This window comes from Undibacterium sp. Rencai35W (genome assembly GCF_049340185.1).
GTDB lineage: Bacteria > Pseudomonadota > Gammaproteobacteria > Burkholderiales > Burkholderiaceae_D > Undibacterium.
In genome coordinates this window covers 402,786-458,764 of sequence record NZ_JBMPPC010000005.1, presented here as the reverse complement: position 1 = coordinate 458,764, position 55,979 = coordinate 402,786, and the positions used below count along the sequence as shown (strand labels likewise).

39 protein-coding genes and 1 tRNA gene (1 of these 40 only partly in view) are annotated in these 55,979 nt (G+C 49.6%); 9 read left to right on the top strand and 31 right to left on the bottom strand.

Annotated elements, in window-relative coordinates; all coding sequences use genetic code 11:
- Positions 1-608 precede the first annotated feature (608 nt).
- The 3 genes from ACO0K3_RS13885 to ACO0K3_RS13875 form a co-directional block, all read right to left on the bottom strand.
- A complete protein-coding gene (locus ACO0K3_RS13885; RefSeq protein WP_422985511.1) occupies positions 609-1,868 on the bottom strand; it encodes a cyanophycinase in 1,260 nt (419 codons plus the stop codon).
- 94 nt (positions 1,869-1,962) lie between these two features.
- Positions 1,963-4,686, bottom strand: a complete 2,724-nt coding sequence (locus tag ACO0K3_RS13880; protein ID WP_422985509.1) for a TonB-dependent receptor — start codon at positions 4,684-4,686, stop codon at positions 1,963-1,965.
- A gap of 138 nt (positions 4,687-4,824) precedes the next feature.
- A complete protein-coding gene (locus ACO0K3_RS13875) occupies positions 4,825-5,808 on the bottom strand; it encodes a MurR/RpiR family transcriptional regulator (RefSeq protein ID WP_422985507.1) in 984 nt (327 codons plus the stop codon).
- A gap of 382 nt (positions 5,809-6,190) precedes the next feature.
- Here ACO0K3_RS13875 and ACO0K3_RS13870 point away from each other — a divergent pair, with 382 nt between their 5' ends.
- Positions 6,191-7,309: a succinylglutamate desuccinylase/aspartoacylase family protein gene (locus tag ACO0K3_RS13870; protein ID WP_422985505.1), complete on the top strand. Its 1,119-nt coding sequence runs from the start codon at positions 6,191-6,193 to the stop codon at positions 7,307-7,309.
- 124 nt (positions 7,310-7,433) lie between these two features.
- Positions 7,434-8,822 carry a YfcC family protein gene (locus ACO0K3_RS13865; RefSeq protein ID WP_422985503.1) on the top strand — a complete coding sequence of 463 codons (1,389 nt, stop codon included), beginning with the start codon at positions 7,434-7,436 and terminating at the stop codon, positions 8,820-8,822.
- Between the two features lie 231 nt (positions 8,823-9,053).
- On the opposite strand, the gene ACO0K3_RS13860 is transcribed toward ACO0K3_RS13865, so the two are convergent.
- Both ACO0K3_RS13860 and ACO0K3_RS13855 read right to left on the bottom strand, forming a co-directional pair.
- Positions 9,054-9,623 (bottom strand): flavodoxin family protein, encoded by a 570-nt coding sequence (locus ACO0K3_RS13860; RefSeq protein ID WP_422958236.1) that lies wholly within the window; start codon positions 9,621-9,623, stop codon positions 9,054-9,056.
- Positions 9,624-9,679: 56 nt separating this feature from the next.
- Entirely contained in the window at positions 9,680-10,381 is a 702-nt protein-coding gene (locus ACO0K3_RS13855; RefSeq protein WP_422985501.1) for a pirin family protein, read from the bottom strand.
- Positions 10,382-10,499: 118 nt separating this feature from the next.
- Here ACO0K3_RS13855 and ACO0K3_RS13850 point away from each other — a divergent pair, with 118 nt between their 5' ends.
- Complete coding sequence (locus tag ACO0K3_RS13850; RefSeq protein ID WP_422985499.1) at positions 10,500-11,423, top strand: LysR family transcriptional regulator; 924 nt, start codon at positions 10,500-10,502, stop codon at positions 11,421-11,423.
- Entirely contained in the window at positions 11,423-12,349 is a 927-nt protein-coding gene (gluQRS, locus tag ACO0K3_RS13845) for a tRNA glutamyl-Q(34) synthetase GluQRS (protein ID WP_422985540.1), read from the top strand. The genes ACO0K3_RS13850 and gluQRS overlap by 1 nt, the downstream gene beginning before the upstream one ends.
- Positions 12,350-12,403: 54 nt before the next feature.
- Here gluQRS and ACO0K3_RS13840 read toward each other — a convergent pair whose 3' ends face one another.
- The 8 genes from ACO0K3_RS13840 to cobA all read right to left on the bottom strand — a co-directional run bounded on the left by ACO0K3_RS13840 (position 12,404) and on the right by cobA (position 22,254).
- Complete coding sequence (locus ACO0K3_RS13840; RefSeq protein WP_422985497.1) at positions 12,404-13,846, bottom strand: DEAD/DEAH box helicase; 1,443 nt, start codon at positions 13,844-13,846, stop codon at positions 12,404-12,406.
- 8 nt (positions 13,847-13,854) lie between these two features.
- A tRNA-Ile gene (locus tag ACO0K3_RS13835) sits at positions 13,855-13,932 on the bottom strand.
- A gap of 158 nt (positions 13,933-14,090) precedes the next feature.
- On the bottom strand, positions 14,091-16,778 hold the full coding sequence (gene rpoD, locus ACO0K3_RS13830) for an RNA polymerase sigma factor RpoD (RefSeq protein ID WP_422985495.1): 2,688 nt from the start codon (positions 16,776-16,778) through the stop codon (positions 14,091-14,093).
- Positions 16,779-17,160: 382 nt separating this feature from the next.
- Complete coding sequence (dnaG, locus tag ACO0K3_RS13825) at positions 17,161-18,954, bottom strand: DNA primase (RefSeq protein WP_422985493.1); 1,794 nt, start codon at positions 18,952-18,954, stop codon at positions 17,161-17,163.
- Between the two features lie 25 nt (positions 18,955-18,979).
- Positions 18,980-19,429: a GatB/YqeY domain-containing protein gene (locus tag ACO0K3_RS13820; protein ID WP_422985491.1), complete on the bottom strand. Its 450-nt coding sequence runs from the start codon at positions 19,427-19,429 to the stop codon at positions 18,980-18,982.
- 122 nt (positions 19,430-19,551) lie between these two features.
- The gene (gene rpsU / locus ACO0K3_RS13815) at positions 19,552-19,764 is read right to left on the bottom strand and encodes a 30S ribosomal protein S21 (RefSeq protein ID WP_005877634.1); all 213 of its coding nucleotides are present in this window, start codon (positions 19,762-19,764) and stop codon (positions 19,552-19,554) included.
- Between the two features lie 301 nt (positions 19,765-20,065).
- Complete coding sequence (locus tag ACO0K3_RS13810) at positions 20,066-21,268, bottom strand: NAD(P)/FAD-dependent oxidoreductase (protein WP_422985489.1); 1,203 nt, start codon at positions 21,266-21,268, stop codon at positions 20,066-20,068.
- Between the two features lie 209 nt (positions 21,269-21,477).
- Positions 21,478-22,254 carry a uroporphyrinogen-III C-methyltransferase gene (cobA, locus tag ACO0K3_RS13805; RefSeq protein WP_422985487.1) on the bottom strand — a complete coding sequence of 259 codons (777 nt, stop codon included), beginning with the start codon at positions 22,252-22,254 and terminating at the stop codon, positions 21,478-21,480.
- A gap of 473 nt (positions 22,255-22,727) precedes the next feature.
- On the opposite strand from cobA, the gene ACO0K3_RS13800 reads away from it, so the two are divergent.
- Positions 22,728-24,968 (top strand): TonB-dependent receptor, encoded by a 2,241-nt coding sequence (locus ACO0K3_RS13800; protein WP_422985485.1) that lies wholly within the window; start codon positions 22,728-22,730, stop codon positions 24,966-24,968.
- 240 nt (positions 24,969-25,208) lie between these two features.
- On the opposite strand, the gene ybiB is transcribed toward ACO0K3_RS13800, so the two are convergent.
- The 5 genes from ybiB to nirB form a co-directional block, all read right to left on the bottom strand.
- Positions 25,209-26,201 carry a DNA-binding protein YbiB gene (ybiB, locus tag ACO0K3_RS13795; RefSeq protein WP_422985539.1) on the bottom strand — a complete coding sequence of 331 codons (993 nt, stop codon included), beginning with the start codon at positions 26,199-26,201 and terminating at the stop codon, positions 25,209-25,211.
- A gap of 63 nt (positions 26,202-26,264) precedes the next feature.
- Complete coding sequence (locus tag ACO0K3_RS13790; RefSeq protein WP_422985483.1) at positions 26,265-30,209, bottom strand: two-component regulator propeller domain-containing protein; 3,945 nt, start codon at positions 30,207-30,209, stop codon at positions 26,265-26,267.
- 330 nt (positions 30,210-30,539) lie between these two features.
- A complete protein-coding gene (locus tag ACO0K3_RS13785; RefSeq protein ID WP_422985481.1) occupies positions 30,540-33,296 on the bottom strand; it encodes a molybdopterin-dependent oxidoreductase in 2,757 nt (918 codons plus the stop codon).
- A gap of 191 nt (positions 33,297-33,487) precedes the next feature.
- Complete coding sequence (gene nirD, locus ACO0K3_RS13780) at positions 33,488-33,841, bottom strand: nitrite reductase small subunit NirD (RefSeq protein WP_422985479.1); 354 nt, start codon at positions 33,839-33,841, stop codon at positions 33,488-33,490.
- 121 nt (positions 33,842-33,962) lie between these two features.
- Positions 33,963-36,395, bottom strand: coding sequence for a nitrite reductase large subunit NirB (gene nirB, locus ACO0K3_RS13775; protein ID WP_422985477.1), 2,433 nt, complete (start codon positions 36,393-36,395; stop codon positions 33,963-33,965).
- A gap of 424 nt (positions 36,396-36,819) precedes the next feature.
- Here nirB and ACO0K3_RS13770 point away from each other — a divergent pair, with 424 nt between their 5' ends.
- Complete coding sequence (locus ACO0K3_RS13770; RefSeq protein WP_422985474.1) at positions 36,820-38,034, top strand: nitrate/nitrite transporter; 1,215 nt, start codon at positions 36,820-36,822, stop codon at positions 38,032-38,034.
- A 68-nt stretch (positions 38,035-38,102) separates the two neighbouring features.
- Positions 38,103-39,815, top strand: coding sequence for a protein kinase domain-containing protein (locus ACO0K3_RS13765; protein WP_422985472.1), 1,713 nt, complete (start codon positions 38,103-38,105; stop codon positions 39,813-39,815).
- Between the two features lie 110 nt (positions 39,816-39,925).
- Here ACO0K3_RS13765 and ACO0K3_RS13760 read toward each other — a convergent pair whose 3' ends face one another.
- From ACO0K3_RS13760 to ACO0K3_RS13740, 5 genes are all read right to left on the bottom strand, one after another.
- Positions 39,926-41,293, bottom strand: a complete 1,368-nt coding sequence (locus ACO0K3_RS13760) for an MATE family efflux transporter (RefSeq protein WP_422985470.1) — start codon at positions 41,291-41,293, stop codon at positions 39,926-39,928.
- 417 nt (positions 41,294-41,710) lie between these two features.
- Positions 41,711-42,562: an ABC transporter ATP-binding protein gene (locus tag ACO0K3_RS13755; protein ID WP_422985468.1), complete on the bottom strand. Its 852-nt coding sequence runs from the start codon at positions 42,560-42,562 to the stop codon at positions 41,711-41,713.
- On the bottom strand, positions 42,559-43,347 hold the full coding sequence (gene ntrB, locus ACO0K3_RS13750; RefSeq protein WP_422958192.1) for a nitrate ABC transporter permease: 789 nt from the start codon (positions 43,345-43,347) through the stop codon (positions 42,559-42,561). Before ntrB ends, ACO0K3_RS13755 begins: the two co-directional genes overlap by 4 nt.
- A gap of 144 nt (positions 43,348-43,491) precedes the next feature.
- Positions 43,492-44,775, bottom strand: a complete 1,284-nt coding sequence (locus ACO0K3_RS13745) for a CmpA/NrtA family ABC transporter substrate-binding protein (RefSeq protein ID WP_422985466.1) — start codon at positions 44,773-44,775, stop codon at positions 43,492-43,494.
- Between the two features lie 451 nt (positions 44,776-45,226).
- Entirely contained in the window at positions 45,227-45,886 is a 660-nt protein-coding gene (locus ACO0K3_RS13740) for an ANTAR domain-containing response regulator (RefSeq protein WP_422985464.1), read from the bottom strand.
- Positions 45,887-45,989: 103 nt separating this feature from the next.
- Between ACO0K3_RS13740 and tsaD the strand changes: the two genes are divergently transcribed.
- Entirely contained in the window at positions 45,990-47,018 is a 1,029-nt protein-coding gene (gene tsaD, locus ACO0K3_RS13735; protein ID WP_422961518.1) for a tRNA (adenosine(37)-N6)-threonylcarbamoyltransferase complex transferase subunit TsaD, read from the top strand.
- An 87-nt stretch (positions 47,019-47,105) separates the two neighbouring features.
- On the opposite strand, the gene ACO0K3_RS13730 is transcribed toward tsaD, so the two are convergent.
- The 8 genes from ACO0K3_RS13730 to ACO0K3_RS13695 form a co-directional block, all read right to left on the bottom strand.
- Positions 47,106-47,558, bottom strand: a complete 453-nt coding sequence (locus tag ACO0K3_RS13730; RefSeq protein WP_422985462.1) for a cache domain-containing protein — start codon at positions 47,556-47,558, stop codon at positions 47,106-47,108.
- A gap of 79 nt (positions 47,559-47,637) precedes the next feature.
- A complete protein-coding gene (plsY, locus tag ACO0K3_RS13725; RefSeq protein ID WP_422985460.1) occupies positions 47,638-48,243 on the bottom strand; it encodes a glycerol-3-phosphate 1-O-acyltransferase PlsY in 606 nt (201 codons plus the stop codon).
- 97 nt (positions 48,244-48,340) lie between these two features.
- The gene (locus ACO0K3_RS13720) at positions 48,341-48,835 is read right to left on the bottom strand and encodes an aminoacyl-tRNA deacylase (protein WP_422985537.1); all 495 of its coding nucleotides are present in this window, start codon (positions 48,833-48,835) and stop codon (positions 48,341-48,343) included.
- Positions 48,836-48,912: 77 nt separating this feature from the next.
- Entirely contained in the window at positions 48,913-49,812 is a 900-nt protein-coding gene (gene xerD, locus ACO0K3_RS13715; protein WP_422985535.1) for a site-specific tyrosine recombinase XerD, read from the bottom strand.
- A 38-nt stretch (positions 49,813-49,850) separates the two neighbouring features.
- A complete protein-coding gene (locus tag ACO0K3_RS13710; protein WP_422985458.1) occupies positions 49,851-50,372 on the bottom strand; it encodes a methylated-DNA--[protein]-cysteine S-methyltransferase in 522 nt (173 codons plus the stop codon).
- A gap of 480 nt (positions 50,373-50,852) precedes the next feature.
- On the bottom strand, positions 50,853-52,133 hold the full coding sequence (locus tag ACO0K3_RS13705; protein ID WP_422961512.1) for a TRAP transporter large permease: 1,281 nt from the start codon (positions 52,131-52,133) through the stop codon (positions 50,853-50,855).
- Positions 52,130-52,681, bottom strand: coding sequence for a TRAP transporter small permease (locus tag ACO0K3_RS13700; RefSeq protein ID WP_422985456.1), 552 nt, complete (start codon positions 52,679-52,681; stop codon positions 52,130-52,132). The genes ACO0K3_RS13705 and ACO0K3_RS13700 overlap by 4 nt, the downstream gene beginning before the upstream one ends.
- 199 nt (positions 52,682-52,880) lie before the next feature.
- Positions 52,881-53,885 carry a TRAP transporter substrate-binding protein gene (locus ACO0K3_RS13695; RefSeq protein ID WP_422985454.1) on the bottom strand — a complete coding sequence of 335 codons (1,005 nt, stop codon included), beginning with the start codon at positions 53,883-53,885 and terminating at the stop codon, positions 52,881-52,883.
- Positions 53,886-54,075: 190 nt separating this feature from the next.
- On the opposite strand from ACO0K3_RS13695, the gene ACO0K3_RS13690 reads away from it, so the two are divergent.
- Positions 54,076-55,979, top strand: partial view of a two-component system sensor histidine kinase NtrB gene (locus ACO0K3_RS13690; RefSeq protein WP_422985452.1) — the 5' portion only. Its footprint extends 124 nt past the window's final position; only the first 1,904 of its 2,028 coding nucleotides appear in the window; it begins with the start codon at positions 54,076-54,078; its stop codon lies beyond the right edge, outside the window.

Genomic DNA, 55,979 nt, shown 5'->3' with positions numbered 1-55,979 from the left:
AACTCGACTACTTTGACCCCTAATCCGTTGATCAGGGCGTACACGAGTACGACGTGAAATGCAACGACCAGCCCTATCCCTAGCAACTTCTTGCCCGGCTCTTGCTGGCGATTTGAAAAATCCATACCTACGTCTCCTCCATTTACAACCACTATGTACAAAAATCTGTTCCTCACCCTTGATTAGCGTAAAACAACAGCAATATCAGAGGGTAAGACAACGTCACGAATTATCTTAAAACCTGCACGAAAACTAGCTTGGTGCTGATTTTGCGATTCTATACTTCAATCAAGCAAAAGATTGAAGAGGATCCTTCATTTTTTTGAAATTAGCAAGTGCCTTACGTCAAAATTACAGGCTCGGCCCTCTGTAGTCGGGGCTGATATAGAGCGAGCTAAATTATCCGGGGAACTTACGAGGAAAAATCTGACTATTCCACATCCAAAAATGTAACAAAATTACATAAAAAATACAAGCATCATTAAAAATACTATCAATTAACACTCTTTCAATTAAAATTTGTAATGGATTTGTAGTTTCATTACATAAATTTTAATGGACAGCGATCAAGTCTTCGCAAGAATACCACGTCCGCAAAAAAGAGTTGCTCATTTATAGTGATACATAGGTAACTGCATCACCAGCGGCCTGATATCGAGCCGGATATTCATCACTGTGTAAGCCTCTACACCAGTCGAACCAGAGTAATATCCTTTGCTCTCAGGTAGCTTGCTAAATACAAACTCAAAACCCTGCTCTGCATTCTCACCGTCAGGATCACCAAATGCGATCCCTCTGGCTTGCTCGTGCTTGCTATCGATTAAATCCTGCATCAGATCGACCACCACGGTATTCGCTAAAATATCGGGATAAAATTTCTTGGCGGCATTATAAGGATTTAATGGATCAATTGCACCATTCAGCTTATCTTTCGACGGTATCAAGGTTTTAGAGTCAATCCTGTATCGATCCCCGCTATCCAGATAACTCATCTTAACATTACTTGCGTTAAAAGCCTTTATTTTGTTGTCTGACGTCATATCTGTCAAATCAATTAATAGAGCCCCCTTATATCCGATAATTTCTATTTCATTACGATTACGGATCACCATCGCTGTATTTTCATCAATACCCAGACCGATCTGATAGTTTTTTGCCTGCATCGCCGGAATCATGCGCGCAAACCGTCCGCGTATCACTAAATGTTGATCTATAAAGATTTTATCGCCGATAAAACCCAAGCCCGGACCGAGTTCTTTGCCTTCTGTAACACCGTGCTGCAAAACGGATAGTACCGATTTGGGTTGATAAAACATGGTACTACTCATAATAGCGGCGCCCGCGCTGGAGCCCGCAATCACACCACCCTTTTGATAGACATTCCAGATGGCTTTGAGTACTTCGGTCTGAGTGCCGTCTGCATTAAATAGCGCCTGTGTAATTTTGCTCTGATCACCGCCAGAAAAATACACCCCGCCAGCGGCACGTATCTGCGACGCAATCTGCACATCGTTGGCGATATGACGAACATCCTGATTTTTCCACTTGACTGATAAAGGCACCACAAACGCATCTGCGCCATATAAGTTCAGCTTGGCGGCCAGCGAAGCGCCTGTATTTTCAGGGCTTGCGGCACCGGCAGGAATCACCGCAATTTTTACACTTTTTCCTCCGGCTAATTGCACGATTTTTTCCCACACCGGCGCGTTGTCTGTCCGCAAAGCACCACCAATAATCACTAGCGTACCTGCGTTCTCCGGCGACACCGGCTCTGCTGCCTGCACCGCGCCCATAAAGGAAATTAACACACTGGCCAACATTCCCATCTGCGTCAAACACATCCATTGACATGTAAAGAATTTTTTCATTTCAATCACCCTACCGATTTTCTGGTTACATCAAACTGAGTATAAAAACGGGGCGACACAAGCCACATGTCGCCCCGCTCCATATCAAACAATTTTATTTAAATGCGTAATTCACTGAGGCATAGACGAAGCGACCACGCGGATCGGTATAGCTAGGATCATACCCGGCAAGGAAGCTATATACCTGGTTCGAACGCGGTGGATTAGTATCCAGCAAGTTCTTAATACCGGCACGGAAACTCGTCGACTTATTCATCTTGTAGCTACCACTAAAATCCCATAAAGAATAAGCCTCAACGCGACGTAGCGAGCCATCAGGATTCGGATTCTGATCCTGATAACCTTGGTAGTAAGTCTGCTGCAAACTTGCGCCCCATGGACCGCGGTCAAAATCAAAGCTCAATGTATGACGCCAGCGCTGCACTACCTGTGTATCGGTAAAAACACCGACACCGTTCACTTCAGGACTGGCATTGGTGGTCTTGGTTTTATAGTCGAATACATAGGTACCGCTTAGTGACGCCGAGAACTTGCCAATATCATTTGCAGGTAAGCGCCAGTTCACGTTGACATCCACGCCAGAGGTATCCAGAGTACCGATATTGTGCGTACGTCCATCGACGGAAATAATGGCACCTGGAATTCCTGGCAAACCTGGATCTGCTGCCGCACGTACTACATAGGATTTGTTATTGACCGGATCGCTGAAATACGCGCCCTCATTAGCAAGCAAGGTATCTGATTTTTGAATACGCCAGTAATCGATCGATGTCGTCAGACTACTGCTAGGCTCATATACAAAACCGAAGGAATATTGCTTTGATGTTTCCGGTTTCAAATCAGCGGTACCGCCTTTGGTCAGATCTGGCTGAATACCGCAGTAGTCAGGGTTTTTCGTATTATCAACAGCACCCGTTTTGATACAGCCCAGTGGATCGTTATACACACCGCTAGTCTGACCGGTGCGGACAGGCTCATTCAAATCAGTTAAAGTCGGTGCACGGAAGCCGGTACCGTAAGAACCACGCACAACGATCTCTTTACTTGGATTCCAACGCACACCGAATTTAGGATTTGTCGTACCGCCTACATCGTTGTAGCGATCATGTCGTAAAGCGACTTGCGTCTCGACATTTTTTAACACAGGAAAATTAAATTCCACATAGGCGGCCTTGACGTTGCGGTCACCACCATATCCCACTGCCGCGCCATCACCGCGGATCTCACCGCTCGCCAGCAAAGCGGACGGGGTGAAGTCAAGTTTTTCCCGGCGATATTCAGCACCAATCGCAATTGCCGCATTACCGCCTGCCATCGGAAACAGCTCACGTGACGCTTTCGCGTCCAGCGAATCCGTAGCACCTCGTGAATGACGTGCTGCATCGCTGACTTTTGCTGCCTTTAGCAAAGCCTGACCATCGGCACCGGAAGGACCGAAGGGATTGATTTTGCCACTAGTAAATGCCGCATCAAATAAAGAAGTTTTGACATAGCCATCGATATATTTATCGTCAACTGTACTCACACTATGGTTGAACGCCGTATCGTAATCCCAGCCGGCAACCGTGCCTTTTGCCCCTAATACAAGACGTTGCGCTACGGCTTCAACTTCATTGGTACGGGGACCTGCCTCCGTCAAACGGAAGCCGACACGTAACGGTGTCTGATTCGTCGTGATCAGGCTAGTCGGATAATAAATGCCACCGGCACTTGGTAACGGATAGTTCAGATTACTGACCGTCAGAGGACTGATGCGGTAAGTCGTATTCGTCTGGCTATGTAATAACTCCGCAAACAAGGTCATCTCATCGCTCACAGCAAATTGACCACGGGTCAGCAGAGACAAGCGCTTGGACTCAGGGAAAACCTCTGTGTCATGCATGTAATCGTATAAGCAGGCTTTGTCTCCAACAAAGCTATGGGGTGCAAATACGGTTGCGGGTGGATTGCAATTAGGCGCACTAGGGTTCAAGCGCGATCCTGTAGGACTGCCGCTTGTCTTGGTGCGGCGCACGTTCGCCGGATAGGTGTTGGAACTGCTCACATCCAGGTTAATATCCGGCTGATACGCAGAGCCAATCCAGCTTCGCTGAGTTGAGCGCAGGCTCTGAGTATTTTGCAGATTCACAACGCCCATCACGTTATAACGATCCGTCGCAATGTCACCGATGCCACCAGATAAAGTCAGAATATTTTTACCTGCGCCGCCATGCTGAGCGCTGCCAGCATAAGCAGAAATTTCTACACCTTGATAATCCGGACGGGTGATGAAGTTAATCACACCGCCAATCGCATCCGTTCCATAAATTGCCGACGCACCATCCTTCAATACTTCGACTCTGGCAATCGCTGCGGCCGGAATCGAATTCAAATCGACACCGGAGGAATTACCCGGAGAGGCGAAATTAGCCAGACGACGGCCATTCAATAAAATCAATGTCGACGATACGCCGATACCGCGCAAGTTTGCACCATTAAAACCACGCTGCGTTCCACCGTTATCGCTAAAGCTCGCTCCATCTGTCAGCGCAGCCGCACTGGCTGAGACTTTACTTAGCAACTCGGCGGCAGTCGTCACACCACTCTTATCGATTTCTGCACGTGTCAGTATCTGGATCGGGAGTGCTGTCTCGGCATCAATTCTCTTAATCGATGAGCCGGTGATCTCAATTCTTTGCACCTTCGCAGCCTCTGCATCTACCTGAGCAAATGCTGCCGGACTGATAAAACCGAATGCTGCCGTCAAACCCAGAGCGTAACGGACCGATAAAGCGATCGTGGTCGGTCTGGTTTGAATCTTTTTACCATTCTTCTTCATTTTTACCACCTCCTAATTGATACTGTCTTAATCAAAAAACACACGTCCCAAAGGTACTGCTAAAAGTTTTAGGCAAAAGTTCGCCCCTGACCTGCAAGAGGTCATTTTTTATTTCCGGCCAGAGGTTTAGTTCAGCCGTTAATCAAGTGCTGATTTTTTCCTTCTTTGAGTCAGCAACTCCCTGCTCCCGCCTTTGGAAGTCGCCTCGAATCCATGTAGGTAAGCCGATAAAGCCTCGGTGAGTTTCATCGCCTTTTCTACATTCTTTTTATTGGATACCATCAAGCTACTGACTAAAGCCTCAATCAATGCGATCGCGGCAATAGAACTACTAGGCAACACTGGATGCGTGCTCGGCGCCAGCAACAAATAATCCCCCAGCGCCGCCAGCGGCGATGCGGTTGAATCGGTCATCGATACAATGCAAGTGCCATGGTCGCGTGCAAAATGAGCGAGCTTGATCGCATCATTCGCATAGCGTGGAAAAGAGATCAGGATCAGTACATCTTTGTCAGAAATACTTGCAAGATGTCCGGCCGCGACCTCCGTGCCGCCATACCCGACAACTTCAACGACATGCGAACAGAACGGTTGCAGGTGCAAGGCCAGCATCCCCGCGAGGTGTGCACTCAGACCAAAACCCATCACATAGACTGTGCGCGCTTTCGCCAGTTTAGTAACGACCTGGTTCAGCACATCGATAGACAGGTTTTGTTTGGTTGCATCCGTATTTGCCAATGCATATTCGAGACTGGTAATGGCCGGCGTCGTCTCTTGCGAGCGGCGCTCTATCGTATTGCGCAGTTTTTCGACAGGCTGAAATACACTCTGCAAGGTTTCAGCCACTTCATTACGCATCGCCGCATAGTTAGCAAAACCAATATCACGCGCGAAGCGGCTGATGGTTGCTGTCGACACTTGACAACTCTGAGCCAGATCCTCGATACCCAAGGCCGTTACCCGGACTTGGTTACGCAGCAGGTAATCAGCAATGCTTTGATACGATGCCGAGCCCTTGGTTAAATTCTCAATTAACTTCTTACCCAATGAAGATTGGGCAAAGGCCAGCTCTGGCGTTGCCGCCTCGGTCATATTTATTTGTGGGGTGTTCAACTTGGCCATGAATTTCACTCAATTGGATAAAACGATCACTACATCACACAAATATAAAATTGACTAAATAAATTTAACTGCCACTTTTTTGTGTTCTTGAACTGTATCTTTGATTTTGAACAAACTCAACAAATTTTGTAAATTTATTTGCATAACTTCTTTTTGTGTAAAAAATACGTCATAATGTTTTCAGATAAATAAATGAAAACGCTGCACATCCGGTATTTTTCTTTTGACCTGCGTGCACGGTGTGACATGCATATCAATATTTTTACACACGTCAGTGCCAGAGAGGATTCAGCAATAGGAATCCGGTATGAACCGCTTTGAGGCATGAACCACTATAAGGCTCAGACAGAGTCAGATAACAACCTGAATAAGGCAACAGCTTATGGAAATCAAGACGCATTTGCTTCAATCACGAAGTATTGGCTCACAACGACATCTCGTCAGCTACCATTTTGGCAGCACGAAAATCGGCCCAAAAACTTATATACAGGCCTCATTGCATGCAGATGAAATCCCGGGCATGCTGGTCGCCCACCATCTGCGCGCACAGTTAGAAACCTTAGAAAGTAGCGGCAAGATCCGTGGCGAAGTCATTCTGGTGCCGGTGGCAAATCCGATTGGCCTTGATCAGTCGATGCAAGGGGAACCGTTCGGCAGGTTTGATCTGGCTTCCGGCATCAATTTCAATCGCGGCTACCGCAATCTGGTGCCCGCCCTCAAAACAGTCCTGCCGGACTTGCTAGGCACCGCACCACTAATTAACGTCAAAATCATTCGTCAGCAAGCCCGCTCCCTACTGGAACAATGGGATCCCGTCACCGAAACAGAATCACTGCGAAAAATTTTGCAAACAATGGCATTCGATGCAGATATTGTCCTGGACCTGCATTGTGATAATCAGGCCGTCATGCATTTGTATACCGGGACGCCGCTGGTGGATGAAGTCACACCATTAGCACGCTATCTGGGTGCAGAAGCCATGTTACTGGCGACGGAATCCGGCGACGATCCTTTTGATGAAACATGCGGTCGTCTGTGGTGGGAGCTGTCTGACCATTTCGCCCCGCAATTTCCTATCCCGCTGGCATGCGTACCGGTCACAGTGGAATTGCGCGGCGAAACTGACGTGGCTCATGAATTGGCCGAGCAGGATGCCGACGCCCTGATCGCCTACCTGGCCTACAAGGGACATATAGATATTGCGGTATCTAATCTGCCGAAAGCTTTTTTTGAGCCTACCCCGCTGGAGGCCGTACTGCCAATCGCAGCACCGCATGCCGGCATGCTGGTATTTGCTAAACGTCCCGGCGACGTCGTGACTGAGGGTGACTCGATTGGAGAACTGATTGATCCTCTCACTGGAAAAACAACGCAGCTGATTGCAAAAATTAGTGGGAAAATTTTTGCGAGAACTGCGTACCGTTATGTACAGCGCGGCATGGCAATTGCCAAGATCGCAGGCAAAGTTCCGTTCCGTACTGGCAAGCTCTTGTCCATGTAATGACAGTCCGGTCGCGATACCTGGCTGTTCCGCTTCGTGATTGCCATTCAGTACTACAGTCAGCACCATGAAGTCATTAGCCGCTCTACCATCCTCAAATCTGATGGATACCTGATAGATCCTTATGAAAAATTTTAGACTCCCCAATACCTTTGTATTGCTGTTTTCCTTACTGGCATTGATTGCCTTATCTACCTGGCTGGTACCCGGTGGCAAATATGACACCCATCTGGTCAACGGCAAAGCGTTGATTGATCCGGCGACCTTCCATTACGTCGCCAGCAATCCGCAAGGCTTTGTCGCCTTGATGATGGCGCCGATCAAAGGTTTCGTTGAGGCCGCATTAATTATTGGCTTTGTATTGATCGTCGGTGGTGCTTTTGCTGTACTACAAAAAACCGAAGCGATTGATTCAATGATCAAATCGGTAGCCAAAGCGCATAACCGCTCTGCAGCGATCCGTGTAATGATCATTCCGGTATTTGTGACCCTATTTTCACTAGGTGGCGCAACGTTTGGCATGAGCGAAGAGGCTATCCCTTTCATCTTGATCTTTGTGCCGCTGGCGCTGGCGCTGGGCTACGATTCAATCGTCGGCGTCTCTATCCCGTTTATCGGGTCGCAAGTAGGATTTGCTGCGGCTTTTTTAAATCCGTTCAATGTCGGAATTGCGCAGGGTATTGCCGACGTACCGGTATTCTCAGGTTTGCAATATCGGGTGATTGTCTGGCTGATCGCGACTAGCGTAACGATCGTTTTTTTAATGTGGTACGCCGCCCGCATTAAGCGCACGCCGGAAAAAAGTCCCACCTTCGCACTCGATCAGGAAAAACGTCAACATCTGAAACACGATGAATTCGATAACTTCACCGGAATGACGACGGTACATAAGCTGGTTCTATTTTTATTTGCAACAGCCTTGATTGTCATGGTGTTCGGGGTAGTGAAATACGAATGGTTTATTAATGAAATCGCGGCCTTATTTTTGGTCATGGCAATTGTGGTCGGGATAGCTGGCAAACTTGGTACTGATGACTTTGTCGATGCTTTTTTACAAGGCGCCAAAGATCTGGTCACAACAGCGCTGGTGATCGCCTTAGCGCGCGGCACGATGATACTGGCGCGCGATGCCAACATCATCGATACCATGCTGCATGGACTGATGCCGCTGGTGCAGTCAGGCAGCCCCATCGTCGCTGCGCAAAAAATGTTCGTCATTCAGTCCGTAATCAACTTTTTTATCCATTCCGGTAGCGGTCAGGCAGCATTGACTATGCCAATCATGGCGCCGCTGGCAGATCTGGTCGGCGTATCGCGCCAGACCGCCATTCTGGCGTTTCAGTTTGGCGAATTTACGACACCGATGATCCCGACCTCGGGCATCACGGTTGGCGTGCTGGCACTCGCACGGATTCCGTGGGCAGCCTGGGCGAAATGGATGATCCCGCTGCAACTCATGTATCTGGTGCTCGCGCTGCTGCTACTGATACCACCTTGCCTGATGAATTGGTAGCTGAGAAATTGGTGACGTTACGCGGGGAATCCTGTAGGGAGAATTAATATACTCCCCTTCATTTTTTAAAAAACTGGCCTGATCCGCAAGCTATACATAGGCGTCTAATAAATACACCTACCCAGTATAATAAAGATACTTGATACAAATAAAAAAACCTGCTCAGTAAGGAGCAGGTTTTTTCTTCTTCTCTACGACAAAACCTCTGTTATACAAGCAGGCTAAGTGCCATTACGCAAATTTTGCAGCGGTCTCGGCAACACGCTTACCAAATAATTTGGCAGTTTCCAGGTCGCCTGGCAAAGGCCCCTCTTCCGGTGATGAGTCGGATGGTGATTGCGTCATCAAACCTGAAAAACTGCCGACATAGTTAATATCGTTGCGCTGGGCGGCCTTGCTATTGGCTGGCATCAGACCCGTCCCTACCCAGATCATCGAATGCTGTTGCGACAGTGTGAACAGATAATGCAACGTCGAGAGCTTGTCGCCATTCATAGTCGCCGAATTGGTGAAAGCGGCTGCGATTTTATCTTTCCAGACCTGGGAGTACCAAGGCTTAGACGATGCGTCGGCGAATTTTTTAAATTGCCAGGACACAGTGCCCATGTAGGTAGGCGAACCAAAAATGATCGCATCGGCCGCAGCCAGACTCGCCCAGTTTGCCTCAGTGATATTGCCTTCGGCATCTATGGCAATCAATTCTGCTGCAGCCCCTGCCGCTGCTGCACCGGCGTGCACGGCTTCTGCTGCTTTTTTAGTGTGCCCATAACCGGAGTGGTACACAATCGCTACTTTTTTCATCATGTTTCCTTTATCGATAAGATGTTTTGATTTCCTTACTACGCCAGACCTGCCGTTTAGTGGGGCAGGTCAAACACCAGCACTTCCGCGTGCTGACCTGCTGTCAGCACTAACAACTCTTCTTGCTGTAACTTCACTGCGTCGCCTGCTGACAGCGTTTGTCCATTCACAGTCAACATGCCGCGAGCCAGATGGACGTAGGTCAGGCGATCCGGCTGTAAAGACAGACTGGCAGCCTGCTCTCCGTCAAACAAGCCAATATATAAACGGGCATCCTGACGAATCGGGATGGAACCATCAAGCCCATCGGATGAAGCAACCAAGCGCAAACGTCCAAGCTTCTCCTCGCGGCTAAAATTCTTTTCCTGATATGCCGGTATGGCATTGATGCGATCGGGCTGTATCCAGATTTGTAGCAAATGTGTGGGCTGGACTGGCGAAGGATTAAATTCCGAATGGCGCACACCAGTGCCTGCACTCATATATTGGACATTCCCTGGATAAATCGTGCTCCCGTTACCCATGCTATCTTTGTGTGCAATCGCACCTTCGAGTACATAAGTGATAATTTCCATATCCTTATGCCCGTGCATGCCAAACCCCATTCCTGCGGCAATCCGGTCATCGTTAATCACACGCAATGGACCAAAGCCCATATGTGCCGGATCGTAATAATCAGCAAACGAAAAACTGTGGAAAGATTGTAGCCAGCCATGCTCGGCATAACCGCGTTGATCAGACTTATGAAGTGTCAGCATTGTGTTCTTATTCAAATAATTGATATGATGTAGTCCAATATATAGGTGGACTACCGCCAGTAACAGGGTAGTTTTTTCTATCTCTTGTTCAGTTTTTTTGTATAAGAATTGTGACCTGATGAATATTACGCTGGAAGCCCTGCAAATCCTTGATGCCATCGATCGCAAGGGCAGTTTCGCGGCCGCCGCCAGTGCGCTCGATAAGGTGCCGTCCGCCATCACCTACAGCATTCGTAAGCTGGAAGAAGATCTCGATGTCTTGCTGTATGACCGGCGTGGCCACAGAGCCAAACTCACTATCGCGGGTCAGGAACTGCTGACGCAAGGGCGACATTTACTGCAAGCCGCCGGAGAACTAGAGCAAAGAGTCAAACGTACCGCGACTGGCTGGGAATCGGAGCTAAGGATCGTCGTCGACGGCATTATCCAGTTTGACAATCTACTTCCTTTGATACAAGAATTTGAGCAGCAGAATTGCGGCACGAGGCTGCGCATTTCAGAAGAAGTATTGTCCGGCGTCTGGGAAACCTTGTTAGACGGTCGCGCCGACCTAGCGATCGGTGCCGCCTACGATGGCCCTGATACTCTGCGCATGCATGGCGACTACCAGACGCGCCTGATGGGCAATATCGATTGGGTTTTTGCCGTCGCCGCCAGACATCCGCTGGCACAAGCGACCGAACCGCTGACAGCGAGCGTGATACAAAATTATCGGGCCATCGTGGTCGGCGACACCGGCCGACAACTACCGTCGATTACGGCGGGTATCCTGACCGGACAAGATACGCTGACTGTACCATCCTTGCACGCCAAGCTGCTGGCACAAATTGCTGGACTGGGTTGCGGCAACCTGCCGCGCGCATTAGCTCAACCGCATTTACAATCCGGTGCCTTGATAGAAAAATCTCTGGAAGAAAACCGACTATCAGGCACCAACCGGATCGCCTGGCGCAGCAATAATAAAGGCAAGGCGCTGCATTGGTTTTTGCAAAGGCTCGCCGATCCTGTGGTACAGCGTATCCTGCTGGGAAGCATTGCATGATGCAGTCTAATTACTCCGGCTATATCGGTCGTTTCGCGCCTTCACCAACCGGACCGCTGCACATGGGCTCACTGGTAGCGGCAATGGCGAGTTATCTCGACGCTAAAGCTCATCAAGGAAAATGGCTGCTAAGAATCGAGGATCTCGATTTTGACCGCAATGTCAAAGGAGCCGGGCAATCGATCATTGACACACTGCAACGCTGTCAATTGCAGTGGAACGGTGCAGTCGAATGGCAAAGCCGACGAACATCGTTATACGAGGCGGCTCTTCAGCAATTAGGTGACGCAGTGTATCCCTGCGGCTGCTCGCGTAAGGAGATTGCCGATTCACGTCTGAATAACCATACATCATTGGTTGCCGTCTATCCGGGCACCTGCCGGACTGGCCTGGTGGCAGGAAGGCAGGCACGCTCATGGCGACTTAAAGTACCAGCCGGAATGCATAGCAAGATTCATTTCCACGACCGCTGGCTGGGACCACTCAGCCAAGACCTGGAGAGTGAGGTCGGCGATTTCGTTTTAAAACGCGCCGATGGGTTTTGGGCTTATCAACTCGCAGTCGTCGTTGATGATGCAGCGCAGGGAGTAACTGATGTGGTGCGGGGTGCGGATTTACTAGATTCGACCGCACGACAAATTTATCTGCAAGAGATACTGGGATTGCCGCGTCCGCGTTATCTGCACATTCCTGTGGTGGCAAATGCCAGCGGCGAGAAACTGTCGAAGCAAACCGGAGCACTGGCAATCGATGTCAGCGGACCGGAACAAGATATTCTTGCAAATGCCTTGCTGCCTGCGGCACGTTTTTTGGGATTGACTGATATGGCGCCGGGAGCGCATGCCGATATTGCTTCATTCTGGCAGCAAGCCATTCTGGCCTGGCAGCGACGATTGGAACAATATGCCAATGCAGCAACCAGTTAGAAAAGCTATTTGATCGCTACCGATACCTTGTCATACGTATCAGTAAGCAGATCATCAGGATTTAGAAAATCCACCGAGCAAGGCGGCTCTTTTTTGCGGTTTCGCTACCGATGCAGGTGATGTCGACGTTGGCAACGACGCAGCCGATGTTGAGGCAGGCGGTATCGTGGTGGCACTCGGTTCGTAAGGTTTTAAAAACCACGGATCGACTTTTTCCCTAGGCTGATTAAACGTGCGTGCAGGGCGTTCAAATGTTTTTGCTGCAGGTTTTTCAGCATCAAAAGAACGTGGCTTTCGCTCTGCATGAGCTGGCGTTTGCGCCACAAAACCTGCCAATTGCAACTTGACGATTTTTTGCTTGATCAGTTTTTCAATATCAATCAGCAAGCGCTCATCTTTATCGGTATGCAAAGAAATCGCATCTCCCGAAGCACCGGCACGACCGGTACGGCCAATACGATGCACATAATCCTCAGCATTGTAGGGAAGATCGAAATTAATCACACAAGGCAATTCAGCAATATCCAGGCCACGCGCAGCAACATCCGTCGCGACCAATACTTCGACTTCACCACGCTTGAATGCTTCGAGCGCCGCCATACGTTCATTTTGCGATTTATCGCCGTGAATCGCCGATGCTTTAACACCTTGCTTAACCAAATGAACCGCCAGACGTGAAGCGCCAATTTTCGTATTGGAGAACACGATGACCTGCTTCAAACCACGCTCACGGATAATGAACGAGACAGCATCACGCTTCTCTTCCTCTGCGACTTTGTACAGAATCTGCGTGACATTATCTGAGGTCGCATTGCTGCGGGCGACTTCGATCGTGACGGGATTGGTCAGGAAGCTCGCGGCAAGTTTTTTGATCTCAGGTGAAAAAGTAGCAGAGAACATCAGGTTCTGGCGCTGCTTAGGCAATAAGTTGATGATGCGTTGCAGATCGGGCAAAAAGCCCATGTCCAGCATGCGATCAGCCTCATCCATGATCAGGATCTGGGTCTGCGATAAATTGATCGTTTTTTGCTGAATGTGATCGAGCAAACGACCAGGCGTTGCAATCACAATCTCAACACCTGAGCGCAAAGCAGCAGTCTGAGGCGCCATATCCATACCGCCAAATACCACCGTAGAGCGCAATGGCGTGTGACGCGAATAAGCCTGAACATTTTCTGCGACCTGATCCGCCAACTCACGAGTCGGCGTCAAAATCAAAGCACGCACCGGATGCCGCGCAGGTGATGCACTGCTACTCGCATGCGCCATCAGCAACTGAATAATCGGCAATGAAAAACCAGCCGTCTTGCCAGTACCCGTCTGTGCAGCCCCCATCACATCGCGACCTTGCAATACGACAGGAATGGCCTGAGCCTGAATCGGCGTAGGATGAATATAACCCTGGTCAGTCAGCGCGCGCAGAATTTCTGGACATAGTCCAAAGTCAGCGAAACGCAGATCTGAGGGAAGTAAATCTTGAGACTTAGTATCAGTCATGGTAGGGATGGTGGGCCTCCCGTGAGTCGAACACGGTACCAACGGATTATGAGTCCGCTGCTCTAACCAACATGAGCTAGAGGCCCAATTCTTTCTGCAAGCTAAGCTGCTTTAATCTGACGAGATAAACTCATCAGGGTTATGCAGGCATCGCTCAATGCTGTCACCTGCAAATTGTTGCATTCAAAATTTTAAATGCAAACGCAAAACAGGCGTCGAAAAAACCGACGCCAATTGTATTACATTAATTACCTTCTAGGAAGCTTTTCAGCTTATCTGAACGCGATGGATGACGCAATTTGCGCAGTGCTTTTGCCTCTATCTGGCGAATACGCTCACGTGTCACGTCGAACTGTTTACCGACTTCTTCCAAAGTGTGGTCAGTCGACATTTCAACACCAAAACGCATGCGCAAAACTTTAGCTTCGCGCGGCGTCAGTGAATCCAATACATCTTTGACGACATTGCGCATTGATGCATGCAAGGCTGCGTCTGCTGGGGCCAATGTGTGATTATCCTCAATGAAATCACCGAGATGCGAATCATCATCGTCACCGATCGGCGTTTCCATCGAAATCGGTTCTTTAGCGATCTTCATGATCTTGCGGATCTTATCTTCCGGCATTTCCATTTTGATTGCGAGCGTTGCTGGATCAGGCTCTACGCCGGTTTCCTGCAAAATCTGACGCGAGATACGATTCATCTTATTGATGGTCTCGATCATATGCACAGGAATACGGATCGTACGCGCCTGATCAGCAATCGAACGAGTAATCGCCTGGCGAATCCACCAAGTTGCGTAGGTCGAAAATTTATAACCGCGGCGGTATTCGAATTTATCGACGGCCTTCATCAAGCCAATATTGCCTTCCTGGATAAGATCAAGGAATTGCAAGCCGCGATTCGTATATTTCTTCGCGATAGAAATTACCAGACGCAAGTTTGCCTCAGTCATTTCGCGCTTCGCTTTACGCGCTTTCATTTCGCCAGCCGACATCTTTTTATTGATGCCGCGCAAATCTGGCAAAGGCAATACGACACGGGCCTGCAAGTCGATCAATTTTTGCTGAAGTTGCTGAACGGCTGGAATATTACGGCCTAACACAGCGCTGTAAGAATGTCCGGCATTCACTTCGCCCTCCACCCATTTCAAATTAATTTCATTGCCGGGGAAAACTTTGATGAAATGGCTGCGCGGCATATTGCAGCGATTAACCACGACTTCCAGAATCTGCTTTTCCACATGACGGACTTCATCGACCTGACCACGCAAGGTGTCGCACAACTTTTCAACCACTTTTGCAGTAAAGCGCATGCCCAGCAATTCGTTGGAAATCGCCTCTTGCGCTTTCACATACGATTTGGAGTTGTAGCCCTCTTTTTCAAATGCCTTACGCATTTTGTCAAAGTTGCTGGAAATGATATCGAACTTCGCCAGAGAATCACGTTTGAGTTGCTCGAGTTGCTCAGCAGAGATGGCAGCAGCGCCAGCGGCACTTGCTTCTTCATCTTCCTCTTCTTCCTCTTCTTCCTCTTCCTCTTCTTCGTCTTCCTCTTCGGCTACGACTACAGGAACCGGCTTTTCCTCTTCTTCGGCGGCATTAGGATCGACCAGACCATCAACTAATTCATCAATCTTAATTTCATCATTACGGATACGCTCAGCGGCAACAAGAATCTCTGCAATCGTGGTCGGACAAGCGGAAATCGCCTGAATCATGTCCTTCAGACCTTCTTCGATTTTCTTTGCGATGACGATTTCGCCTTCGCGCGTCAGCAACTCAACCGACCCCATTTCGCGCATATACATGCGGACCGGATCAGTCGTACGACCAAAATCGGAATCGACTGTTGACAGCGCTGCTTCGGCTGCCGCTTCGACTTCATCATCATCATTGGTAACGGTAACGACGTTATCTGACAGAAGCAAAGTTTCGGCATCTGGTGCACGCTCATAGACCGCAACACCCATATCATTGAATGTACCGATAATGCCTTCGATTGCTTCTGGATCAACGACGTTTTCTGGCAAGTGATCATTGATCTCGGCAAATGTCAGGTAGCCACGATCTTTGCCCAGTTTGATCAGAGTTTTCAGCTTTTGGCGACGACGCTCCAGTTCCTCAGCCGTAGCCTCTGGATCAGCAGAAAATGCATCTTTCAACAACGCTTTTTCTTTTGCTTTGCGGTCCTTGGCTTTGGCTTTGTCGATAGCCTTCATTTCAGCTCGTTCGACAGCATTCAAAGCGGCAATTTCTTCGTTTTCAGGCTGATATTCTTTTGGTTTGCGACCGCGACGACCAGGAACTTTTACACCCGGCAAAATATAACCAGATGTATCAATTGCTGCCAGCACGGCAGCATCAGTGGTTTGGCTAACGGCAGGCGCGGATCCGGATTTAATTTCCTGGATCTCTGGCGCTTTGTCAGACTTGGCTGAATTCTTGGTTGGCTTTATCACTGTCTTTGAATCGGTTTTGTTAATTGTCACAGAAGCTTTCAATGGTGCAGATTGTGGCTTGTCCGTTTTTTTGCCCACACCTTCAGAGGCGTGTTTGGCAACTTCTTGGGACTTGCGATCAGCCGCGGCTACCGGCTTTGCATTCTTGCTGGTTATTACTTCCTTGCCAGACGCTTTCACGTTTGACCTGGCCTCGTCTTTTACAATACCTTTGGTTTTAGGCTTGTCGGCAGCGGCTTTCACTGCACTCTGTTTTGCTACGGGCTTTACCACTTTAGGCGCTTTAGTGTCTTTCGCAACCTCTTTTTTGGAGGCAGGTTTAGTTGGTACTTTACTTACAGACACCTTGGTTTTACTCGCACTGGCGACATCTTTTTTTGACGAGGCTTTAGCAATAGGTTTCGCTGGCGCCACTTTGGCGACCACTTTTTTTGCTGCTGAGGATGTCGGAGTTTTCGCGGGTTTCTTCATTGCTTTAGCCATTGAATCAAACCTACCGGAACAGAGATGGCAGCCTGTCTCATACAAAAAGACAATACTTAAGCGGCGAATCATATGATTCGCCGCGACGAGTAATGTCCTTTTCTATGTCAGACTACCCGAGTCTCAGCGCCGGTGTTTTGGGTTACTCGGAGGAGCATTACGCTCACCTAAACAACACATTCTGAATCGGCAAAAAAACGCTTCTCTCAGAATGAAACAACCTAAGACCTTGAATCGAAAGCTTTTAATTATACCACGAGCACCGACTTAACTCTAGTCCTCACGGTCACACACAAGGCTTTTAGTGAACAAAAAATAGGCAGACCTCCATTAATCCTAATACATCTCGTCATGCTTAATTGCCATCTCACTATCTTGCCACCACTTCTGCCTCCGCCTGCCGGCGCAGACTCTCCTGCATTTGCATGATTTCCCGATAACGGGCGATATCCGCAGGCTCGCGCAAACCGGATGCGGCCAGCATTTCCATTTCGGACTTCAAGACCTGAAAGCGCATTTGCCGGATTGCGCCGGTCAATTCCACGCGTACAACATCAATATCCGTCTCGGTCTGCTCAGCAATTTCTGCGATCAAGGTATCGTAATCGGATCCAGATGCCTTCAAATGCTCAGCAAGTGCAGCAAAATTTGCCTGCTCTCCCATCGCTTGCGCAGAAGACACCAGATGCATCAGCATTTCCGCTCCGTCTGGAGCCAGATTCGCCGCATCCGCCAGAGCACTCCGATCCAAAGCGACCGAAAGCGAAGGATGCGCGACCAAGATGCGCATAATTTGCCGCTCCAAACCCACGGGAGCGCTGCGCCTGCTTTTAGGCGGTGCAATTTTGACCCGGGCAACGGGCTGACTTAATTCAAACAATGCTTCGATTTCCGCTGACGTAGTCTTGGTCACCTGGGCAAGACTACGCACCATCTGCAATCGCAAACCCGAAGCAGGCATTTGCTGCAACAAGGGCTTGGCATCAAATTGCACTCTGGCGCGCCCTTCCGCCGTCGACAAATCACTTTCACCGACAACTTCCTTCATGAAAAATTGCGATAGTGGCATAGCATCTTGCACTTGCTGAGCAAAAGCCTCATTACCGAGCGCACGGATATAGCTATCCGGATCATGTTCAGTTGGCAAAAACAGAAATTTAATGACTTTATTATCATTCGCATGAGGCAGGCAGGCATCCAAAGCACGCCTCGCCGCACGACGCCCGGCACTATCGCCGTCAAAGCTAAAAATCACGTGATCAGTCTGACGCAGCAATTTTTGTACATGTGTTGGCGTACATGCCGTACCCAAAGTCGCCACCGCTTGTGGAAAACCCATTTGCGCCAGCGCGACCACATCCATGTAGCCCTCGGTTACCAGCACATAACCAGCTTCACGGATAGCCTGACGCGCCTCAAACAGACCATATAACTCAAAGCCTTTTTGAAATAGCGGCGTTTCGGGCGAATTCAAGTATTTAGGCTCGCCCTGCTCCAATATTCGTCCACCAAAACCGATGACCTGACCTTTAGTATTGCGAATCGGGAACATGATGCGCTCACGAAAACGATCGTAACGCTTACGCCCGCCGCCATCCTCTTCACTTTTATCGATGACCAGACCCGCCTCAACCAAAGCTGGTGCCGCATAGTCTGGAAAAACCGCACGTAATCCGTCCCAGCCGTCGGGCGCATAACCAAGCCCGAATCTGGCAGCGACTTCACCCGTTAAACCACGTTTTTTCAGGTAGGCAATTGCCGCCTCAGCCCCTCGCAATTGCAAGCGATAATGATCACAAGCCTTGGTCATGACATCCGTCAGCGCCAGACTTTTTGCCTGCACTTCGGCACGCTGAGCGGGAAGTAACTTGTCATCCTCAGGCACAATCATGCCGTTGTTTTGCGCCAGATCCTTTACTGCATCAACAAAGCTCATACCGGAATATTCCATCAAAAAACCGATGGATGTTCCATGCGCACCACAACCAAAACAATGGTAAAACTGTTTGGTCGGACTTACTGTAAAACTTGGGGATTTTTCGTTATGAAAGGGGCACAAACCCATGTAGTTTGCGCCACCTTTTTTGAGCTGGACATACTTACCCACCACATCGACGATATCGACGCGGGCGAGCAAATCCTGGATGAAGGTTTGTGGAATCAAAATCGTCAGCTCAAAATTACTGCAATTAGCGTGACGTCAATGCAGCCTTTACCAATGCAGACACTGCCGTCATATCAGCGCGACCTGCGAGTTTCGGTTTCAAAATCGCCATGACTTTACCCATGTCCTGCGGACCGACAGCGCCAGATTCTGCAATTGCGACCGCCACTTCAGCCTGCACTTCAGCGTCGGACATGCCAGCCGGCATGTAGGCGGACAAAATCGCCAGCTCGGCTTTTTCGATATCCGCCAGATCCTGGCGACCGCCAGCTTCGAACTGGCTGATCGAATCTTTGCGCTGCTTGATCATTTTGTCGATAATGGCCTGCACCATCACATCAGTCAGTTCAACGCGCTCATCCACTTCTTTTTGCTTCATCGCCGCAGTGATTAGGCGAATCGTACCCAGCTTTGCCGCCTCTTTCGCACGCATTGCTGATTTCATGTCTTCGGTAATTTGATCTTTTAAGCTCATGGATTTTCCTGGCAATGTAATTTATTAAAAACACAAAGCCCGCTGCGGACTACCGGAGCGGGCATGCTAGCCATCAAATGCAACAATGATGAACGATACTGCGTAGCAGCATCAGTCCAGAATTAGTACATTTTCTTAGGCAATTGCTGACTACGAATGCGTTTGTAGTGGCGCTTTACTGCGGCAGCCAGCTTGCGCTTGCGCTCTGCAGTTGGCTTCTCGTAAAACTCGCGTGCGCGCAATTCGGTCAACAGACCGGTCTTTTCGATGGTGCGCTTGAAGCGACGCATAGCGACTTCGAACGGCTCGTTTTCTTTAAGGCGAATTGTGGTCATTTAAGTTCGGAACCAATGAAAAATTTATAGGAAGAACGAGATAATAGCAGAACTTTGATGAGATTGGAAGCTGAACTGATTAAATCTTACGCAAAACCTCAGCACATCTCCTATTTCTCATCAGTTTACAAGCCTCCGCTAATTGAAAAAATGATCAAATATAGGGAGTATGCTATTTTTTATACCTAAATGCGCAACGCATATAAGAAGAATTAAAAATACACCAGGGTAGTATCAAGAGGAAATAAAAAACAACACCACCCCGGTAAGACGGTAAACAAATCTGATAATCAGAATTCAATCAAGATTCGATGGCACTACCTGCCGCAAACCCTGACGACCAGGCCCATTGAAAATTGTATCCGCCTAACCACCCCGTCACGTCTACGGATTCACCAATAAAGTAAAGCCCCGGGCAATTCTTCACCATCATGCTTTGCTGCGAAAGCTCGCGCGTATCAACACCGCCCCGCGTCACTTCGGCTTTACGATAGCCCTCGGACCCATTCGGGATTAGTTGCCAGCGGTTCATATTGTCGCCCAACTGGCGCAAGCGCTTGTCGGTCAGGTCGGCGATTTTGGCATCTCCGGCAATCCCATTCGCCGCGAGCAAACCCTCTGCCAAACGTGCTGGCACATAAGTAGCGAGATGATTAGCTATATTCTTTTTAATCGTCCCTTTACCAGCAATCAATTCTTCTGCCAAATCGACTTCGGGTAGCAGATTGACCGTAATCGCCTCACCTGGCTGCCAAAAACTGGAAATTTGCAACACTGCAGGGCCAGATAATCCACGATGGGTAAATAACAAGTCTTCGCGAAAAATCGTTTTATTCTTTTTATCACCGGTCGCAATATCAACCTCAAGCGAAATCCCAGCCATCGGCACAAAAGGCTCCCATGCCTTAGGATCAAACGTCAGGGGCACCAGTGCGGGTCTTGGCTCAACAATCTTCAGGTCGAATTGACGCGCAATTTGGTACGAAAAATCCGTAGCACCGATTTTTGGAATGGATAATCCCCCCGTCGCAATCACGAGTTGCGCAGCAGAAAATATTCCCTGCTCAGTAAGCACCTGATATCCGGCGTCTGTACGCTGAACCTCTTTAACCTGGCAAGGCATGCGCCACTGGACTTTACCCAGATCGCATTCCGACTTCAGCATACGAATGATGTCCTCGGCACTGTCGTCACAAAATAGCTGACCCTTATGCTTTTCGTGATACGCGATCCGGTATTTTTTAATCAGGTTTAAAAAATCCTGCGCGGTATAACGCGATAAAGCACTTTTACAAAAATGCGGATTTTCAGACAAGAAATTTGCCGGACCAGCTTGTAAATTAGTGAAATTACAGCGGCCACCGCCAGAGATACGGATTTTTTCCGCTAATTTAGCAGCATGATCAATGAGCAAGACGCTCTTGCCGCGCTGACCTGCAACGCTGGCGCACATCATGCCGGCAGCACCCCCGCCAATGACGATTGCATCGTAGTGTTGACTCATTTCCTGACTTTCGTATTTTTTCGCCACTGATAGATCCCACCGGATTTTCGCCGGGCAGGATTGAGGCGTGATTGTAGCCGATGTAATCCATACGATTTAAGAACTGCCAGCAATTAAACGGGTAAAAAAATATCCCTCGGTTTAATGATGAGCAACCGAAACCAGATACAAAAAAATACGACGCCAGTAGGATTGCGGCAAGACGAAGCCTACGCACCCATCGCTGCGACCACTGATGGCAAACTATGTAATTGATATTGCGCATCAGCACAGCGCACCACGTCGCCAATCACAATGACGCTTGGACTCCCTAGCGACGATGCAGACAAATCACTGGAGAGACGCTGCAAAGTCGTGATCAGCTGATTCTGATGATTCCGGGTCGCTGATTGAACGACGGCAACCGGCGTGGTGACAGACAGACCACCGGCGATCAATTCATCCTGAATCTGCTGGCAATGCGCGACGCCCATATAAATCACCAATGTTAGTCCGGTTTTAGCTAAGGCAGCCCAATCAGGACGATGATCCGGTGTTTTGCCGTGCCCAGTAACAAAAATTGCTCCCTGCGCCCAGTCTCTGTGCGTTAACGGAATGCCCAGACTGGCTGGTGCAGCCAGCCCGCTACTGATGCCATTGATCACATAGACGGCGATTCCATGCCGCATCAGGTGCTGACGCTCTTCGCCACCACGGCCGAAGATAAAAGGATCTCCACCTTTCAAACGAACAACGCATTGACCTGCCCGCGCCTCGGCCAACATCAGTTTTTCAATAAAAGCCTGAGGTGTTGACTGACAACCGCCGCGCTTGCCGACTTGCACAATTCGCGCGGAGGGCGAAGCATGCTGCAACACCGCAGGATTAACGAGATCGTCAATCAGGACGACATCAGCCTGCGCAATTGCTTTAACCGCTTTAATCGTTAGTAAGTCAGGGTCGCCGGGGCCGGCACCGACGAGAAATACTTTGCCATGGGTATACATAAATGATGTCCAGAACGTTTTTCAGATACACCTGTTATGCAAGTCACGTTCCATGAAAGCTATCCCACGGTTGGTGGTATTGAACATAAACCGCACCATGTTAGTGCAGCCAAGTAGGTAAATGCCCTCTCATATGGCAGCAATCGCTCAACTGGTATTCGCCAAAATCATTTATAAAATTTCCGCATATCAATAGTCTGTTTTAATTTTGCAACGAAAAGATGTCACATTTCTCAAAATTGCATGTCATATAAACTAATTCTTGACTTGGTTGTTGCAAGAAGAGATAACAGAGCTATTGAGAGCGCAAACGATTGCGCAATCATTGAGCACCGAAGCTTTGAGCTCTGTCGTCGTGCATCAAACGCTGCACGCACTGTTTTTGGTCAGGTCAACGGCAATACGAAGCCGTACTAAGAAGTACCCGTTCTCCTGACTGTATGTCGTTTCAATTAACCGAGAGGATGAATCAGATGCAACAACCAACTACCAAGCTCAGCTTGCTGGCACTTGCGGTAGCGACTGCCTTCCCTATGCATGCTGCCTTCGCCCAGACGAAGTCTGGCGATACCAAAGATTCCACCCAATTAGAGACCGTGATCGTCACGGCCAACCGCCGCTCAGAAAACATCAAAGAAGTCCCGATGTCGATCTCGGCAATCAAAGGCGAGGCTCTGGATACGTATAACACCAGCGGTCAGGACATTCGCGCACTTGCTTCACGCGTACCTAGTCTGAACATTGAATCCGATTTTGGTCGCGTCTTTCCACGCTTCTATATCCGCGGTCTGGGCAATACCGATTTTGATCTGAATGCCTCTCAGCCAGTTGGCCTGATCTATGACGACGTCGTACAGGAAAACCCAATTTTGAAAGGTTTCCCGATTTTTGACGTTGATCAGGTAGAAGTTCTGCGCGGCCCGCAGGGTACGTTGTTTGGCCGCAACTCCCCCGCAGGCGTCATCAAATTTGAATCCGCCAAGCCAACCAATGTCTTCGAAGGTTATGCAAACCTTGGTTTGGGCAATGACAAAGCAGTCAATTTTGAAGGTGCAGTCAACGTGCCGTTGAACAGCGACTGGGCAATGCGTTTATCCGGTCAATCGCAATCACGTGATGACCGCGTCACTAACCCGCGCAGCACTGGCACCAAAGAGCTGGAAGGCTACCACGACAAAGCAGCGCGTATCCAACTGGCTTATAAGAACGGCGGCTTCAGTGCCCTGTTCAATGCCCATGGTCGCGATTTGTCAGGCAACGCCACTCTGTTCCGTGCCAATATCATTCAAAAAGGTACGAACGAACTGGTGCCTGGTTTCAACTACAGCAGCTATCCGACTGACGGTATCAATACTCAGACCCTGAGTTCATCCGGTGTCAGCGCACGCCTGCGCTGGGACTTTGATGGTATGACGCTGTATTCGATCACTGCCTACGACAAAGCAAAGCTGTATAGCCGCGCTGACGTCGATGGTGGTTATGGCGCCTCCTTTGCACTGCCAATGGGTCCTGGTTTTATTCCATTCCCGTCAGAAACCGCTGACGGCGTACCAGATCTGAAACAGGTGACACAAGAAATTCGTCTGCAATCGAATACAAAAGATGCTCTACAATGGATCGCCGGTATTTATTACTTCAAAGAAGATTTACAAGTAGATAGTTTCGATTTCAACTCACTGGGCGGCAACGTACAGGATGGCTACGCAGTACAACACCAGCATGCGAAATCATGGGCAACATTCGGCTCTCTGAATTATGCGGTCAGCGACCAGCTGAAATTACGCGGCGGCATCCGCTATACCAGCGATAAGAAAGACTTTGATGCAAGCCGTCCATGGACACCGGGCTCCGCACCTAGCGCCAAACCGACGGTCTACACCGCAAGCCCTAGCTCTACCAATATCAGCTGGGATTTAGGTGCCAACTACGCAGCAGATGCAACGACCAATTTCTTCGGTCGTATAGCAACTGGTTACCGCGCACCAAGTGTGCAAGGTCGTGTTTTATTTGGTGACGGCATCTCTGTTGCAAACTCTGAAAAAGCGCTGTCTTTTGAAGCCGGCATCAAGAAAGACATCCTGGATAATACTGCACGCGTAACCGCAACCGTATTCCAGTACACCGTCAAAGACTTGCAACTGACTGCAGGTAGTGGCGCAGTCAATCAAAACAAACTGGTCAATGCAGACAAAGCAACTGGTCAGGGTTTTGAAGTTGATTTGCAAGCGAATCTGAGCCGCAACTGGAAATCAACGGTCGGCGTCAGCTACAACGACACCGAAATCAAAGATGCCAAATTGTTCGTCTCTCCTTGCGGTAACGGCTGTACTGTCACGAATCCGGCAGGACCTGTTGCAGGTACTGTACTGATCGGCGGTAATCCATTGCCACGCGCACCGAAGTGGATAGGCAACTTCACGCTGAAATACAGCACACCAATTGCTGATGGTGATCTGTATGTATTCACTGACTGGGCATACAAAGACACCTACAATATGTTCTTGTATGAAGCCAAAGAATACAAAGCTAAATCCCTGCTGGAAGGCGGCTTGCGTGTTGGCTACAAATGGGCAGATGGCAAGTATGAACTGGCTGTTTATGGTCGTAACATCACCAACAAGCAACAAGTCATCGCAGCGATCGACTTCAATAATCTGACGGGTATCTTGAACGAACCACGCAGCTACGGCGTGCAGTTCAAAGCGAACTTCTGATGAAATTTTGACGAATTTCTGACAAACTTCTAATTGAAGAAGACGCATTAATTAGTCACGATAAGTCATGCTTAACAAAAAAGCGCCGGTTTATCCGGCGCTTTTTTATATCTATTTCGTCAAATCTGACTTCAATATCCCTCTACTGCACTACCTCTACTGCACTACCTCTACTGCACTACCTCTACAGCACTCTAACTATCTCAAAGCACGTCGCAATACCTCCATAGACATGAAAGCTTAAGCCCCAGCAGCTCGCTCTTTGAGTAATTTGGTGACCATTACACAATGCTCCACCTGATCTGCAATATTTGCCGGTACTGCCACATCGCCCACCAGTACGGACTCAATCCAGCGTGCCGTAGTCGCCGCATCACAAGTCTCAGGTATATCCGGCAAATCGCCGGACAGGCTCTGATGCGTCTGTACCAGGGTCGTACATTGTCCCTCATGAAACCAGTCAATCTGTTGCGCACGTCCGGTACTCGCCACCGTCTCCCCCTCCGTACCTCGCATCAGAAAAGCATCCCCACGTTCATGCGGTGCAATCTCAGAAAAATACTGATGCAACATAATCTGATATTCAGGATGCGTATAGGAAGTCAGCCTTAAAGCCGGACTGGTAAACGGCTGCAGGATTTTCACCAGCGTATGGGTCGAATTGCGAACCCCCAGGATTCTGCGCATCGCCAGAATACGTGTCATCGCCGGAGACAAAGTATCTACTGATATGAAAGCCGGTTCATACTGCGCCATCTGCGCTTCTGCCTCCGCGGCAGAACGCGCAAATGGTTTACCAAGGGCCTCAAAAATTTCTGCTGTTGTCACTCGCCCGGCATCTTTCAGCACACCATGTACCAGCACGGGCACACCTCTGCGCGCTAACAGCAAAGCAAGCAAGGGGGTCAGGTTTGCCTTCTTACGGGCGCCGTTATAGCTAGGGATCACCACTGGAGCATACGGTCGATCTGGTGGCGCATATAAGGCCAGAATCTGCGTCTGTGCCGCTGCCATAAAGCCCGCAATTTCCTGTACCGATTCGCCCTTAATGCGCATTGCCAGCAGGATCCCGCCCATCTCCAGATCAGAGACCCGCGCCTCCAGCATTGCACCATACAATAACTGAGCATCCTCTTGCGACATGCTACGGGCACCTTCTTTTCCACGTCCGATTTCTTTGATAAAGCGGGCTGCGGGAAATGCCTCAACTAAAGCGTTTTTGTCTGTCGTCATCATTCTGAAATAGTAAAAAATGCGCTGATAAATTAATCATCAACAAATTATGTTGGAAGATACTTACAAGATCGTCAGCCGGTTTGCGGCCAAGTAATCTGCGCGACACGCGCGCTCCAGTTCGCCGTTTTGAAGCAAGGTATCCGCCTCTAACATGACCCGCTGAAAGAAGTCATCCTCCCGCGTGTACTCAGTGCCATATATTCCATCCCAGGCATTACGCCCGTCGACCTTAGCCCGATATAAACTCTGATCGGCAAGCTCAAGCACCTGCAACCAGGTGAGCAAGTGCGGATTGTGTGGCAAAAAGGGGTAGCAGGCAAAACCAACCGAACAAGTCTGCACCAGCGTAACATTATCTGAAATGACAAATGGGGTGCGGGCGACTGCGGTACACAAACGCTCAGCCAAGCCCTCAGCCTCTGACCGGTTAACCGCTCTGGCAACAATCAAAAACTCTTCGCCGCCCCATCGCACCAGATAGTCCGAGTCCCGGAATACTTCTTCCAGCCTTGCACGCATTTCAATCAATACAAGATCACCAGCGGCATGACCATGCGTATCGTTCACGATTTTAAAGTGATCAAGATCTACAAGAAACAAAATCAGATCCGCTTGTGCAGGCGCTGGCAGTGCAGGTTTTCTCAGATGCTCGTCATACTGCCGCAGCACCCATGCGACGTCCGCATCCATATGCTGTAACAGATATCGCCGATTACCCAAGCCTGTCAGCGGGTCCGTCAAACTGATTTCTTTGAGCTCTCTGTAGGTGCGTTCCAGTTCAATATTTTTCCTGACTACCTCGGACTGCGTTTCGCTCAAAGTATGTAAAATCAGTTTCAGTTGTTTGTACGCTTCTGCATTATCCAGCGCGATTGCGACATAGGAGCAGATCGTGCGGAAAATCATGCACTCCCGGTTACCATAGGCATGCTCGCGTTCAGACTGAATTGTCATCACACCCAATACTCGCTCATCAATCATCAGGGGTGCAAACAATGCCGAACGCATTTGGCGAGTACCGGGAATATGCGTCTGATCTACCGAATCGGGACTCAGGTTCATCAAGACTTCAATTTTTTCCCGCACGGCTCTCGCCGCATTCGAGGTCGGTGATGCCAGATCAATCGACCAGTCAGGTAGCGCAAGACCATCCTCCCGACCAAATTCCCGGTCCAGGCGGTCACCACTAAAATTGATACGGTAGATCGACAAATTCCTATCGCCAAAAATCCCGCCGATATGATGGTGCACCGTTTTAAATACCGCAGAGCTATACAGACTGCCAGTAATTTCACGGCCAATATCGCTGAGTTGTCTCAAGACGTCTGCGGATAAAGCCAGTTCCACATTAGCTTCGCTCAAGCCCTTATTGGCGAGTTCCAATGCGGTTTGCTTCTCTCTTAGCTCCAGTGTTCTTTGCCTGACTTCGTTCTCCAGTTCAGACTGACGTAGTCGCAGATAAGCGGTTCTTCTGCGGACAATCGCCACTACCACCGCGAGACAGGCTAAGGCAAGCAAAGTACGGAACCAATAAGTCTGATACCAAGCAGGTAAAACACGTATTGGTAACTCCAGCGCATTCTCGGTCCAGACGCCGTTGCGATTTGATCCTCTCAACAATAAGCGGTAATTCCCTGGAGGTAAATTTGTGTATGAGGCAAGTCGCCTTGAATAATCGGTAGTGATCCAGTCTTTATCAAAGCCCTCAAGCCGATACTGATAACGATTATTTTCCGGTGCAGAATAATCGAGTGCAGAAAATTCTACCGCTATTGAATTAGTATCCGGAGGCACGAGAACTCGGACATCTGATGCATCGCTATCGCCGTCACCGGAATGCAGCATATCCAGGGCAACCACTTTCCCGCCAATACGAACCTCAGTAACAACCACCGGCGGACGATATGTCCACTCCTCCATTTTGTCTGGACGAACGACCGTTAAGCCACCGACACCGCCAAACAATAACTCCCCTTCGGCTGTTACCGCACCTGAGTGCGACCAATAGCCTGCAATACCGACGCCATCGGCGCGATGCAGAGTACGGATACGAAAATCAGCGGGATCAATGACCGCCAGCCCCTCTGATGTACTTGCCCAGATTTTTCCCTCGCGATCCAGCAGCAAATGGGCAACTGTATCGCTGGGCAAACCCTGTTCTTTACCAAGGCGGCGAAATACCGGCTGTCCCTCACTGGTGTATCGTTCGACGACGTTAATACCGCCGCCGATCGTGCTGACCCATATACGTCCCTGACGATCCGTTAGCATCGACAAAATAACAGCGGCGGACAACGCATTGGATGTCGCTGGCGCAGCGGCAATTCGACTCACTGATCTGAGATCCGCATTGAAAAAATTAAGCCCGTTTAAGGTCCCAATCCAGGCCGCACCATTTTTCCCGCGCTCAATTACATTGACGCGCTGGTCTGTAAGTTGCTGGTAGCCTTCAGGGCGAAAACTTTGATTTTTTTGCTGCAGCTCGCTTAACCATAAACCATCTTCGCGACTGCCTATCCACAAGCGTCTGTCATCGAACATCAACGCATCAACTGACGCGGCAGGATCTCTGGGGGCAAGTAGCAGACGCTCGACCTGTCTGCCACTGAGGTCTGCTTTATACGCGCCACGAGCGGTTCCGATATATACATCACCTGCTGGCGAGTTGCTCATTGTGTAGACACGGTCGTTCGGCAGGGCTTTTTCAGGATTTTTTGGATCTGGCCGCAAGGCACCGACCCGCATTCCAGATGGATCAAGAATATCAATCCCGTTGTCACGCAAGCCAATCCAGACTCGCCCATCTTTGGCCGGCAATACCGCCAGGACATCTGTGTCAGAAATACTATCCCGGCGATTGGCGGCACCAAAAATTGTGACGATAGAGCTCTGTGTCGGATTAAATAAATTGATACCGCGTGTCGTCCCTGCCCAAACCAGACCTGAGCGATCCTTTAACAATGCCCACACAGCGTTGTCACTCAAACTGGTGACCAATGCAGCATCATGACGCAAGCGTCGGGTCTGCATCGACCGAGTATCGATTCTGACGATTCCTTGTCCGTAGGTACCTAGCCAAATGATGCCGGGATTCACTTCAAGGATGGCATGCACGCCTTCACTTAGCAAGGCAGATCCCGAAGCACCGCTTTCCGTGACAGTCAATGCCGTTCCAGTAAGCGGGTCGATAATAAAAGCACCGTTCTTGCGCGTTCCGACCCAGATACGCCCGTCACTCGCTTCAAATAATTGCCAGACTGCCGGTACAATTCCATTCGAAGTCGTCAGTGGTACCTGAGTGAATTCTCCCCGCTTGCCCATGCGTACCAATCCCTTGCTGCTACCGATCCAGAGTCGCCCTTTGGTATCACGCAATACCGCTGCGATTTTATCGTCTGGCAGACTCTGGGCATTCTGCTCATCATGCGTCATCACGGTAACGGCATCCGTATCGCCGTCAACATGATTCAGGCCTCCTGCCGTCCCCACCCAGACACCGCCCGTTCCATCATCAGTGATCGACTGTACCAAGACATGATTCAATCCCTTAGGTCCCGCTGTAAAGTGCACAAAACGGTCCTGATCTTTATCGTAACGTGCCAGCCCGCCCGCATTCATACCTACCCACAAGCGTCCCCTGCTGTCTTTATGCAATGTCTGGATAAAGCCGTCAGGCAACGCTCCCGCCTGTTTTGGGTCTGGCAGATACGGGCGAAAACGATATCCATCCCAACGCGCCAAACCACTTTGCGTACCAACCCAAAGAAACCCATCACCGTCCTCTGCCAGAGCAGTTGCAATCGAATAGGGCAATCCCTGCTCTTTTCCCAGGCGTTGGAAAATCGTATCTGCCAGTTGCGACCATCGTTCCGGTGGCTGCGTTGCGCTTACTGGCGCAGCGCTTGTTTGCGGTTTGCTGACTATCTGGCCGGCACGCGACACCGGGGACTGACCAGACGTTATTGACGAAGCTAGCGTTGTGAGTGGCAATTGCAAAAAAGCCATTAACAGCATTATCTGATATTGGTTCTTGCTTACATACCGTAACAAGCGTTTTATCAGTAAAAATACGAGAGATATCTGCAGCGAGCAGGAACGAAAAATAGCGGACAGCTCCAGATGGGCGCTGTCCGCATTTGTTTTATTGGCTACATATTGATGCGAATTCATATCCCGGAGGGTCTTTAGCTGACACCCACTATGTTGTATGGGATATAGAATGCCACATTTTTTAGTACATTCAATTTCTATAACAATGTTTTAATCTTTGAAGCAACAAAAATGCTAATTCAGATTTATTCACTATGAAAAATATTCAGCACATCGTGATGATCTTTATACCGCGACCGGCTCACTCCTGATCACAATCATCTTCTTCAGCTCTGGCACACAAGAACCACAATTCGTGCCGCATTTAAGACGCGATTGCAGCCCTGCAAGCAGCTCATCCGGGCTGCCAGTCATTCCGCTCAGCGCACTATTAATTTCAGTATCGGCGACGTTCAGGCAACTGCATACGACCTTACCTCTTGCCGTAAACCCGTGTGGCGCACTGGTGCTCGGCATCAGTAACAAGCGACCGAGCTTGGCGACAGGTTCTTCATCGACCAGATAGGCTTTCAGCCAGCTTTCTGCCGACACGTCACCGGCCAGGGAGACTGCTGCCAGCTTGCCATCCTTGACCATGATGTGTCTGGCGTTACCGCGCTTGCTATCGTCGTAGCGCAACACCTCAGCGCCAGTAATACCGAATAACTGCTCGATCTGTTGCGTCAGCTCCGGCGCTGCGGCGTAGTCGTCGGCAGCACGAAACAAGATGCCTGTTTTGTCGCGGCCAAACGGGGTACAACTGGCATAAGCAAACTCACGCATGTAAGGACGTAATGCTTTTTGCAAGACCAAGGCTTGCTCCTTATCGATCCAGGCAAATACCAGGAAACGCCACGGCAATTCTGCCTTAAGAATTTTGACCGCTGCAGCCTTCAGCTCGGGCTGCTTCGAGCTAGGATCGATTGCCGGTGATGTCAGCGCATTCACGCCGTAGCCAGCGTTCTCGCCATGACCACGGCCGGATACATATTCCTCACCCCAGTGCATGGCGACAAATACCTGACCGGCCCGCATCTCGTCGCTCTCTTGCACAGCAAAAATCTGCGAACCGCGCCGGCTCGTCACGTGCACCAGATCGCCCTGCTGCAGAAAACGTCTGTCCATATCTTGCTTAGACATCGCAATCCCAGGCTCAGCTGCGTGTGAAAACAATTGTGCAACCGTGCCGGTGCGGCTCATACCGTGCCATTGATCACGTAAACGTCCGGTATTGAGCTGGAAAGGATGGCGTGCGTCGATCGTGTCCTTGATCGGCTGATACACGGTATTGACGAAACGGGCACGTCCGGTCGCAGTCGGAAAAATACCGTCCTCATACAAGCGTTGTTGCCCCTTGCTCGCACCTTCCGGATAAGGCCATTGCTGCGCGCCTGCCTGCTCCAGAATCGCATAGGACAAACCAGTGATATCAAGGTCGCGCCCACGGGTACTTTCACGATGCTCGTTCCAGACCTGCTCCGGTGTTTCGTACGGAAAAATCGAATGGGTTTTACCTAATAAGGTTTCCAGCTTGCGCGCAAACGCGGTGGCGATTTCCCAATCGTGCCTAGTCTCACCCGGCTTATCCAGCGCCGGGTTGACGCGGGTGATGCGGCGTTCAGAATTGGTCACCGTGCCGGACTTCTCCGACCAGGTCGTTGCTGGCAGCAAGATATCAGCATAGGGTACGGTCGCAGTGGTGCTGTAGGCCTCTTGCACGATCACCAGCTCCGCCGTATTGAGCGCTGCCCGTATCAGATTTTGCTCCGGCATAGACTGCGCAGGATTCGTGCAGACGATCCAGATAATTTTGATCTCACCGGCGCGCACGGCATCAAACATTTCGACTGCCGTTTTACCTGGCACCGCGGGTACATCGCCCACGCCCCACAGCGCAGCGATTTCGGCACGGTGCACTGGATTAGCTAAATCGCGGTGCGCCGACATCAGATTCGCCATGCCACCGACTTCACGACCGCCCATCGCGTTGGGTTGTCCGGTCAATGAAAACGGACCGGCACCAGGTTTGCCAATCTGATGCGTGGCGAGATGCAGATTAATCAGTGCGGCATTTTTTGCCGTACCGGATGACGATTGATTCAAGCCCTGGCAATACAGGGACAGCGTGGCTTTGGATTGTCCAAACCAGCGGGCGGCCTGGACTAAATCAGCTTCGGTAATACCGCAGGTCTGCGCAACGAATTTGGGGGTGTAATCGCGTACAGTTTGCTTGAGTTCAGCAAAACCTTCGGTGTGTGCCGCGATGTACTCATTGTCAATCAGGTCTTCCCACAAACACAGATGTAGCATGCCATTGAACAAGGCGACGTCGGTACCAGGCAAGATCGGTAAAAATAAATCAGCTTCACGCGCCGTATCCGTGCGGCGCGGATCGGCAACGATAATTTTGAGTGCAGGATTTTTTTTGCGCGCCTCTTCGATACGACGATACAAAATCGGATGGGCGTATGCCGTATTCGAGCCTACGATAAAAATGACTTCTGCCAGATCCAGATCTTCATAGCACGCTGGCGGCGCATCAGCGCCCAACGTCTGTTTGTAGCCAGCGACCGCGCTTGACATACAAAGCCGGGAATTGCTGTCGATGTTATTGGTACCGATCAGCCCCTTGGCGAGCTTGTTAAAAACGTAGTAATCCTCAGTCAGCAACTGACCAGAAATATAAAATGCCACACTGTCGGGACCATGCGCTGCAATCGTGTCGGCGAACTGTTGTGCCATCTTATCTAAGGCGACATCCCAATTTACCCTGCTGCGCGGTTGCTCACGCGTCGCACGCATCTCCGGATATAAGGCACGCGTTTGCATCTTGATCGCGGGTTGTGCCGACAGATGCAGCGTGCTGCCCTTGCTGCATAAACGGCCAAAGTTCGCGGGGTGATCAGGATCGCCGCGAACCCCGGTTACTTGCTGGCCTTCGGTCTGAATAATGACACCGCAACCTACCCCGCAGTAACAACAGGTGGCTAGTGTTTCGGTCATGTGCTTACCTTTTTGAGAATGCAGAAATACTATACTCCAGACCAGTATTATTTAAAGTGCCAATCAAAACCTGCGGAAATGGCATAGTTTTAATATAAATAAAGGGGAGTATATTAATTTTCGTACTAACGACGGTATCTTGGCAAATGCGGATTGGTGAGATGCCTGTGTAGGCAGGCATCGTTTCTCAATCACGCACTCACGGGATCCAGAGCGAGATTTTTCAGTTCATCGGCATCCAGAAAAACCTGACCATTGTCGATTTTCAGTGCAAATTTTTGCGTACAACCTTCGTCTGGCGATACCGCGCATCCCGTCGGCAATTCAATGTTCCAGTTATGCAGCGGGCATGCCACTTTTTCACCAAAGACGATCCCCTGAGACAGCGGACCGCCCTTATGCGGACATTTATCGAGCAGGGCAAAAACTTTATTTTCGCTGTTACGAAAAATCGCAACATCGGGTTTGGCGCTGCGGGTCACTACACGCGCACCGAGTACCGGAATGTCATCAACACTACAAATAGGTTTCCATTGTTCGGACATGGTGTTTCCTTTTTTATCTCTCACGCATGGCTGCGGCTCACGCATCCAAGCGGCGTTCTGGTGCGCAAGCGCACCTTGTTTATCAGGGCGAGTTCTCTGGGCGAATTTTCTCGACGATTTATCAGGATGCGGACAGCATCTCAAACTGACGCGTATCGACTTGCGCCTTCTCTGGCTCATGCCAAGGATCGCTCTCGCCTTCAAGAGCGAACAGCAAGCGCTGATACAACTCTTTGCGACGCTCTTCATCCTCGAGTACGATTTTCTTCACATGATCAAGACCAACGCGTTCGAGATAATGCACGGTGCGCTCAAGGTACCAGCCTTCTTCGCGATACAACTGCAAGAAGGCACCGGTGTACTCCATGACCTCCTGATGGGTTTTGAGCTTGACGAAGAATTGGGCGACCTCGGTTTTGATCCCGCCGTTACCGCCGACATAGACTTCCCAACCCGAATCGACACCGATCACACCAACGTCTTTAATACCCGCTTCCGCACAATTACGCGGACAACCGGATACCGCTAGCTTGACCTTGTGCGGCGAATACATACGAGCCAGTTCGCGCTCTAACTGCTGGCCCATCAGGGTCGAGTTTTGCGTTCCCATGCGACACCATTCGCTGCCTACACAAGTTTTAACGGTACGCAAACCCTTGGCATACGCCAGACCTGACGGCATACCAAGGTCATGCCAGACTTCGCGCAGATCTTCTTTTTTCACACCGAGCAAATCGATACGCTGACCGCCAGTGACCTTGACTGTGGGGATTTTAAATTTATCGACAACATCGGCGATACGACGCAATTCAGATGCATTCGTCTCACCACCCCACATCCGCGGAATCACGGAGTAAGTGCCATCCTTCTGAATATTTGCATGCGAACGTTCGTTGATAAAACGTGATTGCGGATCATCCTTTGCTTCACGAGGCCAGGTCGAAATCAGGTAATAATTGATCGCAGGACGGCAGCTTGAACAACCATCCGGTGTGCGCCATTCCATGAATTTCTGGGTCGCTGCGACAGTCAGCAATTTATGTTCTTTGATGGCATCGCGCACTGCCTGATGCGAATGATCAGTACAGCTGCACATGGCTTTGACTTTGGCGCTGTCGCTGTAATCACTACCTACCGTGAACATCAGAATCTGTTCCACCAATCCGGTACAGGAGCCGCACGATGCCGATGCTTTGGTATGTTTGCGCACTTCATCGAGAGTCAGCAAACCTTTTTCTTTAATCGTGCTGACGATCTTGCCTTTGCAGACGCCATTACAACCACAGACTTCTGCGGTATCCGGCATCGCGGCGGCTTTAGTAAAACCTTCATGACCGACGTCACCGGTATTGGATTCACCAAACATCAAGGTATCGCGGATCTCGGCAATGTTTTTGCCTTCGCGCAGCAGCTTGAAATACCAGCTTCCGTCAGCGGTGTCACCGTACAAGCAGGCACCGATCAGCTTGTCATCTTTGAGTACCAGCTTCTTGTACACACCACCTATCGGGTCGGACAGGATGATCTCTTCGGTATCTTTGCCACCCATGAATTCACCGGCGGAGAATAGATCAATGCCCGTGACTTTCAGCTTCGTCGATGTGACTGAGCCCTGATAACGGCCAATCCCGAAATTCGCCAGATGATTCGCGCAGACCTTGCCCATTTCAAACAATGGGGCCACCAGGCCGTACACAGTGCCGCGATGATTCACACATTCGCCGACAGAATAAATACGTGGGTCGTAGGTCTGCATTGTATCGTTGACGACAATACCGCGATTGCAATACAGACCTGCAGATTCTGCAAGTGCGGTGTTCGGACGAATACCGACCGCCATGACGATTAACTGCGCCGGGATTTCCAGACCGTCAGTGAAACGAATACCTTTTACGTGACCATTATCATCACTCAGAATAGCTTCTGTATTTTTCTCCAGCAGGAAGGAAAGACCGCGATCTTCCAGCGATTTTTGCAGCATCTTGGCAGCAACCTGATCAAGCTGACGCTCCATCAGCCAGCCAGGCAGATGGACTACTGAGACTTTCATGCCGCGCATCATCAGACCATTTGCCGCTTCCAGTCCCAGCAAACCACCACCGATGACCACCGCATGCGTATGTTTTTCCGCCGCTTCGATCATGGTATTTGTGTCATAAATATCCCGATACGCAATGACGCCTTTAGCATCCTTGCCCGGCACCGGTAACATAAATGGCACAGAACCCGTGGCGATCAGGAGGCGATCATATTCTGTCTGCGTGCCATCTTCAGCAATGACCAGTCGCTTGACGCGGTCGATCTTGACGATTTTTTTACCCAGATGCAGGGTGATATTATTTTCTTCGTACCAGTCGACATCGTTGAGCATGATGTCTTTAAAATTCTGCTCACCGGACAATACCGGTGATAGCAAAATACGGTTGTAATTAGCATGTGGCTCAGCACCAAATACCGTAATGTCGTACAGGTCGGGGGCAATTTTCAGCAATTCTTCCAGGGTACGCACGCCTGCCATACCATTACCCACCATCACTAACTTCAATTTCTTCATGGCTAACTCCTTTACTTGTCTCTGCTACTGACTAAGCAAGAGCAATGCCAGTTGGTTTTTATACAAACATAGGACCCAACACAACGATGCGGCCAAGCTCCTCGGGCAGCTATTTTTTGTACGCACGTATAAGATATTCCTGCTCAGTCAGCGGTTCAATCCGACCAACGTATTGCATCAAACTTGATCATTCGGTTTTTCATACATCTCACCAATTCAATGCCCAAATGCACAATATCGCACTCAAAAGATGCGGCAAAGTACCACTACTGGTGCACCGCACAAATCGAGAGCATTGCAATCTCCGCATGTCGTTTGCTCTATGAGATTTGCCTCAGTTTTGCGCGCAATCGTTTGCCTGAGTTTGCACGATTAGGTGGCATGGCACTTGCAAGGGGCATTAGCATTCACTTTTGGAGCAATCATGCAGAAAACCTCTTTCTGGAAAGCGGGACATACTCCCACGCTACTGGCCGCCTTCTTTTATTTCGATTTGAGTTTTATGGTTTGGGTACTGTTAGGACCACTTGGTATACAGATATCTAAAGACCTGGGGCTTAGCGCTGCACAGAAAGGTTTAATGGTCGCCACGCCGCTGCTCGCCGGTGCACTGTTACGTATCGTGATGGGGATGCTGGTCGATCATCTGAAGCCCAAAAAAGCCGGACTCATCGGTCAGCTTGTCGTCCTGATTGGCCTATGCTGGGCGTGGCTTGGCAATTTACATAGTTATGAGCAGTTATTATTCCTCGGCATTATCCTTGGCGTCGCGGGTGCCGCATTTGCCGTTGCCTTGCCGCTTGCCTCGCGCTGGTATCCGCCTGAACATCAAGGTACGGCGCTGGGGATTGCCGGCGCTGGCAACTCGGGAACCGCGTTCGCTGCCTTGTTTGCACCGGCACTGGCAATTGCCTTTGGCTGGCAAAATGTCTTCGGCCTGGCCTTGATTCCATTACTGATCGCTCTGGTGGTCTATCTGGTATTTGCCAAAGATGCGCCAGGTGATACGCCGACCAAATCATTAGGCGAATATCTGGCCGTCTTAAAAGATAAGGATGCCTGGTGGTTTATGTTTTTTTATAGCGTCACATTTGGCGGCTTCTCTGGTCTGGCATCAACGCTGACGATTTATTTCAACACGCAATATGGCGTGTCACCGGTAACCGCCGGTTATTTCACGGCGGCTTGCGTGTTCGCAGGATCCTTAGTACGGCCAATGGGTGGAAGAATCGCTGATCGTATCGGCGGTATTAAGACGCTATCCGTAATGTATGTGATTGCCTCAAGTTTCTTGTTTATCGCTAGTACGGGCTTGCAGTCTGCAATGAGTGCCGTAATTGTGTTTGTGATCGCGATGCTGGCACTAGGTACTGGTAACGGCGCGGTATTTCAGCTGGTGCCACAACGCTTCCGTAAAGAGATGGGCGTGATGACTGGGCTGGTTGGCATGGCGGGGGGTGTCGGTGGTTTTTATCTTGCTGCGAGCATGGGATATTCGCGTCAGATCACTGGTAGCTATCAACTTGGGCTGACGATTTTTGCCAGCCTGGCGATTGTTGCGCTGATCGGTTTATCATTGGTAAAAAAGCGCTGGCGTACTACCTGGGGTTCTGCCGCAATGACCACGGCAAAAATCTGACCGTAGCAACAAGATAAAACTTTCACGACAAACCACAGAATGACATCATTACACCGCCAAGCGATCACATGCCCTTAATCGTCTCTGCAGGCCACTCTTCAGTTGCTGGCATACGTGCCCGTAATGAGGATTTTGTCGGCATGGTGACCCCTGAGGGGCCCGAGCTGTCCACCAAAGGGGTGATTGCAGCCATTGCCGACGGTGTATCTGGCAACGAAGGCGGACGCGAAGCGTCAGAATATGCAGTGCGCGGATTGCTGACCGATTATTACGCGACACCAGATACTTGGGAAATCACCACCGCCCTGGAGCGCGTATTAGTCGCCATCAATAGCTGGGTACAGCAACAAGGCTCGGTACGTAAAGAACTCGCGGGTATGGCAAGTACGCTGACCACGCTGGTGCTGCGTGGCCGGATGTATTACACCGCACATGTCGGCGATACCAGGTGCTATTTATACCGCGACGGACAGTTGCAAAAATTGACGCAGGATCACGTCTGGGACAGGCCGGAAATGCAGCACGTGCTGACGCGCGCCATTGGCCTCGATAGCCGCCTGGCACTCGATCATGGCATGGGAGAACTCAAACTCAACGACGTCTTTCTGCTTGCCAGCGATGGCGTCTGGGCAGCAATGACTGAGTACGACCTGACCTATGTTATGAAACAGCTTGCCAACGCGGAGCTAAACTCAGAACAAGCGGCACAGAGTTTGACAGAAGCAGCCATTAAATCAGGCTCGCAAGACAATGCTAGTGCGATGTTTATCAAGATCAATAGCCTGCCAGAAGGGGATCTGCGGGATGCCTTATCGCAGTTACGTACCCTGCCGGTTCCGCCAAAAATGAAGCCGGGACAAAGCATCGATGGTTATCTGATTGAAGAGATTATCCATACCTCAGCAGCTACCCTGTTATATCGGGTAGCCGATCCGGTGCAGCACCGGACACTGGTGCTCAAAACCCTGCATCCTGATCGCGCTAACGATGCGATGGAAATCTCCGCATTTGCGCATGAGGCGTGGCTGGCAAAAAAAGTGGTGGCGCGTTTTTTTCCACAAGTCATCAGTCCCGAGCATAAAAACTTTTTGTATTACCTGACGACCTGGCACGCGGGAGATTCGCTGCAGCGTCGGATGGACGCAGGTCAGCATTTCACGATTCCGGAAGTCATTACCTACGGCAGCAAATTAGTGCGCGCCATCGGTGCATTGCATCGTCGCAGCATCCTGCATCGAGACATCAAGCCGGACAATGTGCATCTCGGTGAAGATGATGAAATCCGTATTCTGGATTTAGGTGTCGCCCAATCCGGGCTAGATGCTGAAGATAAAAACCTGAGTGCCAGTACCAGCATGGCAGGGACGCCGTCGTTCCTAGCTCCGGAACAATTTCAGGGCGAACCGGCATCGCGTCAGACAGATCTGTATGCGACCGGCGTCACCCTGTATTACCTGCTCACCCGGCATTATCCGTATGGCGAAGTCGAACCGTTTCAGCGACCTAAATTTGCGCAGCCTATCCCGCCGACCCGCTATCGCCCGGATCTGCCACTATGGCTAGAAAATGTCTTGCTGAAAGCCGTCGCGCGCGATTGCCCTGATCGTTTTGAAACCGCCGAAGAATTTTTGCTCGCTTTGGAACGCGGAGCAACCAGACCTCTAGCGGCCCCTGCAGCACAACCGCTGGCCAAGCGTGATCCGGCGGGCGTCTGGCGCGCCATTGCCACAACATCGATTATCCTGAATTTGCTCTTAGTCTATATTCTGATGATACGATGATCTGAAAATTGATGATCTGTCCATTCCGGCTGGTCCGGCTGGCTGCTTCACAAACAAAGGGCAAGCCGGGAGAATCACTGGACGAACCTGTCATGCTCATTCGCAAACAACTAACTGACTTGTGCGACCACGCTCTGCCGCGTTGCTACTGCATGTTTCTCCCATACCCGGCTCTTCCAGCGTAAATACATACTGGCTCCGCGTACCCATTCGTCGACAGAAAAAGCAATCCAGACGCCAGTCAAGCCCCAGCCAATATGTAATCCCAGGAACCAGGCAAGCGGCACAGCCAGTCCCCACATCGAACACATTCCCATCAATACCGGAAAACGTGCATCACCCGTCGCCCGTAAGGAATTGATCACGACCAGATTGAACGTGCGACCCGGCTCCAGAATCAGACTGAAGCGCAATAACAATGCGCCGCCAGCGACAATCACAGGATTACTAGAAAATAATCCCAGTAATTGCGGCGCAAAAAAAACAACGACACAGGCAGACACCACGGTCACTGCCAGACCTACCCGCAAGCTACGCAATAACTGCCGGTAAGCCGTATCAATGTCACCGGCGCCGATCATGTGTCCAATCATGATTTCTGTGCCTATCCCGATCGACAGGCCTACCATCATCATGATCATCGACAGTTGCATCGCATAAGAAAATGTCGCCAGTGCAGTTTCGCCCATTTGCCCGACGAAATATGTGATCACCATAAAGCTGGTCCACCAGCATAAATTTTCCCCCGCTGCCGGCAAGCCGATATGCAAGACCTTGTTCAGAGCATCGGCAGAAAAACGCCAGAACGAACTCAGATGTAAATGCCACCGGGTACGTTTTTGCATAAGCCAGCCAAAAGCCAGACAGGCCAGCGCGCGGCTAATCACCGTAGATAAGGCAGCACCGACGACGCCTAAGCGGGGGAAGCCAAACATACCAAAAATCAAAACAAAATTTAAGCCGATATTCAACACATTCATTCCGACAGTCACCATCATGACGTCGCGCGTACGACCATGCGCACGCAACACGGCACCAAAGGCAATATTGAGTGCCTCTAAAAACAAAGTTCCGCCCATCAGCGCCAGAAACGGTTGCGCATACGGCATAAGGCCTGGAGGCAGATGCAGCAAACCCAGCATCTCAGAAGAAAAACCGAAAGTCAGTACACTGACAATGACTCCTAACCAGAAATTTGCACCAACAGCCGTTGCGGCAACCCGCTCAGCACCTGCACTGTCTTTCGCACCGAGATAGTGGGTGATCACCACGCTACAACCAATACCGACGAAAGAAAATAAGACAATAAAAAACACCACAATCTGATTCGCCACGGCCAATCCGGCGACAGCGGCGTCACCAAGATGGCTAACCATGAAGGTATCGATCATGCCAGGCAAGATATGCGACAGTTGTTCTATCAGGATAGGCCAGGTAACGGCAAACAAACTAAGCGGTTTGAGGGAGCGGATTGACATGCGTGTTCTATAGCGATGAGGAGTGTTGCAGCAGATGTTAACTGTTATTTACTTGGTTATCGTGACTGGAAGAGCAACGGCTCTGATACATCAGAGCATAGATGAAAATTGATTCGCAGGCTTATTATAGACGTTTTTTGAAAGCGATTTCATAAACATGAAAACGTTATCGTTGACGATCTGTCAGATAGTCAACGATAAGTACAAGCAACTGGATGATGCAGATCATTGAAAGCTGGCCTGAGATTTTTAAAACAAAAATACCTCAATCAAAAGACCGTGATAACGCAGGCGTGGTTGCATGCCCTACAGCATGGATTCTTATGATTTGAGAAACGGACTCTCAACGAAAAACAGGAAAAGCGAAAGAGCGTACCGGGCTGTCCCTGCTCTTCCGCACTCTATTTTTGCTTGAAATCAGGCAGCGTCCTTGGCGGGATGCGATTGCCGATGGTATAGGAACTCCAGCACGGCACTACGGTATTCCGCGTATTGAGGATTTTGCGACAACGCAACGCGATCACGCGGACGATCCAGATTAACGCTGAGGATCTCACCGATAGTCGCTGCGGGGCCGTTAGTCATCATCACAATGCGATCTGACAACAATACCGCCTCATCCACATCATGAGTCACCATCACTACGGTAGATTGAGTCTTGGCAACGATCTTCAGTAATTCATCTTGCAAATGAGCGCGGGTCAGTGCATCGAGTGCGCCGAACGGTTCATCCATCAACAAGACTTTTGGCTCTATCGCTAATGCACGGGCTATGCCGACACGTTGTTTCATACCACCGGAAATTTCATTCGGACGTTTTTTTTCTGCGTGCATCAAACCAACTAACGACAAAGCTTGTAAGGTACGTTTTTGCAATTTCGTCTTATTTTCGGCAGCACCAAAAACACGCTCCACTGCGAGGTAAATATTTTCGTAACAAGTCAGCCATGGTAATAGGGAATGGTTTTGAAACACCACACCACGCTCTGGAGACGGGCCGGAGATTTCGCGATGCGCGCATAACAGCGTACCCGACGTCGCCTCGGTAAGGCCGGCAATCAGATTCAGCAAAGTTGACTTGCCGCAACCGGAATGGCCAATCAGCGTAATGAATTCCCCCTTACGCACTTTGAGATTGATATCGCGCAGAGCATGAAAACTCCCCTTCTTGGTGTTGAACATCATCTCTACCTGATTGATCTCGATATACTTCTGATCACCTGCCGGATCTTTGGACGATACATCAATAACAGTCTCAGACGATTTCATGACGATACCTCTTCATAAGTGAAGGCGCGGGCAATCGCGACCAGAATTTGTTCCAAAATCAAACCGACTAAACCAATGACGATAATGGCAATGATGATGTGAGGGACGTTTAAATTATTCCATTCGTCCCAGACCCAAAATCCAATCCCGACACCGCCTGTCAGCATCTCGGCTGCGACGATCACTAACCACGCGGTACCGATCGCCAGACGCACGCCCGTCAACATGTAAGGCAGGACCGAGGGAAATAAAATCTTCGTGACGATTTTCCATTCAGATAAATTCAATACGCGCGCCACGTTCATATAATCCTGCGGCACACGCTGCACACCGATCGCCGTGTTGATCACCATCGGCCAGATAGAGCAAATAAAGATCGACCAGATCGCGGCAGGATGGGCCGACTTAAACACCAGCAAGCCAATCGGCAACCAGGCTAATGGCGAGACCGGTTTCAGCAAGCTGATGATGGGATTGAACATGCCGGACAAAAAGCGAAACCGACCTATCATGAACCCTAGCGGAATCCCCACTGCCGCAGCCAGTCCAAAACCAACTGCCACCCGTTTCAGCGATGCATAAATATTCCAGCCTATGCCTTGGTCGTTCGGTCCTTTTTGATAGAAGGGATCAGAGAATACATTGATCGCCTCTTGCAAGGTCACCCAGGGAGAAGGAAAGGATGAATTTTTGAATGCGATAATTTCCCAGATTAGCACTAGCAAGCCGATACCAAATATCGGCGGTAACACACTCAACAAAAACGGTCGTATAGAACGTTTCACTCTCAGCTCCTTATTTTTTGTCGTTGCTGTTGTTGCTATTACCTCAGGCATAGCAGATGAAGCTGCTCTCTCTGTTACGCTACCAGCCACCGGTGTGGCCGGCTCTCTTATAACGCCCTGCACCATGGTATTCATCACGATTCCTTAGGCTTTGATCTTGAAAGATGCCGCGTAGGCCGCCGGATTCTTACCATCCCATACGGTACCGTCCATCAATTTACTGCTACGCATCGGGTCTTTAGGAACATTGACTTTTGCCATTGCCGCTGCATCTTTGTAGATATCAATACGATTCACAGATTTGGCGACGGCCAGATAATCCGGATCCGCTTTCAGCAAACCCCAGCGCTTGTGCTGAGTCAGGAACCACATACCGTCAGACAGATAAGGGAAGTTCACTGCGCCGTCGTTGAAGAATTTCATGTAGTTAGGGTCATCCCAGGTCTTACCCAAGCCATTTTGGTAGCGGCCGAGAATCCGCTGATTAATGACATCCACCGAAGTATTGACATAAGATTTATCGGCAATCGTTTCAGCCATTTTATTTTTGTTCAATAACGAGGCATCAATCCAGCGACTGGCTTCAAGAATCGCCGCGGTCATGGCTCTGGCCGTATTCGGATATTTCTGTACAAACTCGGCAGTCGTACCTAATACTTTTTCCGGATGATCTTTCCAGATGTCTTGCGTTGTGGCAGCGGTAATACCAATACCGTCGGCAATCGCACGATGATTCCAGGGTTCGCCGACACAATAGCCATCCATATTGCCAACCCGCATATTCGCGACCATTTGCGGTGGCGGGACGGTGATGACTTTGGCGTCTTTCATTGGATTGATGCCATGCGCTGCCATCCAGTAATACAGCCACATGGCATGTGTACCGGTAGGAAAAGTCTGCGCAAAAGTGTATTCGCGTTTGTCTGTTTGCATGAGCTTGGCGAGACCAGTGCCATCTACCGCGCCTTTTTCTGCCAGCTTTTTGGATAAGGTAATCGCTTGTCCATTATTATTCAGCGTCATCAGGATGTTCATATCCTTCTTGGATCCGCTGACACCCATTTGCACACCATACAGCAAGCCGTATAAGCAATGTGCTGCGTCGAGCTCGCCGTTGACTAACTTATCGCGCACGCTCGCCCATGATGATTCTTTGGTAGGTACGATTTTGATGCCGTATTTTTTGTCGAAGCCAAGTACGGAGGCCATCACGACAGACGCGCAATCTGTCAAGGGGATGAAGCCAATGCGAACTTCCTCCTTCTCCGGCTTATCTGAACCTGCTGCCCACACACCACCGGTCGCTAGTCCCATTGCACTCGCTCCTGCAAATAAGCTGGCGCTCTGCACCAGGCTACGACGTTTATGATTAACTGATTTCTCATCTTGACCGCCTTCAGGTTTGGTGGATGTCTCTTGCTTCAACATGTCTGCACTCCAGCTATATAATTTGTGGACAAAAAAAAGGCGCCTTACCACCAAACGATTTGTTTGTATGGGAAGACACCTTTGTCTGATGCGAATCGACCGCCGTTGGTCTGATTCACAAGTGCGCCATCGTTGGCGCTTACCTTCTCTTATGCAATTGCTGTGCCAGATCGTTTTTAAGTCAGATTAAGAATGAAGAAAGTAAGCAATATCTGCCTTGCGGAGGCAACGGTACGCCTAGAGTTTCACTGAGATGAAGCACTGTAACCTGAGGTCGGGCTTGGAAGAGCGGGAAAGAACCGGACAGAAATATTTACGCTTAAAAATCGAATTTCGCCTGAAGACTCGAACTAATGTAGCGCTTCAGATGAAGAACACATAAAGAATTCGCACTGATTTTGTGCGCCGCACCACAGTTGTTCACTTTGCAGGACAGACAATACCGCCCCCATCAACCCAGCAAGTCTGCAACGTCTAATACCCGTTGCGCCAGATCAACCAGTTTGAGATTTTTTTCCATCGCCTGCCTGCGTAATTTTTGGTACGCCTCATTCTCGGACAACTGATGGCGCTCCATCAGCAAACCCTTAGCACGCTCGATGGTCTTGCGTTCTGCCAGCTTGGCTTTGGTATCAGACAACTCGGAGCGTAGCTTTTGATCAGCATTAAAGCGCGCCATTGCAACATCCAATACCGGCTTGATACGCTCGCTATGCAAACCGGCTACAACATATGCGGACACCCCTGCCTCCATTGCTGCCGCCATATTTGATTGATTGCTGTCTTCGGTGAACAACACGATGGGCCTCGGTGCATCACGAGTAGCCATCACCATGTGCTCAAGCACATCGCGTGAATCCGACTCAGCATCGATAATGATCATGTCCGGTTGCAGCTGAGCGATACGTTCGCTCATATACATGTCGCCTGGAATCACGGCAATAATGTTGTAACCCGCTTGCAACAAGCCAATGCGCAGCGCGCGCGAACGGGCAAGCTGTGCCTGCGCATGCGGGTCTTGTTCATCTTCATACAAAATCACGGTGTTGACCACCACGATCTTTAAACTCGGTGGTAGCGTCACTGATTCTGGAAAATTCGGCTTATTCATCAATTTTCACTCGTTATCGCTATAATCCTGCTCTTAACTACTTGCATCGCGACATTTGCATGCAAGAATCGCTCCACTCTGGCATCTGCCTCTAGAAAACACAATGATAGTTCTTGGTCTTGAATCTTCCTGCGACGAAACCGGTCTTGCCTTATATGACACTGAACAAGGTCTATTGGCACATGCCTTGCACTCGCAAATCGCCATGCATCAAGAATACGGTGGGGTAGTACCGGAACTGGCCTCACGCGATCACATACGACGAGCAATTCCTTTATTGGAAGAAGTGCTAGACAAAGCACAATTGCCGCGCACAGCGATTGATGCGATTGCTTATACACAAGGACCAGGCCTGGCAGGTGCTTTACTAGTTGGCGCTTCTGTAGCCTGCGGATTAGGCTTGGCGCTAGATAAGCCCGTATTGGGCATTCATCATCTGGAGGGCCATCTGCTTTCTCCTTTATTAGCAAGCAAGCCACCGGCATTTCCATTCATCGCCTTATTGGTGTCCGGCGGTCATACGCAACTCATGCGAGTTGATGGCGTAGGTCAGTATCAGTTGTTAGGCGAAACTCTCGACGACGCTGCGGGTGAAGCGTTTGATAAGTCCGCTAAACTCTTAGGTTTGTCATATCCGGGAGGGCCTGCGATCTCACGTCTGGCAGAGTTCGGTGATCCGCTTGCTTATAAGTTTCCGCGTCCCATGTTGCATTCCAAAGATCTGAATTTCAGTTTTTCTGGTTTAAAAACGGCCGTGCTTACCGTTGTCAAAACTCACCCGGTAAATATCTGCGAACAGGATAAGGCGAACATTGCGCGCGGCTTTGTCGATGCGCTGGTAGATGTGCTGGTCGCAAAATGTGTGACTGCGATGAAAGAACACGGCATGAAACGTTTAGTCATTGCGGGCGGTGTGGGGGCAAACAGTCAACTGCGAGCTGCGTTAAATGCGGCCGCCACTAAACGACGTTTTCAGGTGTTCTATCCTGAATTAGAATTTTGTACCGATAATGGCGCGATGATCGCTTTTGCAGGTGCGATGCGACTCAAAAAAAATCCCGCTTTAGCCAAACGGGATTATGGTTTTAACGTAAGACCTCGCTGGCCTTTGCACGAATTAGAAGCTGCTTAAATTCAGCAACTACATGTCGGCTTTTGCTTCAACTTAGCTTGATTACAATACTCAGGCTAATTGATTCAGAAGCTCAGCGACAACGAGTCACTTGTAGATACCGCAGCCAACAATGACATCCTCATACTTTTCTATGTACATTGATTTAGGTTCGATTTGCTTAGTCAGCGGATTCAGAAATTTATAATCCTGCCAACCGCTGCCTTTTTTCTTCGCCATCTCAAGACGTTCTTTAATAAAGAATTTACCGTCTTCGTCTTTAAGCTCAATCATGTCTTTACCCACCATGCGCGGATTAAGATGTGCCAGATTTTTACCATTAAAATCATACACAACAACGTACAAATCCTTATCCGAGTACTGCCCATCACGTTTATTGATCTCGGCAATCGTTGCCTGAACTCCAGATTTTTTCATCGCCTCAATAGTTTTTTGCACCATTACTTTCGCCTCGCTGGCGGTGCCGTGCTCTGCCGACAATACGGGCATACACCAGAAAAAAGAAAGCGCGCAAATTGCAGTAGCTACTTTTTTGAACATGGTCAATCTCCATAGAAATTTTCAGCATTGCAAGTATTTCATCTTAGATGGCAAACAAACATATTCCTAGCAATAAAACCTACTTCTTTTTGCTACCGAGCTTACTCTCTTTGCCCTTCATCAGATTCGTAATATTCTGGCCATGACGATAAATCAATAAACCACTCATCACAAAAATTGCCAGCAACTTGATATCCGGCCCGAACAAAAACCCATAGTAAAAGGGCGCAAAAATTGCCGCAATTAAAGCTGCCAGAGAAGAATAGCGGAACGCAAATGCAATGATCAGCCATGTCGCCAATGTCGCAAGTCCCAGCCAAGGATTCAATCCAAGCAATACCCCCAAAGCAGTAGCGACGCCCTTGCCACCGACGAATTTAAAAAATACCGGCCATAAATGCCCGAGAAACACAGCAATCGCCACCAGACCAATGGCATTTTCATTCAAGTCAACCTGCGGGCCGTAAGTGACTGCCAGCCAGACAGCTAACCAGCCTTTAAATCCATCACCAAGCAAAGTCAGAACCGCTGCGACTTTGTTCCCGCTACGCAGAACATTCGTCGCTCCCGGATTTTTAGATCCGTAAGTACGCGGATCCGCCAGACCAAAAATTTTACTGACCACTACCGCAAATGAGATCGACCCGATCAGGTAAGCGGCAAGTACTGCAAGCAAAGTAGTCATTCGATTCCTTCTAATGATGTAAGAGTATGTAAAAACGTACGGCAGTTTATGTGAATTTCATAACGGCATGAATAATTTCATCAACTTGGCAAAAAATTTACTCGTCAAGTGCGCATTGCACCGGCTGCGCTTGCAGTAAAGAAGTTAGCAACTCTGGTGCTATCCCAACCAGATAACCGCGCTGACCTCCATTAATATAAATTTTATCCAAATTCAAAATGCTGTTCTCGACATAAACCGGCATCTGTTTCCGCGTACCAAACGGCGAAGTACCACCAATCAGATAACCAGAATGTTTCTGTGCGATTTCAGGCTTGCACGGCTCCACCGATTTACATCCGATTTGCCGCGCCAGATTCTTGGTCGATACCTTACGGTCACCATGCATTAAAACAATCAAGGGTTTAGCCACATCATCTTGCATCACTAGAGTTTTAACCACGGCATGCTCATCAACCGCCAGCTCACGGGCAGAAACTGCCGTTCCACCAAACTCTTCGTAGGCATAAGGATGCTCGGAGAACAGCGCTTTGTGCTTACGTAAGAATTGTGTCGCTTGTGTGACGGATACGTGTTCTTTTTTAGCCAAAATAATCTCACCATCATGTTTCAGTCGTGAGAATAAATTATATCGCTAGAAAAGCACTATATTGCCATTTGTCTATACTTTTATCCCCTAGGATGATGCAAAGCATGCAGCTTCTTCAAACGCTCTTTTGCGACATGGGTATATATCTGTGTAGTTGAGATATCTGAGTGACCAAGCAAAAGCTGTACGACGCGCAAGTCGGCGCCGTGGTTCAGTAAATGTGTTGCAAACGCGTGGCGCAAGGTGTGGGGTGACAGGGGTGTGTGAATACCTGCCATGCCCGCATATTTTTTAATCAGAATCCAAAACATTTGCCTCGTCATCGCACCACCACGGGCGGTCACGAATAGGGCGTCATCGATCTGACCATTCAGGATTTGTGGTCGTACATCTCGTAAATAACGCTCCATCCACATCCTGGCGACTTCGCCGAAGGGTACCAGGCGGGTTTTGCTACCTTTGCCGGTAATTCGCAGAACACCGTCATTGAGACTGACTTCAAGTGAACGCAAGGTTACCAGTTCAGTGACCCGTAAACCGCATGCATATAAAACCTCCAGCATCGTGCGGTCCCGCAGACCGTGTGGTGTGCTGTCGTCGGGTGCTTGCAATAAGGCTTCGACTTGCGCTTCACTCAGCGTGTGAGGTAAGCGACTAGCCTGCTTTGCCGATCGTAGTTTAGTACAGGGATTTGCCGTCATCAGATTCTGACGAAATGCCAGACGGTAAAATCGTTTGAGGACGGTCATTCTGCGATTTGCAGAGGTCGCTTTTGAGATGGCGTGTTTTTGCGCGATATAGCTTGCAACATCCACCTCGTCGGCTTGATACAAATGTTTTTGTCGCTGTAAATATAGCCATTCTGCAAAAAAACGTAGATCGCGTCGATACGCTTCTAATGAATTTTTTGCTAAGCCATCTTCTAGCCAGAGCGTGTCACAAAACTGGTCAATCTGCTCCTGGATAGGTGGAGGCAACAGTACCGGGATTGCGGAGGATCCCTGAGCATCTGAGCTTGCTACTTTGACGTCCACAAAGACTCCTGGGTGTAACCGGCCACGCCCTCATGGGTAAGCAACCAGCGCTTTACACCGAGGTGAAACCCAGTTTCATCATCGTGATGCGCAAAACCGCCAAGGCCACCAGCAGCAGTGACTCTATGGCATGGGATCACTAAGGGAAACCAGTTCGCGCCACATGCCTGCCCTACCGCACGTGGTGCCGATTTTATATGCTTAGCGATCTGTCCATAGGTCAGGATCTCGCCACGCGGAATCGAAGAAATCGTTTGCCAGACCTTGGTCTGAAATACGCTACCCACCTGTTTGAGAGGCAAGTCAAAGCGATAATCAGGCTCCGCCAAATAGCGTTCGATTTGCTTGGAGGCCTTCTCTGCAACTTTATCAACCGGTGCTTTGTCAGGGAAACGGGGCGGCAGATACACCAGTTCAGTCACTAACTGCGATTCTGTACGGATACCGATGGCACCGAAAGGTGCATGAACGATAGCGGAAAAGATACCGGTTTCTCTGTCTTGCATAGTGGCCTGCGAGGAAATAAGGAAATGACGGAATGGAGAATAATTGAATATAGCAAAACCAGAAAGAAAAAAGGCGCATCAAGCGATGCGCCTTTAAAACTTCTTTCGCGTTTCGGGCTGTTTAGCGCTATCTCACTCTTTTAGCACTCAGCTTGTATTAAAACGCGCGTCTCCTCAGTGTCCTACGGTATCGATACCGTTTTTATGCACTACCGCCTTATAAACCTGTACAGCTATATTCAGCGCTATTTCGCTTCATCTAATTCTATTTTAGAAGCTTACTGCTAAATTTCAATCTGCCAAGAATATAGCATGCAATTTTGTGCGTTTCAAATTGATTACGCACAAAAAAAGGGCGCTGTTGCATATAAGTACAAATACGTGGTTTTACTGAAAATTGTGCTGGACAAGACAAATTTCTTTATTACTAAAATCAACAAAGCCGTATTTACTTAGTGTAACTACGGCTTTATCCGACTTTTATTTGTAGACTAACTGGGGTAACCAAGTGGAAATTTGTGGCACGTAAGTAATTAACAACAAGAAGCCTATCATCGTCAATAACCACGGCATCACGGCGACGGTCAATTCAGTAATCCCCATTTTGGTGATTCCTGAGGCGACATAGAGATTCAGCCCCACGGGTGGATGGCACATACCGACCTCCATATTGACCACCATGATGATGCCAAAATGCACAGGATCGATGCCGAGCTTCATCGCAACCGGAAACAAAATAGGGGCCATGATCAGCACAATCGATGACGGCTCCATCACATTACCTGCCAGCAGCAACAGGATATTCACCACCAGCAAGAAGCTGATCATGCCAAAACCTTTATCCATGATCCATCCCGCCATCGCTTGCGGAATATTTTCACTGGTCATCAGGAAGGAGAATAAAACGGCATTGGTAATGATGTAGAGCAGCATTGCCGACATCGCCGCAGAATCCAGCAAGACCTTAGGAACCTTCGCCAAACTCATGTCTTTATACACAAATACCGCCACAATGAAGGCATAGACGGCAGAGACAGCCGCAGCCTCGGTAGGTGTAAACATCCCGGTATAAATGCCGCCCATCACAATCACGATCAGCAGCAAACCCCAAGCACTTTTGCGGAAATGTACCAGTCGCTCAGCCCAGCTCGCTTTTGGCATGCGTGGATAATTATGCTTGCGTGCCAGGAACCAGGTCGTCAAACCAAGGAAAATCGCCAGCAACAAACCAGGGACCACACCCGCCATAAATAACTGACCGACTGACGTATTAGTCGACACCGAGTACATGACCATCACAATTGAAGGTGGAATCAAAATACCCAAAGCACCTGAGGTCGTAATCACACCGGCGCCGAAGCCTTTAGGGTAACCCTGCTTCACCATCGCCGGCATAATGATCGAGCCAATCGCGACCACCGTCGCCGGAGATGAGCCGGATACCGCAGCAAACAACGCGCAGGCCATGACACCAGCCAATGCCAGACCGCCGTGCCAGTGACCTACCATCGAGGCGGCAAAATTAATCATGCGCCGCGCCACCCCGCCATGTGTGAGGAAATTACCCGCCAGAATAAAGAACGGAATCGCCATGATCTCGAACTTCTCAATTCCTGTGAACAATTTCAGGGCAACGGATTCAATTGGTACCGTCGTCATTGTGAACAAGAAGGTCAATACCGTCAGACCGAGAGAAATAGAAATTGGCATTCCTGTCAGCATTAACGCTAACAACAAGACAAATATGATGGCGGCGTTCATGCTTTCACCTCTTCTTCCAGACCTTCGACATGCGAATGATCATGCTTAGGCAATTCACCTGTTTTGATAAAAGCCCATGCGACTTGCATAAAGCGGAAAGACATTAGCGACGACCCCAGAGGAATCGCCATGTACACCATCCACATTGGCACTTCCAGGTCTGCTGAGGTCTGATCGGTATGCGCTAATTCCCAGACGAATTTACTACCGAGCACGGCAACAATGCCGGTAAATAGTGCGCCGGAGAGTAAACCTAGCACGACGAATTTATTACGCCAGGGCGTGTTCATCTTATTGATAAGCACATCGACACCGACGTGAATACCGGTACGCACACCATAGGCGGCACCGAATTTCGCCATCCACACAAACATATAGATGGTTAATTCTTGCGCCCAGCTGAGATTAATTTTAATCAAAAAGTCTTGTACGACAGGGATGGGGAAGCCAGCCGCATAACGATGTACGACTGCGACGAAAGTCACCAGCGTGGCGGCTCCCATCAAGAAGGCAATCAGCCATTCTTCCAGATGATCTAGGAATTTCATAGTCCCTCTTAAGTGTGATTAAGGGTGATTAAGGGTGAGTTGAAACGAATCCGATAACACGCATCAGGCGTGCCCCATCAGCTTAGTACATCAGCCCAATACATCAGCCGGATGTCAGTCGCATTCCATCACATATCAGCGACATGTCATCCGTGTGTAGCAAGGGGAGCAAAGTCCCCTCACTGACTCTGAGTGTTGTTTATTTTTCGCCAGAAGAGGCTGATAACTTACGGATCGATGCGATCAGATCTTTACCGATACGACCTTCCATATCGGTCTGTACTGGCAACAAAGCTTTGCGCCACTCATTCTTTTCAGCCGGAGTCAGCTCATAGATCGTGGTTTTACCGGCCTTACGAATCGCATCCAGTGCACGGCCATTTTCCTGATCGGCAATCGCGTTGGCATAAGTCGTCGCATTTTTCATCGCGGAATCCAGCTCAGTGCGGATATCGGCTGGCAGGCTGTCCCAGAATTTTTTATTCACGATGACGGCATAACCAAGATAGCCGTGATTCGACACGGTCACATGCTTCTGTACCTCATGCATTTTTTGCGTGTACATGTTGGATGGTGGATTTTCAGTACCATCAACGACACCTGTTTGCAGAGCCTGATACACCTCAGAGAACGCCAGCACTTGTGGATTCGCCCCCAGAGCACGCATCTGCGCATCCAGCACTTTGGACGATTGAATACGCATTTTCAAGCCTTTGAAATCGGCTGGTGTGCGCAAAGGCTTGTTTGCGGACATCACTTTGAAGCCATTGTCCCAAAACGCCAATCCTGTAATCCCTTTAGATTCAAGCTTTTGCAACAGGCCTTTACCAATGGGGCCTTCTGTCACCTGATGCAGGGTGTCTTTGAACGGGAAGATGTAAGGCAAATCAAATACTTCAAATTCTTTCACGCCGAGGGGGCCAAATTTTGCCAGTGATGGCGCGAGCATCTGTACGGCACCTAATTGCAGGGCTTCGAGTTCTTCCTTATCCTTGTACAAGGTACTATTTGGATACAGCTCAACTTTGACGCGGCCTTTAGTATTTTTCTCAGCGAGCTCTTTAAAACGTTCTGCCGCTTTGCCTTTTGGTGTATCGCTTGCGACAACATGGCTGAATTTGATGACGATAGGCGCCTGTGCAAAGGCCGCACCGCTCACGACGGATGCAACCAGCATAGAACACAGTAGGGATGTGAGTTTCATTGTTGTCTCCGGAAAATTTTAGGGATCTTACTTTTATGCCGCGATTATTCTTTGCACCGGCGCTTCCTACAACTGTGGATAACCACAATCGGATTGCAATACAACAGGTGTGCGACATACGCGCAACAAGTAAGCAACACCCACTCAACAGATGACTGAGGCTGTTTGACAGCGTTACACTAGCAAGACAATGAAAATCTCCGCAAAATCCCGCTCATGGCCGAATCAGAAATGGCGCTGGTTGCTGCCTATTCTGCTGGTCAGCCTCTTCGTCACCACACTGATCTGGCTGCCGTGGCAAGCGCAAAGGATGGAAGCAAATGAGCGTCAGGAGCAATTAATCGCCGACACTCTCTGGGTAGAGCAAGCGATCCAGTTCCAGCTAGGGCGCGATGAAGAAATGCTGCGTCAGATCGGCACGGAAATCAATGCGGGCAAAATATTGCCTGCACAAGTACGCGAACGCTTCAAGACGCTATTGAAAAGTAATCGTGAGATCCAGCGCATCGTCTGGTTCGACCATCACGATATTGTCGTCACATCGACTACCGATTCCTCAGCCAACGTCAGCCAAGCTCAGACCGCACCTGGTTTAACAGAATTCAACGCGACAGAATTCAATTCCACCGAGCTTGACCGCAAGTTACGCTGCCTCGCGCCGACTGCCGATGAAGCGAATAAAAAAACTTACCTGATGAGCTGCCAGATCCCCCTGATCAGTGCAAATCACCGTATCGGCAGCATCGTCGTCACCTACTATCTGTCGGGCATACTCGAAGAAATGGTGCCCTGGTGGTTCGCACAGGAAAACGAAATTTCGATTATCGATCTCGATGAAAAAATCTATGCGAAGCGATCCGCTGGCGGTCCCGGTAAAAATGTCTACACCCATAACCGCGCCCTGGATTTGCCAAACATTTCGCTGATCCTGCGCACCAATAGCAATAAGAGCGAACCCAAACTACTCTCGAATCTTCTGGTGCTGTCAGTCATCCTGCTGTCGATCGGACTGATCTGGAGCCTGCTCGCACTGTGGCGCGATATTAACCGCCGTCTGGCTGCCGAGGGCGCATTACGCCAGCAAGTCTCATTCCGAACGGCGATGGAAAACTCCCTGATCACCGGCCTGCGCGCACGCGATATGGAAGGCCGTCTCACCTATGTGAATCCGGCTTTTTGCAAGATGGTCGAGCATCCGGCAGAAAATATCGTCGGCAGACTGCCGCCCATGCCCTATTGGGCACCCGAAGCATTTGAAGAATATCGCCAGCGTTTTACGCAATTACTCGCCGGTACTGTTCCATCCGAAGGTTTTGAAACGATTTATCAGCGTGCCAGCGGCGAGCGTTTTCCGGTATTGATTTATGAATCGCCGCTGGTGAATGATCACGGTGTACAGACCGGCTGGATGAGCTCGATCCTGGATATATCGGAATTAAAACGCGCCCAGGAGCTCACCCGTCACCAGCAAGAGATGCTGCACGTCAGTGCGCGCCTTGCGACCATGGGCGAGATGGCATCGATACTCGCGCACGAACTGAATCAGCCACTAGCAGCGATCTCCAGCTACACCACCGGCGCGATCAATTTGCTGCAATCAGATCAGACCAATCCCGACGATAAACAATTATTACTGAGCGCTCTGGGCAAAGCCAATACTCAAGCGCAGCGTGCCGGACAGATCATTCGCAGCGTGCATGAGTTCGTTAAAAAACGGGAAGCGAGCCGCGAGCCAGTTGACATGGCCACCTTGATCCAAAGCGTCATGCCGCTGGTTGAGTTACAGGCGCAAACCTCGTACGTCAACATTCAGTACGTGATTGCCGAGCATCTGCCGCTGGTGCAAGCAGACCGCGTGCTGCTGGAGCAAGTGATCCTGAATCTGACCCGTAATGCGATCGAATCCATGCAGCAGAATCCACCGGAACACTGTCTATTGCGCATCGTAATCAGGCAAGAATCTGGCTGCATAACGGACCAGGCTGGCGCGCCGCAGACAGTCAGCAATTGCATCGTCGTTGAGGTAATTGATCGCGGTCACGGCATTTCAGCAGAGGTTGCCGCACGATTGTTCTCACCATTTTTCTCGACCAA

What these genes read in the sequence shown, in the direction of transcription:
- ACO0K3_RS13885 (WP_422985511.1), bottom strand. Translation starts at nt 1,868, where the DNA reads ATGAAAAAATTCTTTACATGTCAATGGATGTGTTTGACGCAGATGGGA.
- ACO0K3_RS13880 (WP_422985509.1), bottom strand. Translation starts at nt 4,686, where the DNA reads ATGAAGAAGAATGGTAAAAAGATTCAAACCAGACCGACCACGATCGCT.
- ACO0K3_RS13875 (WP_422985507.1), bottom strand. Translation starts at nt 5,808, where the DNA reads ATGGCCAAGTTGAACACCCCACAAATAAATATGACCGAGGCGGCAACG.
- ACO0K3_RS13870 (WP_422985505.1), top strand. Translation starts at nt 6,191, where the DNA reads ATGGAAATCAAGACGCATTTGCTTCAATCACGAAGTATTGGCTCACAA.
- ACO0K3_RS13865 (WP_422985503.1), top strand. Translation starts at nt 7,434, where the DNA reads ATGAAAAATTTTAGACTCCCCAATACCTTTGTATTGCTGTTTTCCTTA.
- ACO0K3_RS13860 (WP_422958236.1), bottom strand. Translation starts at nt 9,623, where the DNA reads ATGAAAAAAGTAGCGATTGTGTACCACTCCGGTTATGGGCACACTAAA.
- ACO0K3_RS13855 (WP_422985501.1), bottom strand. Translation starts at nt 10,381, where the DNA reads ATGCTGACACTTCATAAGTCTGATCAACGCGGTTATGCCGAGCATGGC.
- ACO0K3_RS13850 (WP_422985499.1), top strand. Translation starts at nt 10,500, where the DNA reads ATGAATATTACGCTGGAAGCCCTGCAAATCCTTGATGCCATCGATCGC.
- gluQRS (WP_422985540.1), top strand. Translation starts at nt 11,423, where the DNA reads ATGCAGTCTAATTACTCCGGCTATATCGGTCGTTTCGCGCCTTCACCA.
- ACO0K3_RS13840 (WP_422985497.1), bottom strand. Translation starts at nt 13,846, where the DNA reads ATGACTGATACTAAGTCTCAAGATTTACTTCCCTCAGATCTGCGTTTC.
- rpoD (WP_422985495.1), bottom strand. Translation starts at nt 16,778, where the DNA reads ATGAAGAAACCCGCGAAAACTCCGACATCCTCAGCAGCAAAAAAAGTG.
- ACO0K3_RS13820 (WP_422985491.1), bottom strand. Translation starts at nt 19,429, where the DNA reads ATGAGCTTAAAAGATCAAATTACCGAAGACATGAAATCAGCAATGCGT.
- rpsU (WP_005877634.1), bottom strand. Translation starts at nt 19,764, where the DNA reads ATGACCACAATTCGCCTTAAAGAAAACGAGCCGTTCGAAGTCGCTATG.
- ACO0K3_RS13810 (WP_422985489.1), bottom strand. Translation starts at nt 21,268, where the DNA reads ATGAGTCAACACTACGATGCAATCGTCATTGGCGGGGGTGCTGCCGGC.
- cobA (WP_422985487.1), bottom strand. Translation starts at nt 22,254, where the DNA reads ATGTATACCCATGGCAAAGTATTTCTCGTCGGTGCCGGCCCCGGCGAC.
- ACO0K3_RS13800 (WP_422985485.1), top strand. Translation starts at nt 22,728, where the DNA reads ATGCAACAACCAACTACCAAGCTCAGCTTGCTGGCACTTGCGGTAGCG.
- ybiB (WP_422985539.1), bottom strand. Translation starts at nt 26,201, where the DNA reads ATGACGACAGACAAAAACGCTTTAGTTGAGGCATTTCCCGCAGCCCGC.
- ACO0K3_RS13790 (WP_422985483.1), bottom strand. Translation starts at nt 30,209, where the DNA reads ATGGCTTTTTTGCAATTGCCACTCACAACGCTAGCTTCGTCAATAACG.
- ACO0K3_RS13785 (WP_422985481.1), bottom strand. Translation starts at nt 33,296, where the DNA reads ATGACCGAAACACTAGCCACCTGTTGTTACTGCGGGGTAGGTTGCGGT.
- nirD (WP_422985479.1), bottom strand. Translation starts at nt 33,841, where the DNA reads ATGTCCGAACAATGGAAACCTATTTGTAGTGTTGATGACATTCCGGTA.
- nirB (WP_422985477.1), bottom strand. Translation starts at nt 36,395, where the DNA reads ATGAAGAAATTGAAGTTAGTGATGGTGGGTAATGGTATGGCAGGCGTG.
- ACO0K3_RS13770 (WP_422985474.1), top strand. Translation starts at nt 36,820, where the DNA reads ATGCAGAAAACCTCTTTCTGGAAAGCGGGACATACTCCCACGCTACTG.
- ACO0K3_RS13765 (WP_422985472.1), top strand. Translation starts at nt 38,103, where the DNA reads ATGCCCTTAATCGTCTCTGCAGGCCACTCTTCAGTTGCTGGCATACGT.
- ACO0K3_RS13760 (WP_422985470.1), bottom strand. Translation starts at nt 41,293, where the DNA reads ATGTCAATCCGCTCCCTCAAACCGCTTAGTTTGTTTGCCGTTACCTGG.
- ACO0K3_RS13755 (WP_422985468.1), bottom strand. Translation starts at nt 42,562, where the DNA reads ATGAAATCGTCTGAGACTGTTATTGATGTATCGTCCAAAGATCCGGCA.
- ACO0K3_RS13745 (WP_422985466.1), bottom strand. Translation starts at nt 44,775, where the DNA reads ATGTTGAAGCAAGAGACATCCACCAAACCTGAAGGCGGTCAAGATGAG.
- ACO0K3_RS13740 (WP_422985464.1), bottom strand. Translation starts at nt 45,886, where the DNA reads ATGAATAAGCCGAATTTTCCAGAATCAGTGACGCTACCACCGAGTTTA.
- tsaD (WP_422961518.1), top strand. Translation starts at nt 45,990, where the DNA reads ATGATAGTTCTTGGTCTTGAATCTTCCTGCGACGAAACCGGTCTTGCC.
- ACO0K3_RS13730 (WP_422985462.1), bottom strand. Translation starts at nt 47,558, where the DNA reads ATGTTCAAAAAAGTAGCTACTGCAATTTGCGCGCTTTCTTTTTTCTGG.
- plsY (WP_422985460.1), bottom strand. Translation starts at nt 48,243, where the DNA reads ATGACTACTTTGCTTGCAGTACTTGCCGCTTACCTGATCGGGTCGATC.
- ACO0K3_RS13710 (WP_422985458.1), bottom strand. Translation starts at nt 50,372, where the DNA reads ATGCAAGACAGAGAAACCGGTATCTTTTCCGCTATCGTTCATGCACCT.
- ACO0K3_RS13705 (WP_422961512.1), bottom strand. Translation starts at nt 52,133, where the DNA reads ATGAACGCCGCCATCATATTTGTCTTGTTGTTAGCGTTAATGCTGACA.
- ACO0K3_RS13700 (WP_422985456.1), bottom strand. Translation starts at nt 52,681, where the DNA reads ATGAAATTCCTAGATCATCTGGAAGAATGGCTGATTGCCTTCTTGATG.
- ACO0K3_RS13695 (WP_422985454.1), bottom strand. Translation starts at nt 53,885, where the DNA reads ATGAAACTCACATCCCTACTGTGTTCTATGCTGGTTGCATCCGTCGTG.